Genomic DNA, 47503 nt, shown 5'->3' on the forward strand with positions numbered 1-47503 from the left:
AGCGTTCGTCCTGAGCCAGGATCAAACTCTCCATTAAGGTAGTCTTTTCGGTCCGAAGGCCGAAATGACTACAAGGTTTGTTCGACTTGCTCAAAAGTTACTGCTAGCGAGAATTTTCATTCTCTATTTAACACTCACTCGTTGTTCAGTTTTCAAAGGACAATTGAATTTTCTCTGCGCTTTTTCCGACTTCTTTTTACGTCATCCGTCGAAAGCGACCTTTATAATATAACACACTTCCCAAGGTTAATGCAAGTTATTTTTTTAAAAATTGTTTAACCTTCAACTTGCTATTTGCTTGGGTTCGTTTGTTCCGCCTTTTGGGCCGGAAGAAAAATATATCATGACTCGCATATAAATGCAATCACCATTTTTAGGATGCTGGCGGTGTATTCCGGTGACCCTGCTTAACAAGAAAGAAACCAATAAGCAGGGTTTGTCACAAACTGAACGCGAGTGAGGATCAACCTTTCATGGTGTCATGGCCCTCCTCAACAAAAAAACGACCACATGAGAGCGGTCGTCAAAATAGAATCGTTCACTTAAGAAAAGAAACGCCGATTTCACCTATTCTCCCGGCTGGCTCCTGGCTCCTGTCGCACCTGCTTGTTCCAGCCCTTGCAGGAAGCTTTCATGGATCGCTCCATTCGTCGCCATGACATGGCGAACGCCCAGCTGATAAGGACGGCCGGAGGTATCCGTGACCTGTCCCCCGGACTCCTGCACAAGCAAAGCCCCCGCGGCAATATCCCAAGCATTCAGGCCGATTTCCCAAAAACCGCTTAGGCGACCCGCGGCCACGTAAGCAAGATGCAGGGCAGCGGAGCCTGCCACCCGAATATTTCGAACCTGTGGACTGAGCGCCTGTACGCCCTTCATATTCTCCGCAAGCGCAAATTCCCTCTCTGCCGGAAAGCCGGTAGCGATCAGACTGTCAGCCAGCCGCTCCTCGGCCGATACATGCATCCGTTTCCCACGTAGGTATGCTCCTTTGCCCTTCTCGGCTACGAACAGCTCGTTGTGGACCGGATTGTACACTACCCCGACAATGACCTCTCCGCGGTGGGCAAGCGCAATAGACACGGAAAAGAACGGAAATCCATGCACAAAGTTCGTCGTTCCGTCGAGCGGATCTACTATCCACAAATACTCGGCATCGCTGACTTCCGACAAAGCCGCCGCTGAGGCTTCCGGGCCAGGCTCCACGCCTTCCTCACCCAGTATGGCATGAGTGGGGAAATGGGTATGGATCAGCTTGCGGATCATGAGCTCCGCGCCCTTGTCTACCTCGGTTACCAAATCATGCGGGGAATACTTTGTATGTAAGGAGTTGAAATCGCCAAGCTTGCTTTGAATCCACTCTCCTGTTTTGGAAGCGGTATTAATCGCTACGGCCGTAAAGCTTTTGCTGCCAACGGTAAAAACGGCATCCTGATTAGTCATTCCGTTATCATTCCTTCTACAATCGTTCTTATTCGTTATACGCTTCAAACCCGCAGATGTTTCACTCGAGAGGGAAATACCCGTAAAGAAGGCCAGTCACCCGCTCTTACTCGACAGATGACTGGCCTGGCTTCTCCTATTATACGCCTACAATATGATAACCATTATCGACATAGATCACTTCGCCGGTAATTCCACGAGACAGGTGGCTCATCAGGAACAGAGCGGTATCTCCAACCTCGGCGACTTCAGTCGTGCGGCGAAGAGGTGCCTTTTCCTCAACCGTGCGCAAAATGGAGTTGAAATCCTTAATGCCTTTGGCCGCCAGCGTCCGGATCGGACCCGCGGATATCGCGTTGACACGGACGTTAAATTGGCCCAGGTCGTTCGCGAGGTAACGGACGCTCGCCTCCAGCGCAGCCTTCGCAACGCCCATGACATTGTAATTCTTCATCGCGCGCTCAGCGCCAAGATAAGTCATCGTCATGATACTGCCGCCCTCCGTCATCAACGGATACAGCCGCTGGGCCACAGCCACCAGTGAGTAAGCGCTGATATCATGCGCCAGGGTAAAGCCGTCGCGCGACGTATCGACGAACAGCCCTTCCAGTTCTTCGGTCTTGGCGAATGCAATGCTGTGCACAATGCCGTGCAAGACGCCAAACTGCTCGCGAAGCGAGTCGGCCAGCCGTTCGATATCCTCGTCGACCGTAACGTTGCAGGGCAAAATGGATGAATTCGGAATCGTACCCGCGAGCTTGCGTACACGCTCCTCCACCCGTTCGTTCTCATACGTAAATACAAGCTTTGCGCCTTGAGCAGCTAACGATTGGGCGATGGCCCAGGCAATACTCCGGTCATTCGCTACTCCCATAACGACGATATTTTTTCCAGCAACCAAATTCATAATTGGCGTTCCCCTCTCCTGGCAAAAAATAGAGCTCGTTCATGTTCTTCCCTCTCAAGGTACTTGATTTCGAACAAGAATTCAAGAGCCCTTTTTTGTCGGATAGGACGTTATCCCAGCTCGAATGAAGCTTGCGTGCGAATGGTGATGTCGGGCTCATCCCGCGCCGCTATCATTAGCTGCAATAGCGAATCATCCTTCCTTTTGGCTTCCAGCATGACATCGAGCCGAGGGGTTTCCAAGGCCACAGCCCGCAAAAACCCAAACAGAGTCTGTGGATCGACATAGTCGGCATGCCCGCGCGGATCTTTCTCGCTCTTCGGACTCGATACGTGGATCTTGGGCGGCAGAGGCGCCCGCTTATCCGCGCCTTGCTCCTCCTGCTCAAGCTGTCCCTTCCAGGTGTGAAGGATCCGGGGCCATAGCTCTGTGCAGGGAAGCCCGCTCGGGTTAACCTGGTCGTGATGGATATCGAGCACCATCGGGACTCCAACTTGCTCGGCAAGGGCCAGCGTCTCCAGGGCATTGAAGGTTTTGTCGTCATTCTCTAACGTCACCCGCTCCCGAATGCTCAAAGGGAGAGCGTTGAAGTTACGGATAAAGCGTTCGCTCGCCGTCTCTTTATTGCCATAGGTACCGCCGACATGAATGTTGCACTTGGCCGAAGCATCGAGTCCCATCGCTTCCAGCATCCGAACATGCCGCTCCAGGTCAGCGACGGAATGCTCCAGCACCTCTGGACGCAATGTGCTCAGCACCGTGTAATGATCCGGATGAAAGCTCAGTCTCATCCCATGCTTTCGCGCGTAAGCGCCGATGTCTGCAAATCCTTCCGACAGACGATCGATCGGATCCCAGCTGCCGAGCTCTCCGTGGCCGATCAGCGGGATCAGCCTCGAGGAGCAGCGATACAGCTGGATATCATGAGCGCGATTATGCTTGAGCAGCCGAAGGGTGTTCGCCAGGTTCTCCTGAGCCAGGCGTTCCAGCTTGCGCAGCGCAGCTTCACGATCCTTAAGCTTCGAGAAGCTGGAAAAGGTCATCGTTTTGGACGGAGAGGCGTTTTTGACGAGAACCGACATGGCAACATATCCAAGTCGAACCAGCATGGCTTCACGCTCCTCATACTCGTGAGTGGTTAGACTTAGCTTGCCCAAACTGGCGTGAGTATGCCGGGATACCGACAACAAAAAACATCCCGACCGCTAAACAGCGGTGCGGGATGCTCGAGTAGGCATGCACAAGCGATGAATCAGGTACGGCCAGCCTCGCCAAAAAACAACTCATCCGCCAGAGCCGTCTGTACGCGCGCTTCCTCCTCGGTAAGCTTGCGCACCAGCTCCATCTCGACCTGCGTCACTTCCTCGCCTTGAAAGTTGATTTCGGCGATCGAAGCGATGATCTTGACGATAGCGATGGCCTGATTGTCAGGCGAGAAAGCAATCACCTTTTGACCGGTCGGAAATACGCGGAAGCCGTTTTTGACCATTTTCCCCCGTCCGTACTCCAACAGTTCGTACAGCTCCTGCTCAGATTTAAACTTACATACGGAATTAAACTCGGTATTAAATCCCATAAGCCCGCTCCCTTCGCCTGTTCTTTTTTGCCTAAGCATACCGGATGGCGCAAGCCAAAAGCAAGCGTCGTCCGTCACGATGCTTATTCCAAATCAAATGTATATTGAAGACGCTGCTTCTCGCTATGGCGCTTGATCGCAAGCTGGATCAGATCGTCCAGCAGCTCTCGGTAAGGCTTGCCGGATTCCTGCCAGAGCAGCGGGTACATGCTGAAAGGGGTAAAGCCAGGCATCGTATTAATCTCATTAATAAATACGGCGCCATCCTCCTTGCGCAGGAAGAAGTCGACCCGGGACAACCCCGAGCCGTCGATCGCCAGGAAAGCCCGGATAGCAAGCTCACGAAGCTGCTCGGCCGTTTCTGCCGGAATATCGGCCGGGATGATCATGGACGATTTGCCGTCGATGTATTTGGCCTTGTAGTCATAGAAGTCGCCTGAGGATACGATTTCTCCGACTACGGATGCCTGCGGCTCGTCATTGCCCAGCACCGCTACTTCCAGCTCGCGCGCATGAACGAATTCCTCGACGATGACTTTCCGGTCATAGCGGAAGGCTTCATTGACCGCGTCGATCAGCTCTTCCCGGTTAACGGCCTTGCTGACGCCCACGCTGGAGCCCAGGTTCGCCGGCTTGACGAAGCAGGGGTAGCCGATCGATACTTCTACTTCCATAAGAAAGAAGGCATTATCCTTCTCCCACTGGGTTCTTGTAAAATGCCTGAACACGCATTGCGGCAAGCCGTCCTGGGCAAAAACGCGCTTCATCATGACTTTATCCATGCCAACGGATGACGCCAGCACACCTGCCCCTACATAAGCGACATTGGCCATTTCCAGCAGGCCTTGAATCGTCCCGTCCTCGCCAAAGGTCCCATGCAGCAGAGGGAGGACGACGTCGAAGGGAGCGTTGCTTCCCACAGGACGCGCCGCATCAGTGGTAGCCGAGGCTGCCAGGGAACCGAAGATCGGCTGAAGCGCCGTTCCCGCCGAAATCTCTTCATCCGTAGATCTATTCAGCTGGAGAGCTTGAACGGACTCTGCCGGTCCCTCAAGCGCGGCGCCCGAGCGCCATTGCCCTTCTTTAGTTATGTAAAAAGGAGTCACCTCGTATTTAGTCAAGTCAAATGCCTTAATAACGGCCAGAGCAGTTTGCAAGGAAACCTCATGCTCGCCGGATTTGCCTCCATAGATCAAGCCTACGCGAATTTTGTCGCTCATTATGAACCTCCGGATCGTATCAGTAATAAGGAAATGATGTCAGTTGCATACAAAAGGAATGCATGGGCGCTCGAAGAAAGGCGAACGCTAGATAAGACAATTCGAAGATTATACTTGGTCAGCGATCCTGATAAACCGGTAGCGTGTCTTGTCTGTCCAAGCATAGGAATCCGTATAGCTCCAGTAGCGATGTCTGCTGCTTACCGTATGAGCGTTGACCAGAGGCATGCCGTCGGGATCCTTGGCCGTCACAATCGTCGAATGCTGGAAACGCCCGCTTCCGTCCCAGTCGTAGCTGATGACGTCTCCGAGGTCGAGCTCCTGCGCCGAAGAAGCCTCGCGCCCCCGGGCGCCGGCGCGGCTAGTGAGCAAATATGACGGCAGGCTGTGCGCTACCGCCCAACTGAAGCTCCAATGCTCGCGGCCGCCAAGTCTGCCTTTATACCACCAGCCCGAATCCCTTTTACCAGTATAATTCATCGGCGCTCCCCCTGCAAAGAGGCACTGAGACACATAATTGGTGCAATCGACCTCGAAGGTGAGATAGTCTGGATTGCCTTTATCCCACCACAGATCGGCATAAGCGGCTGCTTTATGACGGTCATAAACGGCACGTGCGGCGAAGTCCAATTCGCGCACCATCGTCCGGTTGAGGAACGGCACCGACATGGTTCTCACCGTCTCTTCGGCATAGGGCCGGTCATCCACTTCCAGCAGGCCTCCAGGTGGGGAAGGCTTAAGACGCAGGGAGCGTTCGGTTTGCAGCATCTCGACGCCGATAATCGACCAGCCGTCAAGCCCCTCGTGCAGCGTAATCCGCTCCCGCTCAATCCGCCTTTCTTCCTGCTCGTTCTCGCGGATACGGCTGTTGGTTTTGCGCTTGAGCGTCACGTCGACAATCGTCCGTCCCGGCTGCCCGTCAACCCGGTCGATAACAAGACGGGTCTCGCTTTTTACAGGAATGAGTCTCCGCTCCCGATCCGTATCTTGGCGACGTGCCAGCACCCTTGCCTGCCGCTGAAGAAATGCGCCATCCTGCACCAGCGGCAGCAAAGGCTCGACGGTGTAATCGATATCCATCAGATTGCGATGGTGGATGTAGTCGTACAGGGTCAATTTCCAAGACATGGCTGCCAATCCCCTTTCGTCGGCTAACGGTTGCTTGGCCATTTACTTGCTAAAGAAGCCTTAATCTAGCTTGGAAAGCATTCATTCCCATACGTATGCCCCGCGCAGGACAAAAATGATTCAAATCAGCCTTTACGAAGTAGGGCCGCAGCATGTATACTAATAGTAAGGCATTTTTTGAAATCGAGTTTCACAGTATGAAACATGAACACTCGAGCACTCAATACGATTCAAGGAGGAATGCTTCCATGTCAGCCAAAGACCAATACTCGGTCCGCCAGCAGCTCGTCGTAGGCAGTCAAACCTACAATTACTATAGCTTGCCGGCATTTGAAAAGCAGGGTGAGGGAACGATCGAAAACCTGCCTTTCTCCATTAAAGTACTTCTGGAGGCGGCTATCCGCCAGTTCGACGGAAAAGCCATCACTTCCGAGCATGTTAAGCAAATCGCCAACTGGGCCGTCGAGCGCGACGCCAACAAAGAAATTCCTTTCATTCCGGCACGTATCGTGCTTCAGGACTTCACAGGCGTACCTGTAGTCGTCGATTTGGCGGCGATGAGAGATACGATGAAGCAGGCAGGCGGAGATCCAAAGCGGATCAACCCTCTTGTACCGGTTGACCTGGTTATCGACCACTCCGTTATGGTCGACGCATTCGGCTCCAAGGACGCCTTGGAATTCAATGAAAAGCTCGAGTTCGAGCGTAACGAAGAACGGTACCGCTTTTTGCGCTGGGCGCAAACGGCATTCGACAACTTCCGTGCCGTACCGCCCGATACCGGTATCGTCCACCAGGTAAACCTGGAGTATCTTGCTTCCGTAGCAGCCACCAAAACGGTCGACGGCGAAACCTTCGTATATCCGGATTCCCTGGTAGGGACCGACTCGCATACTACGATGATCAACGGTCTGGGCATCGTCGGCTGGGGCGTGGGCGGCATCGAGGCGGAAGCCGGCATGCTTGGACAACCGCTGTATTTTGTCACACCTGAGGTTATCGGCTTTAAGCTGACAGGTACGCTGAACGAAGGCGCTACAGCGACTGACCTGGCTCTTACGGTTACACAAATGCTTCGTAAAAAAGGCGTTGTCGGCAAATTCGTGGAGTTCTATGGCTCCGGACTTTCCAACATCAGCCTGGCTGACCGTGCAACGGTAGCGAATATGGCTCCGGAATACGGCGCAACGATCGGCTTCTTCCCTGTCGATGCCGAAGCTCTGAACTATCTGCGCGGCACAGGACGCAGCGAAGAGCAGATCGCCCTGGTTGAAGCTTATTATAAAGCCCAAGGCATGTTCCGGACGGATGCTACGCCAGATCCTGTATTCAGCGATATTATCGAGCTTGACCTGGCTTCCGTCGTACCTAGCCTTGCAGGTCCAAAGCGTCCGCAGGACCGCGTTGAGCTGACTAATATGAAGGAATCGTTCAACAGCATCATCCGCACGCCGGTCGACAAAGGCGGATACGGACTGTCCGATGACAAAATCGCTCAGGTTGTGGATGTTCCTCACGCCAATGGCGAAGTCAGCAAAATGGGTACGGGCGCAGTCGTCATCGCGGCTATCACTTCCTGTACCAATACTTCGAACCCAAGCGTTATGCTCGGCGCCGGCCTCGTGGCCAAGAAAGCAGTCGCCCTGGGCCTTCGCAAGCCGGGTTATGTGAAGAGCAGCTTGACTCCAGGCTCCCTGGTCGTTACCGATTACCTGAGAAAAGCAGGTCTGATCGAGCCGCTCGAAGCGCTGGGCTTCCACGTAGCGGGCTATGGCTGCGCAACCTGCATCGGGAACTCGGGTCCGCTGCCGGACGAAGTAAGCAAAGCGATCGCCGACAACGATATGACCGTTGCTGCCGTCTTGTCCGGTAACCGGAACTTCGAGGGCCGCGTTCATGCTCAAGTCAAAGCCAACTATCTGGCATCGCCGCCGCTTGTTGTCGCTTATGCGCTCGCAGGCACGGTTAATATCGACCTGGTGAACGATCCGATCGGCTACGATCATAAGAACGAGCCGGTGTATCTCAAGGATATCTGGCCGACTGCTCAAGAGATTCAGGATGCGATGGGCGTAGCTATGAGCCCTGACCTGTACCGCGAGAAGTATGCGGATGTATTCCGTTCCAACCCGCGCTTCAATGCGATCGAAGTACCGGAAGGCGACCTGTATGCTTGGGACGATAAGTCCACGTATATCGCGAACCCGCCGTTCTTCTCCAATCTCTCGCCGGATCTGAACGACATCGCCGATATCCGCGGCGCCAAAACGCTGGCTCTGATGGGAGACTCCGTGACAACGGACCACATCTCGCCTGCAGGTAACATCAAGCCGGACAGCCCGGCAGGCCGCTTCCTGATCGAGCATGGCGTGAAGAAGGAAGACTTCAACTCCTACGGCTCCCGTCGCGGTAACCATGACGTGATGATGCGCGGTACGTTTGCCAACATCCGGATTCGCAACCAGGTGGCTCCAGGCACCGAGGGCGGCGTGACGACTTACCTGCCGACCGACGAAGTCATGTCCATCTATGATGCTTCCATGAAGTATCAGGAGCAAGGCACGAATCTTGTCGTTATCGCAGGCAAAGAATACGGCACAGGCTCCTCCCGTGACTGGGCAGCTAAAGGAACGTTCCTGCTCGGCGTCAAAGCCGTAATCGCCGAGAGCTTCGAGCGGATTCACCGTTCCAACCTGGTCGGCATGGGCGTGCTGCCGCTGCAATTCGCCGAAGGTCAAGGCTGGAGCACGCTCGGTATTACCGGCCGCGAAACCTTCGACATTACAGGCCTGTCCAACGACGTTCAGCCGGGTCAGAAAGTAACCGTGACCGCTACGCGTGAAGACGGCTCGACCTTCAGCTTCGAGACGCTTGTCCGCCTCGACAGCTTCGTGGATGTGGATTACTACCGCAATGGCGGTATTCTGCAAACCGTTCTGCGTCAAATCATGGCTTAATCTTTGGTTCATGCAAGCAGCCAGCGGAGAGAAATCTCCGCTGGCTGCTTTTTTTGTGCTATTCTCTTCTCCCATTAGGGGCTAGCATGCAACAGGCGCGCAGTCCGTAGACCGCGCGCCTGCTGCCGGGCTGCCATGCTGGCCTAGCCCGTTTATTTCAACATCTTCCCCATGCGGCGGGCTGCTTCCATCAGCGCCGGCGCATGCTCCTTCATCTTCTCCACCGTCAGCCGGTTGGAGGGACCCGATAGGGCCAGCGCGGCCGCAAGCCTGTGGCTGCGGTCGAAGATAGGCGCCGAGACGGCGGCTGCTCCCGGCTCGCGTTCTTCCACGCTTGTGGCGTAGCCAAGCTCCCGCACTTCCTGCAGCTGCTGCAGGTAAGCCGCAGTCCCGGCCGATGCCGGCCAGGAGGCGTGCGACAGCAGCGCTTGCTGCTCCGCGTGCTCGGCGAACGCGACGAGCACCTTGCTGGACGCGCCGACGTACAGCGGCAAGCGCGCCCCGATGGGAGCAACCCGGCGGATCGCCTGGTTGCTCTGCACGGCTTGGACGCGGACACGCTCCATGCCGTCACGCACATAGAGGCTGACGGTCTCACCGAGCACGTCGCGCAGCCGTTCCATCTCCGGCAGCAGCAGCAGCGCCGGGTCGTCGGTATGCGTCAGATTGGCGGATAGCTCCCAGACGCTGAAGCCGAGGCGATAGCGCTCGGAGGCGGGATCGCGTATCACGAAGCCTTTCCCCTCCAGCGAAGCCAGCAGCCGATGCACCGTACTTTTATGCAGCTCCACACGGGAGGCAATCTCCGTCAAGCTCAAATCCTCCGCTTGGGTGAAGCAGAGCAATATATCCAGGGCTCGTTCCACGGCACGAACGGTTAATTTGCCATCTTCCATCCTTTTCCCACTCCCCGAAAATCGGTTTCACCAGTTGAAATCTATTATACCTGATTTTTGGCCAATTTCCTATATCCGCAGTCTCAAGTTTCTTGTCGCTTCGTAACTGTTACACCCATATTACAGATTGTTTACATTTTTCGCGCTGCATTGACGATTCGTCCTGCTGGCTTTACTATAAAAATAGAAGATCCTTCCGATAATCGGTCCTACGGTTCGACAGCGTTCGAGGCCCCGCCTCACGCCGTTCAGCCTTCTGTCGTCCGCCGCCCCTAGACATCTCAGTGAAAATGGAGGGCTCCTCATGGAAACTAACTCTTTTACGCCAACGCCGGCTTCGGCGCCGCTTCATCCCGGTTCGGTTGAAATCGCTTCCAAGCGAATTTCTATATTGCGTCGCCGCAAAGGCTGGCTTATCGCCTTCATGTCCATTCTTCTGCTGCTGTTCAGCTTGGGTATGGCCTTCCATGCCTACGTCGCCTGGACGCTGGGGCGCCCTCATATCGATCCGCTCCGCTCCAATCCGGCCGCTTCCTTCGGAGCTGCCTACGAGGATATTACTTTTCCCAGCCTGAACGGCTCCTCCGAGCTCTCCGGGTGGTTCATCCCTTCGACATCTGCTATAACGGGAGCTGCATCCCAGCGGCAAACTATCGTTTTCTCCCATGGCTATGGCGGCAATCGGGAGGAGATCTGGGTCCCAATCTACGACCTGGCCAAAGCCGCTCACCAAATGGGCTATAACGTGATCATGTTCGACTATGGATACGTCCAGCCCAAGTGGACCGTCACCGGCGGACTGCGCGAATCCCAAGAGCTGCTGGGAGCCGTCAAATACGCGAAAGACCGCGGTGCCGAGCGAGTCTACGTCTGGGGCTTCTCGATGGGGGCCGGAACCGCCCTGCAGGCTGCGATGCAGACCAAGGAGATCGACGGCATGATTTTGGACAGCACCTTTATCCTGGAGCCCGAAACGCTATACCACAATATGAAGCAGGTCGCGAACGTTCCGAAATTCTCACAGTCGCTGGTTCATATGTTTTTCCCGCTTATTAACGGAGTCAGCTTCAATGAGATCCCGTACCAGACAATCAAGGAAACGGCTTATTCGATACCGATCTTCTTCATTCATGGCAAGCAGGATGTACGTGCTCCCTATGGCACGGTGCAGGATATCTACAGCCACCAGCAAGCCGACTCGGGGTCTGCCCTGTGGATGCTTGAGAATGACGGACATGAATTAATCTATCGCGCCCATAAAAAAACGTATCTGCAGATGACGACCGGCTTCCTTCGCACGCTGTCTACCTCTCCAGTCGAGCCGCTGAAATATGGCAAGTCCAGATAGTCGATCGCAGGAACATAAAACACAAGCCTCCCCGCATACAATGGTTTTGGAGCTTCATTGCCGGCTTAGCCAGCGCGGTTATTCATAACCCGCGAGGCGCCGATCAAGCTACCGAACCCGGGGAGGTTTTTTGATATGTTGGTCGTTTACGGGGCGCTCCTGCCTTTACGGGTACTGGAGGAAATCCGTTTTTGGAAAATGCAGGAGAGGGAGCATACCGTGGTGATCCGGGAGCTCGTTCCCAATCTGGAGCCGGATTATGTGAGGCTGCTCGAGCGATGGGAAGGCGTGTTTGCGCATACGGAAGCCGAAGCCGGCCGATGGATCGAAGCGCTGATCAGGCAGCCCTCATCCCCCTCGCCCTATTTGACCGCTCAAATTCACGAGCTGCTTCGCGCTTCAACCGTACAGTCGCAGGCGTTCATTCAGCAATTATTTCTACTTCTGAAGCAGAGCGCGCCGATCAAAGCGAATCCGGTTGTGCAGACCGTCGTTCTACACATCATTCGCGAGTCCGAGTATTTCTTGGGCGTCCTCCAGGCGGTACAAGAGCAGGGACAAGGTCTCGTCCAACCGCCGATGAAGGAATCCAGCCGCTCATTTGAGACAGCGTCTGTGCCATCCCCTTCGCAGGAGGATCCCCCACTCGTCAGAGCTGCGGCTGAGCAGGACAAAGTACATATTCACCTGGCTCCTACCGAGGAGGAAGCCGGACGTACGGCAACGCTCGAGGGCACTTGGTCTACGCCTATCCCTTCCAAGCAGGCCGGGCAAGCAGCCACGGCCGGTTCGGCTCAGCCTGCGCCTCCGGCACAGGGGGGAACGGCGACCGGCGGCAAAGCCGTGCCGATCGGCGAGCATCGCCTCCCTCCGCTTCCCTACGCCTATCAAGCGCTCGAGCCTTATATCGACGCCGAGACGATGCGCATCCATCACGACAAGCATCATAAGAGCTATGTAGACGGACTGAACAAAGCCGAGAAGAAACTGCAGCAAGCACGCCAATCCGGAGATTTCGATCTCGTCAAGCATTGGGAGCGGGAGCTTGCCTTCCATGGGGCCGGGCATTATCTGCACACGATATTCTGGAATGTCATGAAGCCTGGGGGCGGGGGTAAAGCGACAGGACCGATCGCTGAAGAAATTCGCAAGTCGTTCGGCAGCTTTGAAGCTTTCCGGAAGCAGTTTAGCGCTGCGGCCGACAAGGTAGAGGGCGGCGGCTGGGCGATCCTGGTCTGGAGCCCTCGCAGCCACAGACTGGAGATCTTGCAGGCCGAGAAGCATCAGAACCTTTCCCAGTGGGATGTTATTCCGCTGCTTCCGCTGGATGTGTGGGAGCACGCCTATTATCTGAAGCATCAGAACGATCGGGCCAAATATATCGAGGACTGGTGGCATACCGTCAACTGGGATCATGTGAACGAACGTTTCTCCGCAGCCCGCACGCTTGCTTGGCCCCCCTACTGACAACCGATGCGCGCAAGATGCCCTTTGCAAGGAAAAAGACTCAGCGGAAGTTTTACTCGCCGGACGCTCCTCCAAAGCTCTGTGCTTAATCAGCCGGAGCGGAGCGGGAGCTGCCCAAGCTCCCGCTTGATGCCGGCTCGCCAAAGAGCCGCCTCCCTCTGTGCGAATGATCACAGCAGCGGAAAGCGGCTCTTTCTTCGGGTTGAACTTCTATTAGGCCAGGCTGAACTCCGCGCCCGGCAGTCAGTCCTTAATCAGCGACAAAAATTCGGCGCGCGAAGCGGCATCGCTCCGGAACAGCCCGCGAACAGCCGAGGTGACGGTTTTGCTGCCCGGCTTTTTCACGCCGCGGGAACACATGCATAGATGCTCGCCTTCCACGACGACCATGCAGCCATGAGGCTCCAGCACCTCCATCAGAATGTCCGCGATCTCCGAGGTGACCCGCTCTTGAACCTGCAGCCTCCGCGTTATCGCTTCGACCAGGCGGGCAAACTTGCTGAGACCTGCAATCTTACCGCTCGGGACATAGCCAATATGCACTTTGCCGAAGAAGGGTGCCATATGATGCTCACAAAGGCTGTAATAGACGATATCCTTTACGATCACAAGCTCTTCATGCTTTTCGTCAAATGCAACCCCCAGAATATCACGCATATCGGCTTCATAGCCTGCAAAAATTTCTTCATACATACGCGTGACCCGCGCCGGGGTTTCAAGCAATCCTTCCCGATCCGCATCCTCGCCGATCAGACGCAAAATCTCACGGACATGATGCTCGATCTGTTCCCTATTTTCAACAACACGGTTGTTTTTATATTCTTTGGCAGGCATGGCTCTCTCCTTTTCCAACGTATGCCGTAAGCAGCAGGCTCCGATCCATAGGCCCGCGCCTATCTCTTCCCGGACCGGACGGCCGGCTAAGGACGAAACTTCTTATTTTTCATCATTGTTTGCATCTTCTGCATCTGCTTCTTATCCAGGTTGTATCCCATCTGCTTGGCCATCTGCTGAATCATCGCAGGATCGTTCTGCATCTTCTCCAGCTGCTTGCGTAAATAGGCGACTCCGATAAAAAATCCCGCCACGCCGCCTACGAGCAGAGCGAGCACCGCCGTAATCGCATACCACATGAATCTTCTCACCCCAAAATTAGTCGGTTGTCATTTCCCCATCATAACATGTCCCTAGTAAGGTGACAAATACGGTTTATCGCTCCAATAGCATGAGCATCTACATCAGCACACTCTCGATAAACACGGTCGTATGCTTGGCCAGATCGACTTCCTTCACATCCAGCTCATCGCCTACGGTCTTCACGATCCGAACGACCGGTCTTCCCGGCAGCCCGCGGTGCTGCCCTACGACAACTCCCGTCTCCCGGGTAGTCAAACGCACGGAAGTTCCGGTCGGATATACGGATACGGTCCGCAAGAATTGGATGACCGCTTCGTGGTCCAGCTTCTTGCCCGCCATCGCTACGATCCGTTCGCAAGCATCATGCGGCAGCATCCTTCGTCCTTCGGACAAATCAAACAACAGATTGTCATACGTATTGGCTACGGCCACGATCTTCGCATAGAGATGAATCTCTTCTCCGCTCAGCCGGCGAGGCCACCCCTCGCCGTCAATCGTCTCATGATGCTGGAAGGCCACGTGGGCAATCAGCAGACTGAGCTCACGCTTGTGCTTCAGCGCCTCGAAGCCTCTCCAGGTGTGGTGACGCTTCGGATCATCCGATCCATCATCGGTGGTAAGCTCCAGCTTGCCCACATCGTGCAGCAGCGCCCCGATCGCCAGCTCCCTCAGCTGAGACGAAGCAAGCCCCATATTGATGCCTATCAAGGTTGAGATGATGCAGACGTTCAACGCATGCACATACATATCGTTGTCCTCGGTGCGAATATCGGACAGCTGCACGAGCACCTCCTGGTTGGACATGACCTCCTCCAGCAGGCTGTCTATGCTCTGATACAGGTGCTTCGTGTTGAATTCCTTGCCCGAGCGGATGGAATCGAACGTATCGTTCATTTGCTTCATCACGACACGCTTGGTTTCCTCCGAAAGCACCTCGGGAATTTCCACATCCTCAAATTGCTTATCCTGGATATAGATCATCGTAACGCCGATGCGCTTCAGAGTGGTGATCATGAAGACGGTCAGCTGCACGCCCTCGGACAGCAGCACCGACCCATTGGCGGAGAAAATCGTTCGGCCCAAATATTGCCCGGACTCCACATTCTCAATATGCACGTATCTCATAAGCTCGTCCCTCCAGCCGAATACCCTTCATGATGCAGCAAAAACGTCTTGATCTCGAGCCCGCCTCCATAGCCGACCATACTGCCGGCAGCGCCGATCACACGGTGGCAGGGAACGATAATCGGGACGGGGTTCCGGTTGTTGGCTCCTCCTACCGCCCGAACAGCCTTCGGGGAGCCGATCCGGGAAGCAATATCCTTATAGGCGCATACTTGCGAGTAAGGAATGGCAAGGAGCGCTTCCCACACCTTCACCTGGAACGGGGTTCCTCGAAGATCGAGTCGCAGCGAGAACCGCTCCAGCTCGTTCCTGAAATAAGCGTCCAGCTCGTCTTTCGCCTCCCCAAGCGCTGCGGGGTCGCGCTCCCAGCTCACTGACCCAAACCAGCGGTCCGACCATGATGTCAGCGCGCTTCGCCTCGCTTCAAACCGGCCGAAATCGATATGGCATAACGCACCGCCGAATGCTGCCAGCGTAAGAGGACCTATAGGAGAATCTATCTCGTCATACTGCATCGAATATGTCATATCGCCTGCTCATACCCTCCCCGCCTCCGGAGCCCCCGAAGCCTTGTTAATTTCACGGAGCACAGACTCGTCTTTCTCGCGCTCTGCGGCCCGCTTCAATGCTTCCAGCGCTTCCGGAGTTCCTATGCGGCCGAGCGACCAGGCTGCCGAACCGCGAATCTCCGGGCGGACATCCGCCAGCAGCAGCTGCGTCAGCTCCCCGACGCTGCTCTCATCCCGGAAGCTGCCCAGCGCCAGAATCGCATTGCGCTGGATAGGCTTCCTGCCCCGCCAGGCCGCCGCGCTGGAGCCGAACCTCTCGCTGAATTCGCGGTTGCCCATCGTAAGCAGCGGCTTAAGCAGCGGCTTGACCAGCTCAGGGTCAGGCTGCAGCTCCGGATGATGGTCCGCATGGATGCCTTTGTTCTTCGGGCACACGATCTGGCACGTATCGCAGCCGTACAGCCGATTGCCGATCTTCCGTTTCATCTCGTCGTCCTCAATCATTCCCTTCGTCTGGGTCACGAACGAGACGCAGCGCTGGGCATTCAGCTGCCCGGGCCCAACAAGCGCGCCGGTCGGGCAAGCATCGATACAAATCGTACAATCGCCGCAGCTCTCGGTAATAGGCTCGTCGGGAGGAAAGGGAAGATTCGTAATCAGCTCTCCGAGGTATACCCAGGAGCCCCACTCCGGCGTAATAACCGCGCAGTTTTTGCCGCTCCACCCGATGCCTGCGCGCTCCGCTACAGCCCGATCGACCAAGGCGCCCGTGTCGACCATATTCATGGTACGAACGCCAGGCACCCTTTCGCGCAGCCAGGCCTCTACCCGCTCCAGCCGATTGCGCAGCACTACGTGATAATCCTGCCCCCAGGCCGACCTCGACAGGATGCCCCGATAAGCGCCGGGCTCCGAGCGGGGAGGCGCCTGCAGCTTTGACGGATAGGCAACGGCAATCGAGATGAGAGAGCGCGGGGCCTCCAGCGATAAAGCCGGATCTACCCGTTTCTCAATGTCCTTTTCCTCGAAGCCGGACTCGTATCCCTTCTCCCGGTGCTTGAGCAATATCGTTTTCAATTCATCAAAAGGCTCGGCGCTAGCGAATCCAATCTTATCCACGCCGAGCTCGGGTCCAGCCTTGCGCAGCTCTTCCCGGAGCGACATCCAGTCTATTCCGTCCATTAGCGTCGCTGGCATCTATAAACTCCTCCATTGCCGGACCGGCCATACGATCCATTCGGCTCTCCCTACAACCAGCTTGAGCGATACGGTGCCGAAGCTCCGGCTGTCGTTGCTGGCGTACCGCCTGCGGTTATCGCCCAGCACGAACACATAACCCTCCTCGACAGTCAAAGGCTCGAAGCGCCCGTCCTGAATCGCTGAGTCGGTGTAGGGTTCTACGGTCTCCTCCCCGTTTACGAACAGCTTTCCCCGGCTGACGTGGACTTCATCCCCGGCAACGGCCACAACCCTTTTCACCAGAAAGGAAGAGCCGCTGTTCGTTCCGTCCGGACTGCGCAGCACGATGATATCGCCCCGTTCCGGAGTCTTCAGATAGCGAAACGCTTTGTTAATAAACAACCATTCGCCGTCATGAAGCGTGGGCTGCATGGAGCCGCCCTTTACAGCAGACACGTGAAACAAAAATTGATGAACGAGCGTGACAACGATAGTCGCCATGACCATCATTTTAAACCATTCCCAGATCTCGCGGCCCAACCCTTTAGGGCCCGTCTGCCCCGCCGGCGCTTTCGTCATCTTCCCTTCATCCTTCCGAATCCCGCTTCAGCCAGGCCTGATAATATTGCTTGACCTGATCGTCCCCAAAAGGAGGCAACCCTCCGCGCACGCGTGTCAGCAAGCGCTGAAGCCCAAGCTTGGCCTTGGTATCGACGATTTCCGGATAATGATACACTTGCTTATGTCGTTCGTACTCCTCCTGATCCACCACGTAAATGTCTCCGGCAGGCAGGCGGATAACATCCAGATCATAATCGATGTACGTGATAACACGGCCGCTGACATACGGGGGAGAAGCGACATTGCAATAATAACGGACACCTTGTTCTTCCATTAATGCCACCACATTGAACCATTCGCCCGGGATAAAAAAAGACACCCCCGGAATACGGCTGATCCATTCCTTGCCGTCCGCTTCGACAATCTTCGTCTGGCTGTTGATCAGCACGCGCATACCCTGCTCTCTATGAGCCGGGTGAAGCAGCTCCTCGGGTACCAGCCAGTTCTCCAGCCACATCCGGTGCAGATGTCCGTCATGCTTAAAGCTTTTTATCGTATATGTTGCGAAGGTCTCCATGAGGTTCAAACCCTTCTGCTCAGGCAACCCTGCAGGCTTGTACGCCTCAACGGCCCCCAAGCGTTTGCTCCATCTCTTGTCTACTAGCATAAACGTATGAGGAGGCGGTTTCAAGAGCGAGGAAAGAAAGTCATACACAAAAAAAGCATAACGCGGAGCGCTTACGCCTCCTGTTATGCTTGTTCCTGCTCCAGCCAGCCGACGCCTTCCGGCACCGTCTACCCGTTCACAATACTCAGACGGTGAGCTGCCCTGGAAAAATCGTTCGCTTGATAGCCCGCCTTCTCATAAACCGGGAGCACCATTTCATTATGTTCGTCGACCGTAACCATAATGCGGTGAACCTTGCGTACGACAAAACGTCCGCGAAGAGCTTCGATCAACGCCTGCCCGATACCGCGGCGCTGGTGGCTGTGATCAACCGCTATGCGGTAGTAATAGGCTTGCTGCTTGTCGATCGTGCCGACGATGACGCCTACGATCTCATCCTCTTCCTCGGCGACCAGGATAAGCTCGCTGTCCCAGGAAAGCTGACGGGCAAACGCGGACATGGTCTCGTCATAACAGGCATCTGACAATACATTCTTAAACAACTCGGTGACAGCTACAGAATCCGACAATTGAAAAGAACGAACTTGATACGAAGTTACAAGCATGCTGCACTCTCCCCAACCACTCAAAATGGTAATTTAAAAAATACGACAAAACCTGCTATAATTCCTGCTTTACAATTAAAAAAAACTTCATTTTCTCAAATTTTTTTAATTCGTTCGTGAAAACGCTTAAAATTAAGCGTTTTCACGAACATTCGAATTGCTTTTTCCGTCAAAAAAATCCTTCGTTCTGTCGAACAAAAGACCGCCAATCCCTCTCTCGGTTCTTCCCGGGAAGCCCTGCTGGCGCCTATGCCCGTAAATCTCGACGGTCCCGGAATGCAGACAGGCATCCGGCTATAGGCCGGATGCCTGTCTGCATTCATCTTATGAATGTTCGTTACGGGAGCAGCAATCGATGGAGAATCATCATAACTTGCGCCCGGCTTGCGTGGTCCCGGGGAGCAAACGTCCCATCCGGATTCCCCTTCAGCAGACCGCCTGCCGCAGCTCGCCTGACCGCGTCCTGGGCCCAGGCGCTTATGGTCCCTGAGTCTATGAACGAGAGAGTCTCTTGGCCCGATGCTGCCGCCGCCGGCTCTCCCTCCGATGGATAGCGGGCATAGGCATTCATTAACATAACGGCCATCTGCTCGCGACTGACCGAGGCCTCCGGTTCGAAGGAAGATTCGCTGACCCCGCTGACGATACCCGCCGCATACGCGTGCGCGATCGAGTCCCGATACCAGCCATTCTTCGGCACGTCCCGGAACGGCAGCTCGGCTTCGGCCGGCTGGGAGGCGGCGAGTCCGAGGCTGCGCACGAGAAGCGCCGTGCACTGGGCGCGTGTCAGCGTATCGTCGGGAGCGAAGGTCGTATCGGTCATGCCGTCAGCGATCTGTCTGGCCGCCATTCGCTCGATGGCAGCCTGAGCCCAGTGACCTTGGATATCCTCGAAGGTCCGATTCCATTCCATGACGGCATACCGGGAAGCATGCGTTAACCGGAAGCTAACCCCGCTGTCTGCGAATTTCCCGCCCGCATACTGCCAGTCTTCGTTAGCCGGCTGGAAGACGTAAACGCCCGCTCGGCCCGGATCCCGGATCATCGTTTTGTCATAAGCAAATTCGATGGTAACCGGCAAGGCGAACCTGCTAATCTCCTCCTTCCCCGCGAGCAGCTTCAACTCGAAGATGGGTGAGGCCAATGTGGCGAAGGGAAGCTTGGTCCACGCTTGCTTACTGCTTTGCAAGGATAAGGTCATCGTCGAAGCCCCCGAGGGCAGCGGGGCCGCATGGGCAGGGATCGTGATCGTAGCAAGCTCCGAGGTTATAACAATCGGGGTGCCCAAGGAAGAGGCGCGCTCCCAGACCTCCCCGGGCAGCTCCACTTGATAACCGGATACTTTCCCAGCCCCCGTGTCCCGCACTTCGATGTGCAGCGGACGACCTCCGGCGGCGGCAAGCTTGCTCAACAGCTCATTCTTGTCAGGCTTCAGAATCAGCTCGCTGCCTTCCTCCACCACGGGGATTAGGGGTCCCAGTATGCTGCCGCCTGCTCCGCCGCCAGCACCTCCGCTTTGCGTAATCTTGAAGACGTAAGATACCGGCAGGCTCGCCACCTCATTTTTGACAGCGACCGCTGTGATGGTGGCATTCCCGTTCACCAGAAGGGGGCCGTTGTATTCCAGCGAATCCGAAGACAAGCGCGGCCACGGGGAAGAACCGTTGATCGTGTAATAGATTTTGGCCCCGGGCACCTCGCTCGTTAAGATCAGGCGCTGCCCGCCCGCATAGGTCCCGGTCTTTAAAGAAGAGATCGGTGCCGGCGGACGCTTCACGAAGACCGCGGTCGCGGAGGACACGATCCCCTCCGAGCTCCCGCTGCCGGAGACCTTCAAAGCCAGCTCGTAATACTCGTCGGCTGTTGCTGCCAGACCCGGCACGTGCAGTTCTCCGTATACCATATCCCGCACAGCTACGGAGGTGCTCCCGGCGTTGTTCACCGCAATTTGCAGCGGAGTGCTAACATCCTTGCGCGGCATACCTTTGTCATCCACAGCCCTTGCCTGCAGGCTATAGCTCAGCCGGCCTTGGGAAGAGGGTACGGGAACGGCTTCAATAACGAGCCGGGGCAGCGTAAGAGCTCGCCTGGCATTGGCCAGCCCCCCGCCGGTGTATAAGGCTTCAACCGCAGGGAGACTTGCATAGGATGGACGGGCGAGGGGAACGCGCTTAGCGCTGTCGCGCATAATGTTAAGCACTTCTTCCGGCGATAGCGCCGGATTTTGCGCCAGCAGCAGTCCGGCTATCCCCGCAACGAGAGGGGCCGAGAAGGAGGTTCCGTTTCCCTCTTCGTAGTATCGCGAATCCTTAAAGGCGGCCGAGGTGGTATACATCTCCGTGCCGGGGGCAACGAGCGTGATGGCCCCGATGTTGGAGAAGTCAGCCAGCGCCAGCGTGCCGTCGGAGAATTGCGTAACTGCGCCTACCGACAGGACGCCTTCCATATTCGCAGGAAATGAAGTCCAGACAAATTGTCGCTCCTGGTTAACGGTCTTATCCCAATCTCCACGCTCGCCATAGATCCAATGGTTGCTGTTATTGCCGCTTGCCGCCACCACCGTTACCTGATGCTCCAACGCATAGCTGATCGCTTCCCGGACGACGCGGATCTGGTCGGTCCCTGCCGTAGTCGCATCAATACCAAGGCTCATATTGATAATATTCGCGCCGTTTTTGACCGCCCAGTAGATGCCGTTCGCCAGCTTGTCGCTTGGAATGACATAGTCCTCCCGGCTAGCCCAATAGCCGACCCTCACAGGCAATATCTCCGCTACTTTACCGGCAACCCCGGCTATGCCGATGCTATTGTTGACGCTTGCCGCAATAATGCCCGCTACTTTGGTGCCATGACCGTAATGGTCACTGGAATCACGGGTTTGGCTGACGGCGTCAAAGCCCTCTAGCACCTGTCCGGCCAGATCGGGATGGTCCCCGTTCACGCCCGTATCCAGCACCGCAATCCGCACCTTGCGGCCGCCTTGCGGGGCCGGTACGTGCTTCCAGGCATAGGTCACCTCCGTCACGGTCAGCCCCCATTGCCTGAAGACATCGGGATCATTCACCGGAAACGCCGCAGGCTTCTCCTCTCCCGGGCCCTCCTTGTCCGGAGAGGCCGCGCCTCCACCGCTTGATGGAGCGCCGGGAGTATAGGGCGGCGTATCCCCCGACGATGCGGGTGGCTCCGGTACATAGGGAAGGTTCGGGACTCCCCCTGCCTCACGTTCTCCCGCAGACTCAAGTTCGCCCGTCGTATCCAGCAGACGGAATAAGTAGATGGGTTCGGCATATTCAACCTCGGGAGACGCCTGAAGCTCGTCAACCGCAGCAGCTACGCTTTGCTGCGCGCCCAGCTCCACCTTCTCGAACGGAGTGCCCTTCCCGCTACCGGGATCATCGGCATGTAAGGATCGCAAGGCTTTCGTTCCCGGCTCTTCCGGTTTTTCTTTATATTTAACAACCACCCTGCCTGGCAGTATGCTGCCATGGCCTGCAGGCGACTGATGTATGAATGTGTCGAATTCCGTCTGCGCCATCATAGAACTGCCTTCTGCGTAGGCCTGTCCCCTAGCCGGCCGTTCGCTTCCGGGTCCGCAGACGACGACCATGGCCAGAACCGCCGCCACCGCCCTTTTTATCCAGACCCATTGACTTTTTTTCATAGACTCTCCTCCCCGCTACGCACTCCTGCCGCGCAAATGGTTTCTAGTTTGAGTATAGGCGGCGTCTAGCAGAACCGCAACTTGAAGCCCGCCCTTTTGCTAGTTTTATAGAAAATTTTAGAATTGAGCTGCACGCGCGAAGCAACTATAGCTCGCATGCCAACGTATGTAAGGTATAGACTGACAGCGAATGGAGTGAACGCATACCGATGACTACAGAGAAAATCATAGAGAACGGCAAAGGAATGAAGCTGCTCGGCTTATTCGTAGCAGCCAGTCTGACCGCGACGGCAGGCTGCTCCGCCCCCTCCCAGATGCCCGCCGGCAGCCACGCCGTCGCAACGCCTCTCCCCCAGCAGACGGAGAGCAGAGTCCCTGTGGCATCCTCTCCTGCTCCCGCCGCCTCCGATGAAGGCATTCCTGTATCCTCGGCCGCAGACGTCCCCGAGGATTACTGCCTCGATGGGGACGGGGATGGCGACTGTGACGATGGAAGCGGCTCCGTTCATCATTCTGGCGGCGGGTTTTACTATATGGGCAATTCCAGGTACTATCCAAGGTCAGCATCCGCAGGAACAGCTATCACGCCAGTCCCCTCTTCTCCTCCTCTTGCAGCCGATTCGGCGGAGTCCAGCAGTCAGCAGCCGACGACCAGCGCGCGAAGCGGCACCTTTACGAAGCCTGGCGATACGGCCGCCCCATCGAACGGGGCAAACAGCTACAGCCCTTCAAACGGCGCTCCTGCAGGCAGCATGTCATCTTCCAGCGGCATATCCTCCGGTTCCGGCTCATCGGCTGGTCATGGAGGAATCGGAAGCTCCTCCTCTTTCTCCAGCGGAGGCTAACCTCACAAGGTTCGAGGCTGCCGTTTGAGAGCCTCACCTTTCCTTTCCTTGCCTCGCCTTGCCTCTAGCCTCCGGCGAATCGGGCGGTTCCAACGCCGAACCTGCTTCTCCCCTCTTTTTCTGCATAGAAACCGAGTCGACAGGCAACCCTAATCCGGTAAACCTTGGGAGAAGAAAGGAGGCTGATAGGCATGAGCCCAGAGGCAGGGAAATCGCCGGATATCATCCGCCGGATTCACGAGTTGAACGACTTGAAGACAAGCGAGTGGAGCCTTGATGAGCTGCGCTACCATCAAAGGGTTATGAGCGACTTGTCTCCATGGCTGAATGCGCAGGGCACGGCCATCCTGGGGCAAGTCATCCAGGAAATCGAGCAGCGGGATATTTGAATGGGAACCCGTCTTCTCTTTGTCACGAACACTTAATATACATAAACGTTGATTTTATATCATAAATCAGCGATAATGAACATGAAACTTTTAAATTCTAGGAGGTAGATTACAAGATGGCACATCAATTACCAGCACTGCCTTACGCTAACAACGCACTCGAGCCGCACATCGACGAAATGACTATGATGATTCACCATGATCGTCACCACAACGCATACGTCACGAACCTGAATGCTGCGCTGGAAGGCCATGCCGATCTGCAATCCAAAAGCATTGAAGAGTTGATCTCCGACCTGAACAGCGTACCGGAAGCTATCCGTACGGCCGTTCGCAACAATGGCGGCGGCCATGCGAACCACTCCCTCTTCTGGGAAACGATCGGCCCGAACGGCGGCGGCGCACCTAGCGGCAAGCTGGCTGACGCTATCCAAGCTGAGCTTGGCGGCTTCGATAAATTCAAAGAAGATTTCGCTAAAGCGGGCGCAACGCGCTTCGGTTCCGGCTGGGCGTTCCTTGCTGTAACCAAAGAAGGCAAATTAAAAGTATACAGCCTGCCTAACCAGGACAGCCCTATCATGGAAGGCGAAACGCCGATCCTCGGTCTGGACGTATGGGAGCATGCTTATTACCTGAAATATCAAAACAAACGCCCGGATTACATCGCTGCTTTCTGGAACGTTGTGAACTGGGAAGAAGTCGGCAAGCGTTACGAAGCTGCTGTTAAGTAATCTCAGCCTTCAGCACGAAAAAGACATGGCCTGCGGATATTCCGCGGGCCATGTCTTTTTTCAGTCTTCAAGGACTGAAGATGCATTGGCAAGTGATGACAATAACGATATACTCTACATATATCAATCACAATGCTAGTTTCGGAAAGAGTGAAGCTCATGAACAAGTTGATTCCTCTCCTGCAGCATGTCCCCTTGTTCCAGGATTTGACGGAGGCGGAACTCGAAGCCATCGCTCCGCTGTTCGTCGAACGCAAGTACAAAAAGGGCACGATATTGTTCTTCGAAGGGGATACGGGTGACGAATTTTTCTTAATTCAAAGCGGTGTGGTCAAGGTGTACCGGATTGATAATGCCAAAGAAATCATCCTTTCTCTGTTTCACGAAGGAGACTTTTTTGGCGAGATGGCCTTAATCCAGAAAGGACTGCAGCGGTCGGCCACAGCGGAAACGCTCGACAACTGCTCCATCTTCACCCTGGTCCGCTCTGAATTCCAAGCCTTCATGGAACGCAGCCCCAAGATTTGCCTTCGCTTGATGGAAACCACCATGGAACGACTACGCAAAGCTAATGAACAAATCTACGACCTCACCTTTCTGGACGTTCGATCCCGGATTATCAAGACGATTTTCCGTCTGTCGGAGGAATACGGCCAGAGCAAATCAACCGGCACGCTCATCAATATGAAGCTCACTCATCAGCAGCTCGCCAACCTGGTCGGCACCGTACGGGAGTCGGTTACGAAGGTGCTGCAGGAGCTGCAGGAGGATAACATCATCACGATCAACAAGAAGTTTATCTCCGTCAAAGATGCGGAAGCCCTGAAGAAAATGATTTATTAAACCTGCCGGGCTGCTGCAACGGCTCGAACCCCCGTATTCCGCTCCTACAAGCGAATTACGGGGGTTCGACGTTAATGAGGCTGTTTAGGCATCTACGGGGACACAGCTGCCTTACTCTCGAAATAGGCATCTAGTATGCGGATGAACACGTTCGGGAAAGCATGATCCTCCCTGTCGTCAGGTCCGATCCAGCGGTAATGGGAGGGCAGCAGCCCTGTTCCGGAGGCTGATGATAAGCTGAGCGCCTCCGGCTTGGCCGTAAATACGTCCATCGTCCACCGGATATGGCTGAACGTATGCTCCGCCTGCATCAGCCAAGTCAATCCGCTGATTCCTATGCCATCGCCAGCGACATGGGCGGCCAATGCGCCGTGCGCCGAGGGAAGCCCCTCCGCGCCTGATGCCGAACCTTCCGGCAGCGCTGCATGCGGCAGCTCCCACATGCGGGCGAGCAAGCCCTCGGCAGGACGCTGCCGGATGAGCAGCTTCCCGGCATGCTCACCCACTCCCTCAAGCAGCAGAGCCGCACGCGCTTCCGGGCGCGGCGGCTTGGCCTTCGTCTTCACAGGCAAAGTCTCCTCGCGTCCGGCTGCGCGACCGTCGCAGCAAGCCATGACCGGACAGGTCAAACAATGAGGAGACTTTGGCGTACAGACGAGTGCGCCAAGCTCCATCAGCGCCTGATTGAAATCGCTGGCCTCTCCCTCCGGGATAAGCTCCTTTGCCAAGCTTTCCATCTTCAAGCGGGTCCTCGGCTTCATGATATCGTCTTCGAGCAGAAAGTAGCGCGACAACACACGCATCACATTTCCATCGACCGCAGGCTCCGGCTTGTCGTATGCGATGCTGAGGATAGCTCCTGTCGTATAGGGACCTACCCCCTTGAGTGCCGATACCGCTTCCTTCGAGTCCGGCACGACGCCCCCGTAACGCTCGTGCACCTCGCGGACGGCGCTTTGCAGGTTGCGGGCACGCGAATAGTAGCCGAGTCCTTCCCAAGCCTTGAGCACTTCATCCTCCGGCGCCTCCGCCAGCGCCCGAACCGTCGGGAATTTATCTATAAACCGGTGAAAGTAAGGGATTACCGTATCCACCCGGGTTTGCTGCAGCATAATTTCGGATACCCAGATAAAATAAGGATTCCGGCTGCGCCGCCAAGGCAAGTCCCGCTTGTGTCGGCGGTACCAGGCTAACAGCTCGGAGGAAAAATAACGTTGTTGTTCGATCCGTTCCATGATGTCTCCTTTGCCTGGGCAGAACTGGCTGCCCCGTTTCTACTCTATTTATTATAGGCTATTCAAGAGCTTCCGTCACCGGCCTGCAGGTTTGACTTGGACGCCCGGAATGTGTACGCTCAAAGCATAACAAAAAAAAAGCGAGGTGCCGGCCATGGAGCAAGCCGACTTCTCTAAGCGCCTGCCATCCGCGGCAGAAGGTCCGGAGGGCCTGACTGCCCCTGACCGCGTCCAAGCGAGATCGGCGGCGGGCAAGTATGCCGTTTATTTGCATGTATGGGGCTTAGCCCTGATGATTTCCGCTATATATGCGTTTCTCGGTCAATTTAAGACGCTGCCGTTTCCCACTGTTTTCATTTCAGTGGCCGGCTGGGCTGCCGTTGCTATCGTCTGGTATCGAAGAAGAGCCGCAGGCCGGCCCGCCAATGTCGTACAAGGTGAGGCGGAGCCCTCCGAGTCCGCGCTGCTGACCAGAAACCTTGGCGCTGTGGCGATCTGCGTTGTCGCTTGCGTCGGACTCTTGTTCGTTCTCATCCGTATAGGCACGCTTCACCCGCTCAACGGATACATCGGCAAAGGCCTGCTAATCGCGGCCTTCTATGCCCAGCTCAGCCGTTCGCTCGGCATGCCGCTAGCGCTTCTTGCTGCTTGGCAGTTCGTGCTTACTTTCCTTGTCGGCTGGTCCTATCTGGGCTTCGCTCCCGTCTTGATCGACGGGTTCGGGGGAGCAGGCTTAGTCGCCTTGGCATTCATGATTCAACTCTGGAACAGGGGGAGGAGCTCTACATGAGGAATTGGAAGTTTACGTTGAAAACGAAGGCTGTCGCGGGTCTTGCGCTTGCCTCGTTGATGCTGCTGGCGGCATGCGCCGCCAAGGACGGACCTGAACCGTTCGGAGGCGGCAAAGCCTCCGAAAACACGATGACGGCCGAGGAAGCAATGGCCGGAGCCTCCAGCGAGGTACAATCGCTGTACAAGCAATCCTGCCTATCCTGCCACGCCAGCAATCTGGAGGGCCGGGTAGGACCGAAGACGAACCTCCAGCATATTGGGGCGCGCATGGAGAAGGAACAGATCGTTAAGCAAATCGAAGCCGGCGGCAACGGCATGCCCGGCTTTCAGGGCAAGCTGAAGCCTGAAGAAATCGGAGCGTTATCCGACTGGCTCGCCGGTCTGAAGTAATCCGAGGAACGGGCGCCCTGTACAGAATGTCTTTGCTAGGGGTTTGTTAGCCCCTGGCAGAAGACGTCTGGCTACTATCTGAGCCAGAACCGAGTTTTTCCGCTACGGCATGTGCCATGGCCATCGTCTCATTATGGGTAATCGTCAAATGAATAACGACTCCGCCGCTATCATCGGTATCCGAGTCTGCCCCGCGCAGCCCCAGGCGTTGCCAGGCCGCTTCGCTGAGGCGGCATACCGGCTTCCCCTGCGTATCCGGAAGCACCTCGATATCCTGGAGAGACACCAGCTTCCCGATCCCGCAGCCCAGCGCTTTGACCACAGCTTCCTTCGCTGCAAATCTGCCTGCGGTAAACTCCGCTAGTCTTCCTTGCCTTTTCTCGGCCAGCTTTCGCTCGGCAGGCGTCAGCACCCGCTCCAAAAAACGGGATCCCGTCGTCTGCTCCAAAATATGCCGGACTCTCCCAATCTCCAGCAGATCCGAACCTATTCCCACAATCATCGTTCATCCTCACCTTCGCAACATTTCGGCTTCCCGTTACCTTCCATGTACGCCTGCATCCGCATAGACCTCCTTGCACAAATAACCACCGCACCGCGGGGTGACCCGCAGCAGCACGGTGGTTATCGCTCGTAGAGCCTTTACCTAGATACCGGGTATGCTGGCGCGCTTGTGCTCGGTTTTGAGATACTGCTTCTCCAGCTTTTCCCTGGCCTCGTCCGAGATGGTTTTCCCCTCCAGGTAATCGTTGTTATCGCCGTAGCTAACGCCCAGCTCCTGCTCGTCCGTCTGGCCTTCCCATAGGCCCGCCGTTGGCACCTTGTCAATCACGCTCTTCGGCACACCCAGCCTTTCCGCCAATTGCCCTACCTGCCGCTTGTTGAGTGTGCTAAGCGGTGTAAGATCGACAGCTCCATCGCCATACTTGGTATAAAAACCGGTGAGCGATTCCGAGGAATGATCCGTTCCGACCACAAGGAGATTCAATTCGAAGGCAAGCGCATATTGAACGACCATCCTCGTTCTGGCTTTCACGTTACCCTTGCCGCCACGGCTCAGATGCTTGTGGACGCCGATCGACTTCAGTCCGTATTCGGCTTCCAGCGCAATCTCGTTAACAGCCTCTTCGATATTGGTCTCCACACGGTACTTCAGGTCAAAAGCCTCTGCCACCGCATAGCTATCCGCGATATCCGACTGCTGTCCGTACGGCTGAAAGACGCCAACCGTTTTGAATTCGCGGCCTTTCTCCTCCGTCAGCTCATCCGTAGCCCGCTTGCACAGCCCAGCCACCACCGCGCTGTCGAGCCCCCCGCTAATAGCGATCAACAGACCGTCTACCCCTGCTTTGTTTACATATTCTTTTAGAAAATCCACCCGTTTGCGGATCTCGGCATCCACATCGATGTGCGGCTTTACGCCGAGCTTGGCGATAATATCCTGCTGCAGACTCATGGGTAAGCACGCCTCCTTCTACCATTGTCGAAACCTTTACACCAATTATACCAAAAACTCCCGTCCCTGTCGCTGAGAGCGGAGGGAGGGGAGTTTCAGCGATACTTATTTGCAGTACGTTTCGAACGCGCCGATCAAGTCATTCGCGATCATCTCAGCCGAGCGGTCCTCAATCTGGTGACGCTGGATGAAATGCACAAGCTGGCCGTCCTTGACCAAAGCAATGGACGGAGACGACGGCGGATAAGGGGCGAAGTACTCGCGCGCCTTGGCCGTTGCTTCTTTATCCTGTCCTGCGAAAACCGTGTACAGCTGATCAGGCTTCACTTCATTCTGCAGAGCTTTGGCAACGCCGGGACGGCATTGGCCCGCTGCACAGCCGCATACCGAGTTGACGACGATAAGAGCGGTCCCTTTGTGGTTATCCAAAACACCTGCGACTTCCTCGGGGGTACGAAGCTCTTGCACGCCGATCCGCGTCAGTTCGTCACGCATCGGTTGAACCATATCTTTCATATAAGATTCAAATGACATGGACATAGAGTCTCACTCCTTTATGAACATAAGAGTTTATAAACGATCATATGTCCTCATTATACCCGCGAAGCCTCGTGAAAGCAAAGACCGCTTTATCGGACTAAGCCATCCTGATCGGGCAATCGCAAGCCGTTTCTCGGGACGCGCAGACGGCTATTCTTCACGTTGTAGAGCTTTCCGGTCTTGCCCATCGCTTTTGCCGCTCTGGAATACGTCATAGGCCGTATCTTTATCGGCATGCTGGAAGGGGTACCCTTGCGGAGGGATGCCCTCCTCGAACCATTCGCGGTTTTCTTCAGTCTGAAAACCTACATCCTTGTAAGGATGTACCCACTCATCGCCCGACATGATCTCCGGGTCCGTTTCTTTGCTCCATAGCTCCAGCGGGGACCCGGGAGACTGATACTCATGGTCTCCGATGAGTACCCCATGCTCGTTGATGAAAGCTTCGCGCGGCCCGCGGCCGGATTTGAATTCTTCGCGAAAATCAATTTCAAAAGGGTCCAGCTCGGGATCGTTCTTACGGTTGTAAGAAATATCAGTGAAGACTCTCACGTAGGACTCTTTATTGTCGCTGTCGCTGTCGCTGTCCCTATCCCTGTTGCTGTCCGGATTCGATTGAAAGCTCCGCGGCACTTTGCTTCCTCCTTACTTTAGGCTCCGGCTTACACCGAAGGACGATTCGGACCGTTCAGCTTCTTGTCCCCAGGCGCCGTTTCTTGAGGGGATTGCTCGGATGCTTGCTTGATTTGTTCCTTTGAGCTGCCTTTATCCATGCGGTTCTTCATCGTATCCCTCCTTCTTTTTAGTTAATATGCTTGGATAGGCAGCTCCTCATTCAGGATAGCAGCTGCAGAAATTGGAAACGAAGGCCAGAGCGAGCTGGCAATCGATTATGTATATATGCCTACACGCAAAAATAGACCTCGAACGGCTCCACGGCTCCGTACAAAGTCTATTTGTTGTTACTCTTATCCTGCTTGCAACTAAAACAACGAAAGCCCTGCCTCTCTTCCATCCTTGCGGCTCCGAAGACCGCGCCAGTGTGAATCAGTTAAACCGCCATGTAGCATCTACTTACATTCCTATAATTCTTGAGACTTGTCGGATCAGCGTGTGGGAAAACGACATCTGAAAGCTGAGGAATTCATGCATTATGGAGGAAATATAGAGGATAATAAGATTCATCTATTGTACCCGTTTTTCTTTGGAAAAGCAACCCTTTCCTTCTCTTTGCTCCCTATCCGCCTCTCTTTTAAACAAGCTTATCCCCGTTTTTCCTTGTATTTGCGCAAATTCGCGATCATTTGATCAAATTCCGCCAATAGTCAGGGAAAGCAGCCCCCCAGCACCCCTAACATGCCCCTAGTGCCCCTGTACGAGGTTTGAGCCCCCCCTCCGGTTTCGATATAATACAGAGTAAGGCTGTATATTTAGCTTCATACTAATTCGGTTTACCAAGGAGGTGTACCTATCCGCCTCACGCAGGGGATAGGGAATGATTGAGTAGTGACCCGTTACCTTTATTGATTAACGCGGTTTTGATTCTTGTTTTAGTGCTGCTGAACGGTTTTTTTGTAGCTGCCGAGTTTGCCTTCGTCAAAGTAAGGAATTCGCGGATTGATACACTCGCTCAAAGCGGCAATATGAGCGCCCGTTTTGCTCAGAAGATTACCGGTAATATCAACGCTTATCTTTCTGCCTGCCAACTAGGAATTACTTTGACCTCGCTCGTACTCGGTTGGGTCGGAGAACCGACCATATCCAAGGTGATGGAGCCTATATTGAAGGATTGGCTGCAGCTCAGCCCCGCTGTAGTGCATATTATTTCATTCCTTATCGCTTTCAGCCTGATTACCGCCTTCCATATTACGCTCGGCGAGCAATTTCCCAAAACTTATGCAATCCGGCAGTCGGAGAAAGTCACATTGTGGACCGCCGCGCCGATGATTATTTTCTACAAGCTGATGTACCCGTTCATCTGGGTGCTAAACGGCGTGTCCAACTGGATGCTGCGCCTTGTCGGTATTGAGCCTACTCATGAACACGAGTCCGCACATACCGAAGACGAAATTCGCGTCCTGATGAAAGAAAGTCACAAGAGCGGCTTTATCGACAACACAGAGCTTACTCTTTTCGACAATATATTTGAATTCGCAGAGACGAATGCCCGCGAGATTATGATCCCCCGCACCGAGATGGGCTGCCTCTATGCCAATCTGTCGTATGCGGAAAATCTGGATATCGCGCTTAACGAGATGCGTACCCGCTATCCCGTTTGCGATCCGGACAAAGACAATATCGTCGGCTTCTTACACATTAAGGACTTGATGAAAGCGCGCGGCAAGCTATCCGATATCCGCACCATCATGCGTCCTATTACGAAGGTTCCCGACTCGATGCCGATCAGCAACCTGCTCAAGCTGATGCAGCGTAAGAAGTCTCAGATTGCTTTGCTCATCGATGAGTACGGCGGAACGGCAGGCATGGTTACCATCGAGGACATTCTGGAGGAAATCGTAGGCGAGATTCAGGACGAATTCGACCCGGATCAACGGCCAAGCGTCGAGAAGCGCGATGAACATACCTTCTCGATCGACGGCCGGATGTTAATTGACGAAGTCAATGATCAATTCGGTCTGGAGCTGCAGTCCGAGGACTATGATACGATCGGCGGCTGGATTTATTCCCAGGTTGAAATTCCGCCCAAACGTGGACAATCCGTCATGTACGACGATGCCTATGAGTTCATTATTGAAGAAACCGATGACTTGCGTATCTCAAGACTGACGGTTCGCAACCTGCAAGTTCAAAACAGCGAGCCGCAGACAGCCTAAGCCATCGCATAGCTTCAATCAAGCTCCCCCTCTCCAAGAGGCCGTCCCAAGCAGCCCCCAAGCTGCTTGGGACGGCCTCTTGACTCGTGTATAATGGAGGCACATAACCAGCTAGCTAGGAGGCTTTGCATGTTCTATGATGTGATCGTCGTCGGAGGGGGCCCCTCCGGCTTGATGGCCTGTATCGCGGCCAGCTCCCGCGGAGCCCGCGTGCTGCTGATCGACAAAGGTGATAAGCTGGGGCGCAAGCTCGGCATCTCGGGTGGCGGGCGCTGCAATGTGACGAACAACAAGGATACGGAGGAATTGATCAAGCATATTCCCGGAAACGGCCGATTCTTGTACAGCGCCTTCGCTCATTTCAACAATCAGGATATCATTCGTTTCTTCGAGGACATGGGTATTAAGCTGAAGGAAGAGGATCGCGGGCGTATGTTCCCTGTGTCCGACAAAGCCAAGACAGTCGTCGAGGCGCTGATCAACCGCGCACGCGAGCAGGGCGTACAGATGCGGGTGAACAGCCCGGTCGAGCACATCCGGTACGAGGGTGAGCGAGTGGCCGGGGTAAAGCTGCGTTCCGGCGACATCGTTCAAGCCGCCTGCGTAATCGTGGCCACGGGCGGTAAATCGGTGCCTCATACCGGCTCCACCGGCGACGGCTACCCTTGGGCCGAGGCAGCGGGACATACGATCACGGAGCTGTATCCTACTGAAGTCCCCCTTGTCTCCCGCGAAGCGTTCATTCAAAGCAAGGAGCTGCAGGGGTTGTCCCTGCGGGGCATTCATGTGTCTGTCTGGAACCCGAAGGGCAAGAAGGTCGTCGAGCATGAAGGCGATCTGCTCTTCACTCACTTCGGAGTTTCCGGACCCGCCGCTTTACGCTGCAGCCAGTTCGTCGTCAAGCTTAAGAAGCAGTTCGAGACGCCTACCGTGAAGATTACGCTCGATCTGTTCCCCGAACAAAGCGTGGACGAGCTGTTCGCGGCCACGATGAAGCTCGCGGAGAACGAACCGAAGAAGGCGATCAAGAATGTATTGAAGGGCTTCATCCAGGAGCGTATGATCCCTATTCTGCTCAAGAAGGCCGAGCTTCGCGAGGACACGACGTACGACAACATTCCCAAGCAGCCCTGGCTGCAGCTTGCAGCTCTGCTCAAGGCTTTTCCTATCCAAATCTCGGGGACCTTGTCCATCGAAGAAGCGTTCGTCACCGGAGGCGGCGTACATCTGAAGGAAATCGATCCGAAAACGATGATGTCCAAGCGCAAGAACGGCCTTTTCTTCTGCGGCGAGATTCTCGATATTCATGGGTATACCGGCGGCTATAATATTACGGCGGCGTTTACGACTGGGTATACGGCTGGACTGCATGCTGCTGCGGTAGCGGTTGATTTGAAGAGTTCCTGATCAGAGACAGCAATTCCACAGCTAATTTGACAAAGAGGCCCGCATAAGCGAGCCTCTTTGTAGTCTCGGGGGAGAGTCTTGGATCGGATAATCGACCACATCGATGAAAAAAAACCTGCATTTTCCCGAAAATCTCAGGAAAACGCAGGCTCAGACGAGCTGGTGTTACCCAGCAACCTACTTTACTACTCCAACACCTGAATCAAACGGCGAATCATTGTTGCCGCCTCAGCGCGTGTTGCCTTGGCAGCCGGCAGGAATTTGCCTGCCTCATCTCCTTGGATGATGCCGAGCTTCACCGCTGTACCGACTCCCTCTTGTGCCCATTCGGCAATATCGGCCTGGTCGACGAAGGAACGGTCTGCCGACTGCTCCGACTGCCCTGACTGCTTCACAAGCCGCGAGATGACGACAGCCATCTCTTGTCGGCTGATAGCGGCATCAGGACGGAATAGTCCATCGGCCCCTTGGAAAATACCTGCTTGCTCGACGGCTGCTACATAATCGGCATACCAAGCATCCGCCGGTACGTCCTTGAAGGTCGCAGCTTCGCTGCTCTTGTCTAGTTGCAGCATTTCAGCAAACAGCTTGGCGATCTGCCCGCGAGTTGTGAAGCCCGACGGGTCAAATTCCGTTTCGCTCACACCATCTACGATATGATGGGAGACCAGGAAGCGAATATCGGATTCCGCCCAATGCGAATCTACATCCGTGAAGGCCCGTTCGAACGAAGCAAGGCCAAATGTGCCTGAAGCTAGCAGCTCGATATCCAGCTTCCGACCGATATAGATCGGCTGGGTACCTTTGAATTCATAAGCTCCTAATAAAGCAGGTTCCCGCGTTGACGATGCGGCGAGTTTTAGAACCAACGGCTCGGAAGACGCTAGGTTAACCTGTTTGCCGTCTGACTGTTTCTTCGTCAAATTGATGCGAAGCACCGTGCTCGCAGCCTTGTATCCGACTGGATAGCTCGATCCTGTGGCCTTCATCTCCAGAAGCAGGGTTTCGTTATCTGTCAGCTTGAAGGCTTGGGACGGAATAGTCACGACGTTGTTCTGCTTCTGCAGCTTAATCGTGTAGCCCTTTGTTTGAATCGTGTTCCAAATATCTCCCTTGACGACAAGCGTATCCTGTTTTTCCGTCAAGGTAAGCTTAACTTCGTTACCCGAGAGGGCTTTGTTCAACATCACGATGTCCAGCAGCGCTTCGTTGGCTGCCTCCGATGGAGCAGCTCCGCCTCCACCGCCACCTGTCGTAGACTTCGGCTGTTCGACTGAGACTGCTGTCGTGAACGTTGCCATGCTGGCGGTTTCAAGTGGCTTTCCACTATAATCCAGCAATCCCTCTTCAATAACGACCTGATAGCTCTTGCCTGCCGTTAATGGAGCTTTTGGCTTTAATACAAGTGTTTTGGACAGCTTCTGCGTGTTATCGGGCTCAAACCAGCCGGTCTGCTGATTTCCGTCCTCCAGGCCTGCTCCACCGTCTACAGCCTTCACCTTGTATCCGGCCATATGCTCAAGTACCAGATCATAGGCCACATCGGCAACTTCTCTGGTCCCTTCCATTTGGATCAAGCGTACTTTTTTTGTATCTATGCTTGCTTCATCCATCGGACGGTCAAAGACGATCTCGACTTCGGCGTTGACGTTTACTTTCTCTTCCTTGTCAGCTGGTACTATCCGCTCTACCTTCGGAGCGCTCGTACGCACGAGAGGCACATTCAGCTGTGTTTCTGCAGGAGGTACGACTACAATGCGTGACGTATAGTCCTCGAAGCCTTGTTTGCTGAACAATACCCGCCAGTCCCCTTGAAGTACGTCCCAGCCATAACGGCCTTCGTTATCGGTGACCTGTGGATTCACCTGGCCGAACTTTTCCGCCAGCCAGCTCGACCATAAACCCGACAATGGATTGCGCTGTTGAACGACCGCAGTTACTCCTTGCAGTCGGTTGTCCATGCTGCCCTCGAATACGTAGCCAGAAGGGTCGATAAGGACGATAACTTCAATCAATGGGACGGTGATGCTAATCCCATTTCTCTTATAAGTCAAAGTGAGAAGCTGTTCTCCATAAGAGCTCCATCCATAAGGGACTTCACCCTTGAACGTACGGCCATCGGCCGAGCGTGTCAGCTTGTGTGTGCTTCCGATAAAGGAAATGAAAGCCTCGTCTACCTCATCCTCGAACGTAACGTTCACTTGGATCGGAGTGAATTCCGTAATAGCCATCGTTGCCACCGAAATATCCGGGTTCAGCTTGACATTCGAATTCCAGCCCGCCGTTACCGTTACATCCTGAATGCCCGTCACATCCGCCGAATAAATCACGGTAGCGATATCGGATGTCTGGCTAAGTGATACCGCAGAGTCACCGTCTACGACACGCGCGGTTAGTTTGAACTCCTGCTCGAGGTTCCCCTCTGTTACCGGCAGGAGAACATCGGTATGCCACCAGCGTCCTTCGGCCACCACGCGGCCCAGACGGACAGAGCCCGCAAAGACCTCAACAATTGAGCCGGCCTTTGTATTGCCGTATACCTTAATACGCTTGTCTCCCGTCACAGCAGGTGCGTTCAAGGTTACATATAAAACGCCGGTCGTTGCAATAAGCTCAGGCTGCTGCTTAGCGCCTTCTACAGTCGCATAAGCCGAAGTACGGATCGTCGGCTCCAACGCCTCTTTGACCAGTACCTTGAAGCTAATTACGCCTTGCTTGCCTGCCTCCAGGTTTCCTACAGGCACCTGGAGTATACCTCCAGGGGAAGCATTAAACAGCTTGCCGTTTAGCTCGACAGAGCCTTCTACCAGCTTCACACTGTTCGGCAGCTCAAAATTCCATACGACTGAGCCTGCTGCGGAACTGCTGTTGTTCTTATAGCTCAACCGATATGTCATCTCTTTGCCATATACAACTGTGCTGACTGACGAATCGAAGCTGTTGCCGGCTCCCGCGAAGATGCCGCCGTCCGATACCAGAGCGATGGTCACTTCATTGTTATCGGCAGCCAAATTCTTCGTCACGCTCGGATAGCCGTACAGATTGGCATTAACGGAATAAGTGCCCGGTGCCAAACCCCGTATTTTGAAATATCCGTCCTGATCAGTCCGTGCCCAGCCACCGGAGCTGCCTGGTTTAGAGGCATACACATAGACATGTTTCAGCGGCTTCCCGTCTTTATCGACAATTTTACCATGAATAAATTGATCGTTTTCCAAAGTAATATCCGCAAGAGTGTGGCTACCATCGGCAACCTGCTGTCCGCTGTAATTCACATAACCGACAGCTTGAACATTGAGATACAGCTGTCCCGCTTCTCCCAATCCCTTGAGACTGTAACGTCCTTCAGCATCGGTTCGAGCATAAGCGTAGCCTGCAGAGCCGCTGGCGGACACATCCGCATTGGCAACCGGAACGCCATTCTCGTTAATTATACGTCCTTGATAGGTGACCGCTGGCTTCAATACAACCAACAGCTCGCCGGTTAAAGGAGTGACCTGAACCGATTGGTACACTTGCTGGAACTCGGGTACGGAGATATTCAATGCATAGTCATCCGATGCGGCAATATCCGTCAATGCGATGCTTCCATAACGCCCATATACTTCCTCTTGGACGGTCGAGGATGCGCCGCCATGAAGCACATGCAGCGGATTAGGCCCATATACCCGCTCACTTACGTTCATGGTCCGTTGATAGCCGTACTTGTAGCCTGCATCCCAGCCGAACGCTTGAATCGCCGATGGGCTGTACAAGCTGAAGGATTCCAGAACATTCGTTTGCACGTCATCTCCAGGCATAAACACCTTCAAGTTGACATTGACCAGATCCTTCGTTTTCTTCCCGACAACAATCTTCAACGGCTCACTGACATAGTTGCGATTGCCATCAATGATGATCGTCTCCGTCTTGCCTGCGTACACGCCTTCTCCGGCAATCGTTATCGTATAAGAGCCGACCTTGAACCGCTTCAGCTCCGTCTCGCCGGAATAGGTGGTGAACCATCCGTTTGATCCGACATAGCCTTCCTTATTGACATTGCCCGCTATAGAAACGCGCAGTGCTTTGGATAGAGGTTCCTGCGTTTCCTGATCGATCAAACGTATTTTTATAGTCTTGGACAAGTGGACGGTTTCGATGTTGCGTGCTCGACCGTACTGGGTGTCCAGGCCCGTAACCAAGTTCGTATCGTATTCGCCCTGACTGATGACGCTTATAGAAGCCTTGCCTTCCGGGACACCCGCTACATCGAAGGTGCCGTCAGCTTTGGCAGTCCCGCTTACATATTGACTGCCGACCGATATGCGTACAATCGGCCTGTCCGTAACAACCTGTCCATCACGTTTAATAATTCCTGATATTGTCGCTCCGACTTTCTTGTTCGGCTCGGCCGTAAGCTCTGGCGTTTTAACTCCACTCTCAGGCTTGATCAAGTAGGCCTTCACCCGTTTCACTTCCGTGATGCCCGGTTCAATAGGGTATATTCCCTTGTATTTGCCTGTCGCCGCGGACAACGCAATCTTCTTCGTATCCTCTGCATTATCCTTAATGACGGTAACCTCTGCATAGGCCTCGATTCCGTCTCCTGCCGTACCCTGCAACTCGATCACCAGTTCTCCGCCGATCGGCAGCAAACCGGCAGTGCTTTCAATCGCTTGCGTTCCTACCTTCAGTTCGGACGCCCCGAACTCAGGAACGCTGTACGAAATCACATCCGACTCGGTCTTCAATCCTTTGCCGCTCACGGCTACTACCTTGAGCTCATAGGTTTTGCCAGCCTGGGCAGCTTCGTACACGTAGCTCGTGCTTTTAACGCCTTCCGCAACCTTGACCATCGCCTGTCCACGCTCGGCCGCATACACCTCATACGATGCAGCTCTTGCGGCAGCCTCCCACGACAGCTTGAGCCCCTGTCCCGCAAAGCTTGCTTTCGGCTGCGGCTTGCCCGGTGGCTCGCTAGTGTTTCCTGTCTCCAATGCTTCGGAGAAGGTGATATCCTTGTTCGGACCTATCGGAAGACTGTAGGTAAGCGTGTAGTCGTCCGGTTGGTTAACTATTTGGGCATACAAGTTATCTGTGGTCGAGCGTTCATCGCTAAAAATCAGCTTGCCGCTGCTGTCTACGACACGTAATGTCCCATTAATAGTACGATAATATTCATTTAAACTCTCAAATGGACGCTTATCAATAACGGCTTTCGAGTAGTATTGATATCCGTTTCCTCTTTCTACCAACACTTGATTCAGCGAATAATCTCCCTTTCGGATGAGAGCGGAAGTATTAAGATGGAGCATCTCCCTTCCATCCTGCGTATACGCATATTGGGAGATTGGGGCGAATGAGGCTGGCTGAATTTCGGTCCCGAACTCGAGCGTCGTAGCGTTCGTATAATTCCGGGAGCCAGTAGTCCAAATATGAGCCCAATCGTTCTCAAACGCCTCTTGCTCGATCCTTGCGAATCGGAACTCATAGGTGCCCGGCGTCGTGTACAGCTTGTTCAATCCATTGCCTTGCCAGATTAATCCCAGGTACGGAACGCTTTGATATCTGGAGTTCACAACCGTAAAGCTGTTGAAGCTTGCGCCCAGTTCCACAGGGACCATGCTCTGCTTGTCAACCCCGAAGGAAACCGTATAACTGTCCTGAGCAGGAATACTCAACGCTTGAGCGACATGATAGCCGGTCGTATCATCCCTGCCAATCATATGCGCCTCTAGTTCGCCAGGAGCCGTGAACAAGGTGCTCATCGTCTGGAACGAAAAGCCCTCCTGCCATTGCGGTATAGAGGCTTTTACTTGATGCTGCAGAAAAGGAAAGTACGCCGTCGGCTCATGAATAATGCTTGTTTTTACCAGATTGGGCTGAACCGGAATCTCCTTCATCGCCTGTAGCTTACTGCCCGGGATGACCTGATTCACAAAGTACGAAGCTAGCGGAACCCTGTTTTCGTTTGTGAGTAACAGAGAGGCTATTATACGATAGTCTTTATCCGTTTTAATAGGCGAGTTCACAGGCAGCGTGGCGGATGTGCCCGAACCGAACATGGAAGTCGATGCCGGTTGCCCGTTGTCCAGCTCCATGAATAAAGCAGATTCCCTGGATGCCGAGGAATAACCCTCCGGAAGCCGGAACGTAAGGCCTTGGGTCGAGCCCTCATTGCTGATGGTGAAGGTCTGATCCAAGGATGGTTTGACAACTGTATCCGGCAGCAAGGTTTCCGCCAGCTTCAATCGATAGCTGTCACTTTTAGGAACACCCTCTAGTCTCAAGTAGTATGTAGAAATGCCAGGATAAGTTCCTAACAGATTGTCATTTGCGTCATACAACTCATAGATCAGAGCTGTACCCGATGCATAACCGCCTCCACCACCTGATCCGCCTCCTGAATTGGATGAGCCAGAGCCAGAGCCGGTGGAATTGAGAGAAGTAGAGCTGCCGTCTTCGTTCCAAAGCGAGCGGGAAGGATTGCCCTGGTCATCCGCCGTCGCTACCCACAGGGAGGTCGGATTGCTGCCACCCCCTGATACGGTATGAGAGCTGTACCATGCATTAATAAGCTGATTATTATAGCTATCCTTATAACTAACATACATATCAATACCAAGCTGTGGGCTGCCCCACGCATTCGTATATTCTATCTTGCCTGTGAAATCTCTGTCTGCCTGCCAAACCATATCTTGATCAAAACTGACCGGGCTACTTCCAAAATGGAGATTCCAGTTATTAACTGAGGATGCAAATTCCACTCTGCCGATGGAGCCCTTGGAGGCATAAGCTTTTTTTCCGAAATATCCTACACCCGTATAACCCGAATTAATCGTAATATGCGCATTGGGCATAGTTTCGGGAGGGGTGATTTCCACCAAATCTCCATCGAAGGGAATGACTTGTCCGCTCGTATACGCAGCAGGTACCGCCTTCTGCAGGTAATAATACTCTTTTGACTCTTGGTTCCACACGTAAGCATATGCTTTAAAGCCTACGTTGGATGCTGCCCACATAGTTACTTTCCGTTCTTGATCGAAGTATCCATTGAACGCGGGAAGCTCGATGTTCTTAGAACCGTTCCCGGCTTGAGGAACCAGTACCAGATTGCCGTCCTCGGCATTCTTGTCATGCTGGAATACGTATTGTTTCAATTGGCCGGAGCTAAAGTCCAGTCCTCTGATGTCTCCCCCCGTGAAGCTGTAGTGATACAGCAAGGGTTTGCTTTCACCTTCATAGGAGTACCGTCCAGCGACAATCTCATAAGACTTGCCGGATAAAATAAACGCATTAGGGATAAAAAGCTCCCCATTGCGCAGAGACGCGGTATATACCTGATTAGCGTAACCCTGCAGATCCCCCCCGTTAGTATAGAGTACATGTTCGTACAAGGTAACATAGCCGCTACTTAGCGGATTACCCTGCTCATCCTCAACCACCGCCACCAGGCCGTTGAGTTCCTTGACCTCTGCCCTTACTGCAGGCAGTCCGCTGCCGAACAGCAGTACGAACGCCAGCATAAGCTGAAGCCACTTCCATGAAGCATGTTTACGCATATTCAAGCTTTCCTCCTCGGTTATTCTAAAATATTGTTTATTTTCTTGAAGCCTCCTTTAATCTTACCGAATCAAGCATTACAATAGCATTACAGAACCAGTACTTAAGACATGTCGAGGGGTGTTACGCATGGGATATGGCACGAATGGGGATAAGCCTACAGTCATATTGTTGCATGGTCTGGGCTTGAACAGCACCGCATGGGGTTCGCTGCTCGACTACATGTCAGCTTCATACCACATATACACGTATGACCTCCCTGGCCATGGCGGTGAACCTGAAGCTGGCGGACTCTTATCCTGGGAGAGTTTGTCCGCTCGTTTCGCCGAATGGGCGGATTCCATCGGGATTAGTCAGGCTCATTTGATCGGACATGGTTTAGGGGCCAACCTTGCGGTCAAGCTGGCAATTCGATACCCAGAGAAAATTCAGACACTGGGTCTCATCTCTACGCCAGGATTTTTTCCGCCCGAGTCAATCCAGCGTGGGTTTGAGAGCCGCGGCAAGCTATTGCGGAATGCGGACCGATCCGAGCTTGTCGAGTACATGCTCCAGTCATTAACCGTCAATCCCCGCCATCCCGATATACGGAACACGATATATACTAGCTTTCATCAGGTCTCCGCTCTGAGCTATATGCAGCTTATGGATTTGTACCGCGTTCATGACATTTTGGAAGACTTGAGACAAATCCAACAGCCCACGATGATGCTCTGTGGAGAGAGAGACCCTGTCTACACGCCTGCTCTCTCTGCGATTACGTCAAGCTATGTCAACAACTGTCGATTTCTTGTCGTCCCGAACGCTTCGAATCTGACATTTCTGGATCAACCGGAATGGACATCGTATTGGCTGCGGGAGCACATAGATGCTATCCATAACATGCCTATAGCTTTTCGCCCGGAACCATCTGCTTCCTCCTTGAATTCCATGAATTCACTTCATAAGATCATATACTGGGGGCAGCGTTCACTGCTCCATGAGCATGTGCTTCAGGTACAAGTTCTTCAAAGCTTCCATATCTCGGTTAACGGCCAAGAAATAGCTGCGGGCTGGAACAAGCGTTATGCAAAAAAGCTGATACTGTATCTGATTCTGTATCCGAACCCCACCCGTCAGCAATTGTATGATGACCTGTGGCCGGAAAGCGAGCTCCCCAAAGCGCAAAATTATTTACGAGTTTGCCTGAATCATCTTAAGTCTTTGCTCGAACAACATTCGACAGGGTTTGAATTTCTTCGTATCGACCGAGAGAATATCACCTTGCAGGGTAAAATCGTATGCGATCTGCTTGATCTCATGCATGACGTCCGTCAAGCGATGGAAGAAAAAGATGAGATTGCCAAGGAGACCCATATTATCCATATTTTAGACAAGCTTCCAAGGCATCTCCTTACTGGATATGTAGATGATTGGATTCTTGGAATCCGAGATAGGCTAGAAGAGCAACTGAGCGTTTTGACCTTGTGGTTGTCGAAGCGAAGACAATGGATAGCAGGGAATATTCCGATTGAACAAGAGGGTGAAGCTGCAGTAATCTCCTCGCACCCCCCTCTACTATTAGAGAAAGAGCTAGCCTAGTCTTATGCAGGTGAAGCAAGCAATGCTATCTGTGGATTCCAATCAAGTACGCCTGTCTTATGACGCGGCCTACATCTCCATATGAAAGCTTCTCCTTAAGCATAACGAAAGAAGTCCGCCCCTTTGACGGGACGGACTTCTTTCATAAAGATAACTGAGCACCGAGCAATCCAACTTCCTCGGGACCCGCACGTTCCTTTCCTAACAAGAAGTGCCTCCCTGCGCGCCCGCTATTACGATCACGCAGGTCACCGTCCTTCCTGCTCCTCCTCATAAGGCTCGATATGCACATGCACATTGCCGATATGGTGCTCATCCCGCATCCGGCGCTCGATCTCATCGCTGATATCGTGGCTCTCGCCTACCGATAGCTCCGCGCTCACTTCCACCACAACGTCCAGCAAGACGCTGCTGCCATGAATTCTGGCCCGAATATCCTTGATTCGCTTTACGCCTGGCGTCGCCTTAACTGTGTATTTAAAATCCTTCAGACGCTTATCGTCGAAACCATCCGTCAACGTATGCGAGGCTTCGGAGAAGATATCCCAGGCGGTCTTCAAGATGACGATGCCGACGGCCAGAGCTGCGATCGGGTCCAAAATCGGGAAGCCGAAGCGGGAGGCGATGATGCCGACGGCGGCCCCGATACTGACCAAGGCATCGGAGCGGTTGTCATGAGCGGCCGCCATCAGCGACTGATTCTGGATACGCCTGGCCAACCGGCTGTTATACAGATAGACGCCCCACATTATAGCGGAACAGGCCAGCGCGACCCAGGCTGCCAGCATGCCCGGAGCCTCGCGCTCGCTCTCTCCGAAGCTTCGGATCGCCTGCAGCACGACCTGCGTGCCGGCTACCGCCATGATGAAGGAAGCGACGAGCGATGCGATCGTTTCGGCTCGTTTATGGCCGTAAGGATGGTCCCGGTCCGGCGGCTTGCGCGAGATGCGCAGCCCGATCAGCACGGCCAGGGAAACGACGATATCCGTCGTGTTATTGATACCATCGGCAGCTAGCGCCTCCGATCCGGTTATATAGCCTATGGCAATCTTCAAAGCGGACAGCAGAACATAAGCGACGATGCTAACCCACGCGCCCTTCTCGCCCTCTTTCAAGTGATCATAAGCGGTATCCACGGTGATTCATTCCCTCCATCCTACTGTGAAAAACGTTTCTCACTCAAAGTCCATTCATCATAGCAAACGAAAGTTGAGTGGGTCTAGAGAAACAGTGTTTTCCGGGCTAATAAAAATAGGTGCAGGGCAACTTTGTTTTCCCGGTCAAATGTTGTGGGATGGGCCCAACGGTGTTGGGGGCGTTCAGGATCGGCTTACATATGGATACCGGCATCGAAGCCGTCGTAGTCGTCCCCGGACGGATCGAAGCTCAGATGTTCATCTTGATAAGCTCCGCTCGAACGGTTGACATAATCGGAAGCCGACGTATCTGGCCCATCGCCTGGCCCCTCCCAATCCTCGTTGACCAGATGAGCCGGGATAGGAATCATGCCTTTCGGGTCGTAGGCCAAGGCAAATGCCGCCGTCTCGCTGGGCGACTCGTCAGCCTCTAGCAATCTTCCTCCGTGCGCCTGCCCTATTTCCAGTGCGGAAATCAGATCTCCCCGCTCGACATCGATGTGCAGCACGGTCCGGTCCGTCTCCGTATGAAGACTCACGCGATAGCCGAGCTCCTCCAGCGTATCAAGAGCCATATAAGCATCATGGTTCGTAGCGAATTGAAAAAAAATCGAAGTGTTGGACAAGACTTCCCATTCCTTCCGATGAAAAATTTGGTTCTGCTTAGCTTGCCCCATCGTGAAAAGCTTATTCTTCCGCCGCATTCATACGAAACCGCCGGATTGCATAGGATGATAGCGGTTAAAGCCCGCTCACCTATCCTAAGGAAAGGAGGTGTTCCCAGATGTCCGTCGATCCTTCGGATCCGACCGAAACGCCGCAGCAGCCATCGCCCGAGGATGCAAAGGCGAATCAAGTCATTGCCGCAGCGGCTTATATTTTGTTCTTTCTGCCGCTGCTGGCTGCCAGAGAGTCCCGCTTCGCCATGTACCACGGCAACCAGGGACTTGTTCTGCTGCTTGCGGCCATCGCAAGCAATATCGTTCTAAGCCTGATTCCATTGCTCGGTCTTCTGCTCGTACCCCTGGCTAATCTGGCTGTTCTCGTTCTCTGTATCATCGGCATCCTGCATGCGGTTAATGGCGAGATGAAGCCGCTCCCTCTGATCGGAAATCTTTCGTTAATCAAGTATCAGGCTTAATCTAACTCGATAGGAATCACTAACAAGGCGTTCTATCTCCCGGGATGGAACGCCTTAAGGTGCTTCCCCCTCCATTCAGCAGCGAACTAGGCCGCCAGTAGGCAAATGGACGATTGCCACACGTTATGTAATTTGTTATCATTGACAAAAGAAACGGGCTGTGTAATATTTATAGTTAACACACACACTTTATCACTTAAAAGCTTAAAAGCCCAAAAGTTTCATGGACGTTTGCTGACTTTGGAGAGGGGAATAGTTATGAGCAAAAATCAACACAAGATTTTGGATTGCACGATCCGCGATGGCGGTTTGGTTAATAATTGGGACTTTAGCGTCCAATTCGTCAAGGACATGTATTATGGTCTTAGCGAAGCCGGCGTCGAATATATGGAAATCGGCTATAAAAACTCCGCAAAGCTGCTCAAGGGCGCAGATGCCGGTCCTTGGCGCTTTCTTAACGAGGATTTCCTGAAGGAAGTTATCCCGAACAAAACGGATACGAAGCTGTCCGCCCTTGTCGATATCGGCCGCGTGGATGAGAAGGATATTCTTCCCCGCGAGCAAAGTCTGCTGGATCTGATCCGTGTGGCCTGCTACATCAAGGATGTAGACAAGGGGCTGGATCTTGCCCAAAAGTTCCATGACTTCGGATACGAAACGACGATTAACATCATGGCCCTTACCCATGTCATGGAGAACGATCTGAACGAAGCGTTCGAGGCTATCGCCAAAAGCCCGGTAGACGTCGTCTATATCGTGGACTCCTACGGCAGCATGGACTACAAGGACATTGACTACCTCGTATCCAAGTTCCAGCGCCTGCTTCCGGATAAGAAGCTCGGCCTCCATATGCACAATAATATGCAGCTTGCGTTCTCCAATACCATCATGGGTGCCAGCAAAGGCGTCGAGTTCCTCGATACCTCCGTATACGGTATGGGCCGCGCGGCCGGCAACTGTCCGACCGAGCTGCTGGTCAGCCATCTGAAAAACTCCAAGTACGACGTTCGTCCTGTCCTTGGAATTATCGAGAAGCATATGATCGCGATGCGCGAGAAGTGGGAGTGGGGCTACATCATTCCTTACATGATCGCCGGGGTATTGAACGACCACCCGCGTTCCGCTATGGCTGTTCGTGCCAGCGAGGACAAAGACAAGTTCGTCGATTTCTATGACAAATTGACTTCTCCGGAAGCTATGCCAGCCGGCTCTTCCGACTAATAGCTGCTCGGCCACGAAGCCCGGTCATCACCGCTGAACAAGCGGCGATGGATCGGGCTTTCTGCCGGCCAGCGGGAAAGCGAGTGATAGGATGAGCATGAAGCCCGAACTGACCCATACCTCGCCCAAGCGGCTGTTAAATCCGGCCTCCGGCTTCCTCGCCGGGTACACCCACACCCTGAATCCTTATGTAGGCTGCGCCTTTGCCTGCTCTTATTGTTATGTGCGCGAGATGCCCGTGGCCAAATTCCGCGGCGTCCCATGGGGGCAATGGGTGGACGTAAAAGCAGACTCCGCGGCTCTGCTTCGCCGGGAGCTGGACCGTGCCGGACGTAAGGCACCCGTCACGATCTTCCTGTCATCCAGCACAGACCCCTATCAGCCTGCCGAATACAAGGCAAGGCTGACAAGGTCATGGCTCGAAGCGATGGCCGATTCGGAAGCGCTGCAGTTCGTCATGGTCCAGACGCGGAGCCCGCTTGTCACCCGCGACCTCGACGTCCTGCAGCGGCTTGGCTCCCGCGTTCGCGTCAGCATGACGGTCGAGACCGATCTGGACGCGATGCGCAAGCTCTTCACCCCCGCAGCGCCTCCGATCGCGGCCCGGCTCCAAGCCCTGCAGCGGCTGGCCGAGGCCGGCATTCCGACGCAGGCGGCTGTCTCTCCCCTGCTGCCCTGCAGCGGGGAACTGGCGAGCCGCCTGGCGGATACAGGGGTCCAGCGGGTGGCGCTGGACGATTATTTCCGCGGCGACGGCTCCTTGGGTCGCCGCACAGAGCGCCTCGGCATCCGGGAGCTGTATGCGCGCCATGGACTGGAGGCGTGGTACGACCGCGCCGCTCTGGAGCGGGTGCGCGAGGAGTTGGAACGCCGCTTCGGAGCAGAGCGGGTACGCGTGAGCCAGGATGGCTTTTTGCCGTAGCTACGCGGCTCACCGTGCAGCAGTCTGCCTCCTTACGCCCGGTGAGCCGCTCTTTATACCGATAAGGGGCTGACTGCCTACGCTCACAGTCTACGTTCATAGCCGCAGACAACGGAAGGCTCATCCAAGCTCTATGCTCCCTGCCCAGCCT

Annotated in this window: 40 protein-coding genes; 15 read left to right on the forward strand and 25 right to left on the reverse strand. The window is 54.4% G+C overall.

All coding sequences use genetic code 11. The annotated features are described in order from the left end of the window. Positions 1 to 567: 567 nt before the first annotated feature. From GSF01_RS26400 to GSF01_RS26425, 6 genes are all read right to left on the reverse strand, one after another. Positions 568 to 1443: an inositol monophosphatase family protein gene (locus tag GSF01_RS26400; protein ID WP_159888260.1), complete on the reverse strand. Its 876-nt coding sequence runs from the start codon at positions 1441 to 1443 to the stop codon at positions 568 to 570. A gap of 139 nt (positions 1444 to 1582) precedes the next feature. Continuing rightward, positions 1583 to 2350, reverse strand: a complete 768-nt coding sequence (fabI, locus tag GSF01_RS26405) for an enoyl-ACP reductase FabI (RefSeq protein ID WP_201305491.1) — start codon at positions 2348 to 2350, stop codon at positions 1583 to 1585. A gap of 110 nt (positions 2351 to 2460) precedes the next feature. Beyond that, positions 2461 to 3459: a UV DNA damage repair endonuclease UvsE gene (uvsE, locus tag GSF01_RS26410; protein ID WP_159888261.1), complete on the reverse strand. Its 999-nt coding sequence runs from the start codon at positions 3457 to 3459 to the stop codon at positions 2461 to 2463. Positions 3460 to 3602: 143 nt separating this feature from the next. After that, positions 3603 to 3926, reverse strand: coding sequence for a hypothetical protein (locus tag GSF01_RS26415; protein WP_159888262.1), 324 nt, complete (start codon positions 3924 to 3926; stop codon positions 3603 to 3605). 83 nt (positions 3927 to 4009) lie between these two features. After that, entirely contained in the window at positions 4010 to 5146 is a 1137-nt protein-coding gene (locus GSF01_RS26420) for a D-alanine--D-alanine ligase (RefSeq protein ID WP_159888263.1), read from the reverse strand. Between the two features lie 108 nt (positions 5147 to 5254). Further along, the gene (locus tag GSF01_RS26425; RefSeq protein ID WP_159888264.1) at positions 5255 to 6274 is read right to left on the reverse strand and encodes an amidase domain-containing protein; all 1020 of its coding nucleotides are present in this window, start codon (positions 6272 to 6274) and stop codon (positions 5255 to 5257) included. A gap of 248 nt (positions 6275 to 6522) precedes the next feature. Between GSF01_RS26425 and acnA the strand changes: the two genes are divergently transcribed. Then, positions 6523 to 9231 carry an aconitate hydratase AcnA gene (gene acnA, locus GSF01_RS26430; protein ID WP_159888265.1) on the forward strand — a complete coding sequence of 903 codons (2709 nt, stop codon included), beginning with the start codon at positions 6523 to 6525 and terminating at the stop codon, positions 9229 to 9231. A 152-nt stretch (positions 9232 to 9383) separates the two neighbouring features. Here acnA and GSF01_RS26435 read toward each other — a convergent pair whose 3' ends face one another. Beyond that, positions 9384 to 10127 (reverse strand): IclR family transcriptional regulator, encoded by a 744-nt coding sequence (locus tag GSF01_RS26435; RefSeq protein ID WP_159888266.1) that lies wholly within the window; start codon positions 10125 to 10127, stop codon positions 9384 to 9386. Positions 10128 to 10431: 304 nt separating this feature from the next. On the opposite strand from GSF01_RS26435, the gene GSF01_RS26440 reads away from it, so the two are divergent. Beyond that, the gene (locus GSF01_RS26440; protein ID WP_159888267.1) at positions 10432 to 11475 is read left to right on the forward strand and encodes an alpha/beta hydrolase; all 1044 of its coding nucleotides are present in this window, start codon (positions 10432 to 10434) and stop codon (positions 11473 to 11475) included. A 135-nt stretch (positions 11476 to 11610) separates the two neighbouring features. Then, positions 11611 to 12942 carry a Fe-Mn family superoxide dismutase gene (locus tag GSF01_RS26445; RefSeq protein WP_159888268.1) on the forward strand — a complete coding sequence of 444 codons (1332 nt, stop codon included), beginning with the start codon at positions 11611 to 11613 and terminating at the stop codon, positions 12940 to 12942. Between the two features lie 243 nt (positions 12943 to 13185). Here GSF01_RS26445 and folE read toward each other — a convergent pair whose 3' ends face one another. The 9 genes from folE to GSF01_RS26490 all read right to left on the reverse strand — a co-directional run bounded on the left by folE (position 13186) and on the right by GSF01_RS26490 (position 22347). Further along, positions 13186 to 13776 carry a GTP cyclohydrolase I FolE gene (gene folE / locus GSF01_RS26450; RefSeq protein WP_159888269.1) on the reverse strand — a complete coding sequence of 197 codons (591 nt, stop codon included), beginning with the start codon at positions 13774 to 13776 and terminating at the stop codon, positions 13186 to 13188. Positions 13777 to 13862: 86 nt separating this feature from the next. Then, positions 13863 to 14075 (reverse strand): YneF family protein, encoded by a 213-nt coding sequence (locus GSF01_RS26455; RefSeq protein ID WP_159888270.1) that lies wholly within the window; start codon positions 14073 to 14075, stop codon positions 13863 to 13865. Positions 14076 to 14175: 100 nt separating this feature from the next. Then, a complete protein-coding gene (locus GSF01_RS26460) occupies positions 14176 to 15204 on the reverse strand; it encodes an HD-GYP domain-containing protein (protein ID WP_159888271.1) in 1029 nt (342 codons plus the stop codon). After that, positions 15201 to 15731 (reverse strand): methylated-DNA--[protein]-cysteine S-methyltransferase, encoded by a 531-nt coding sequence (locus GSF01_RS29910; RefSeq protein ID WP_159888272.1) that lies wholly within the window; start codon positions 15729 to 15731, stop codon positions 15201 to 15203. Before GSF01_RS29910 ends, GSF01_RS26460 begins: the two co-directional genes overlap by 4 nt. A 9-nt stretch (positions 15732 to 15740) precedes the next feature. Then, positions 15741 to 16910, reverse strand: coding sequence for a tRNA epoxyqueuosine(34) reductase QueG (queG, locus tag GSF01_RS26470; protein WP_159888273.1), 1170 nt, complete (start codon positions 16908 to 16910; stop codon positions 15741 to 15743). Continuing rightward, complete coding sequence (lepB, locus tag GSF01_RS26475) at positions 16911 to 17471, reverse strand: signal peptidase I (RefSeq protein WP_159888274.1); 561 nt, start codon at positions 17469 to 17471, stop codon at positions 16911 to 16913. Positions 17472 to 17478: 7 nt separating this feature from the next. Next, the gene (locus GSF01_RS26480; RefSeq protein ID WP_159888275.1) at positions 17479 to 18030 is read right to left on the reverse strand and encodes a DUF402 domain-containing protein; all 552 of its coding nucleotides are present in this window, start codon (positions 18028 to 18030) and stop codon (positions 17479 to 17481) included. 218 nt (positions 18031 to 18248) lie between these two features. After that, positions 18249 to 18686 carry a GNAT family N-acetyltransferase gene (locus tag GSF01_RS26485; protein WP_159888276.1) on the reverse strand — a complete coding sequence of 146 codons (438 nt, stop codon included), beginning with the start codon at positions 18684 to 18686 and terminating at the stop codon, positions 18249 to 18251. 337 nt (positions 18687 to 19023) lie between these two features. Then, positions 19024 to 22347, reverse strand: a complete 3324-nt coding sequence (locus tag GSF01_RS26490; RefSeq protein ID WP_159888277.1) for a S8 family serine peptidase — start codon at positions 22345 to 22347, stop codon at positions 19024 to 19026. Positions 22348 to 22556: 209 nt separating this feature from the next. On the opposite strand from GSF01_RS26490, the gene GSF01_RS26495 reads away from it, so the two are divergent. The 4 genes from GSF01_RS26495 to GSF01_RS26510 all read left to right on the forward strand — a co-directional run bounded on the left by GSF01_RS26495 (position 22557) and on the right by GSF01_RS26510 (position 25155). After that, positions 22557 to 23192, forward strand: coding sequence for a hypothetical protein (locus GSF01_RS26495; RefSeq protein WP_159888278.1), 636 nt, complete (start codon positions 22557 to 22559; stop codon positions 23190 to 23192). 191 nt (positions 23193 to 23383) lie between these two features. Further along, the gene (locus GSF01_RS26500; RefSeq protein ID WP_159888279.1) at positions 23384 to 23581 is read left to right on the forward strand and encodes a hypothetical protein; all 198 of its coding nucleotides are present in this window, start codon (positions 23384 to 23386) and stop codon (positions 23579 to 23581) included. 116 nt (positions 23582 to 23697) lie between these two features. Beyond that, a complete protein-coding gene (locus GSF01_RS26505; RefSeq protein ID WP_159888280.1) occupies positions 23698 to 24312 on the forward strand; it encodes a superoxide dismutase in 615 nt (204 codons plus the stop codon). A gap of 159 nt (positions 24313 to 24471) precedes the next feature. Beyond that, positions 24472 to 25155: a Crp/Fnr family transcriptional regulator gene (locus tag GSF01_RS26510; protein WP_159888281.1), complete on the forward strand. Its 684-nt coding sequence runs from the start codon at positions 24472 to 24474 to the stop codon at positions 25153 to 25155. 92 nt (positions 25156 to 25247) lie between these two features. Here GSF01_RS26510 and mutY read toward each other — a convergent pair whose 3' ends face one another. Beyond that, positions 25248 to 26390: an A/G-specific adenine glycosylase gene (gene mutY / locus GSF01_RS26515; RefSeq protein WP_159888282.1), complete on the reverse strand. Its 1143-nt coding sequence runs from the start codon at positions 26388 to 26390 to the stop codon at positions 25248 to 25250. 154 nt (positions 26391 to 26544) lie between these two features. Here mutY and GSF01_RS26520 point away from each other — a divergent pair, with 154 nt between their 5' ends. Beyond that, the gene (locus GSF01_RS26520; protein WP_159888283.1) at positions 26545 to 27180 is read left to right on the forward strand and encodes a hypothetical protein; all 636 of its coding nucleotides are present in this window, start codon (positions 26545 to 26547) and stop codon (positions 27178 to 27180) included. Next, positions 27177 to 27572 carry a c-type cytochrome gene (locus GSF01_RS26525; RefSeq protein WP_159888284.1) on the forward strand — a complete coding sequence of 132 codons (396 nt, stop codon included), beginning with the start codon at positions 27177 to 27179 and terminating at the stop codon, positions 27570 to 27572. The genes GSF01_RS26520 and GSF01_RS26525 overlap by 4 nt, the downstream gene beginning before the upstream one ends. A 46-nt stretch (positions 27573 to 27618) precedes the next feature. Here the strand turns inward: GSF01_RS26525 and acpS are convergent, their stop codons facing one another. The 5 genes from acpS to GSF01_RS30115 form a co-directional block, all read right to left on the reverse strand. Continuing rightward, positions 27619 to 28074 (reverse strand): holo-ACP synthase, encoded by a 456-nt coding sequence (acpS, locus tag GSF01_RS26530; protein WP_159888285.1) that lies wholly within the window; start codon positions 28072 to 28074, stop codon positions 27619 to 27621. Between the two features lie 144 nt (positions 28075 to 28218). Further along, positions 28219 to 29028: an ammonia-dependent NAD(+) synthetase gene (nadE, locus tag GSF01_RS26535; protein WP_159888286.1), complete on the reverse strand. Its 810-nt coding sequence runs from the start codon at positions 29026 to 29028 to the stop codon at positions 28219 to 28221. A gap of 105 nt (positions 29029 to 29133) precedes the next feature. After that, a complete protein-coding gene (locus tag GSF01_RS26540) occupies positions 29134 to 29568 on the reverse strand; it encodes a BrxA/BrxB family bacilliredoxin (protein ID WP_159888287.1) in 435 nt (144 codons plus the stop codon). Between the two features lie 150 nt (positions 29569 to 29718). Next, on the reverse strand, positions 29719 to 30201 hold the full coding sequence (locus GSF01_RS26545) for a DUF3905 domain-containing protein (RefSeq protein WP_407945803.1): 483 nt from the start codon (positions 30199 to 30201) through the stop codon (positions 29719 to 29721). Between the two features lie 29 nt (positions 30202 to 30230). Next, positions 30231 to 30353 carry a hypothetical protein gene (locus tag GSF01_RS30115; RefSeq protein WP_268893741.1) on the reverse strand — a complete coding sequence of 41 codons (123 nt, stop codon included), beginning with the start codon at positions 30351 to 30353 and terminating at the stop codon, positions 30231 to 30233. Between the two features lie 714 nt (positions 30354 to 31067). On the opposite strand from GSF01_RS30115, the gene GSF01_RS26550 reads away from it, so the two are divergent. Continuing rightward, positions 31068 to 32402 (forward strand): hemolysin family protein, encoded by a 1335-nt coding sequence (locus tag GSF01_RS26550; protein ID WP_201305492.1) that lies wholly within the window; start codon positions 31068 to 31070, stop codon positions 32400 to 32402. 129 nt (positions 32403 to 32531) lie between these two features. Further along, positions 32532 to 33809: a BaiN/RdsA family NAD(P)/FAD-dependent oxidoreductase gene (locus tag GSF01_RS26555; RefSeq protein WP_159888288.1), complete on the forward strand. Its 1278-nt coding sequence runs from the start codon at positions 32532 to 32534 to the stop codon at positions 33807 to 33809. Between the two features lie 185 nt (positions 33810 to 33994). Here the strand turns inward: GSF01_RS26555 and GSF01_RS26560 are convergent, their stop codons facing one another. Continuing rightward, positions 33995 to 41350 carry an S-layer homology domain-containing protein gene (locus tag GSF01_RS26560; protein WP_159888289.1) on the reverse strand — a complete coding sequence of 2452 codons (7356 nt, stop codon included), beginning with the start codon at positions 41348 to 41350 and terminating at the stop codon, positions 33995 to 33997. A gap of 130 nt (positions 41351 to 41480) precedes the next feature. On the opposite strand from GSF01_RS26560, the gene GSF01_RS26565 reads away from it, so the two are divergent. Next, on the forward strand, positions 41481 to 42932 hold the full coding sequence (locus GSF01_RS26565) for an alpha/beta hydrolase (protein WP_159888290.1): 1452 nt from the start codon (positions 41481 to 41483) through the stop codon (positions 42930 to 42932). Positions 42933 to 43180: 248 nt separating this feature from the next. Here GSF01_RS26565 and GSF01_RS26570 read toward each other — a convergent pair whose 3' ends face one another. Both GSF01_RS26570 and GSF01_RS26575 read right to left on the reverse strand, forming a co-directional pair. Continuing rightward, the gene (locus GSF01_RS26570; RefSeq protein ID WP_159888291.1) at positions 43181 to 44068 is read right to left on the reverse strand and encodes a cation diffusion facilitator family transporter; all 888 of its coding nucleotides are present in this window, start codon (positions 44066 to 44068) and stop codon (positions 43181 to 43183) included. 194 nt (positions 44069 to 44262) lie between these two features. Further along, positions 44263 to 44772: a hypothetical protein gene (locus GSF01_RS26575; protein ID WP_235941751.1), complete on the reverse strand. Its 510-nt coding sequence runs from the start codon at positions 44770 to 44772 to the stop codon at positions 44263 to 44265. An 80-nt stretch (positions 44773 to 44852) separates the two neighbouring features. On the opposite strand from GSF01_RS26575, the gene GSF01_RS26580 reads away from it, so the two are divergent. The 3 genes from GSF01_RS26580 (at position 44853) to GSF01_RS26590 (ending at position 47352) form a co-directional block, all read left to right on the forward strand. Beyond that, entirely contained in the window at positions 44853 to 45209 is a 357-nt protein-coding gene (locus GSF01_RS26580) for a hypothetical protein (protein WP_159888292.1), read from the forward strand. A gap of 258 nt (positions 45210 to 45467) precedes the next feature. Then, positions 45468 to 46430: an aldolase catalytic domain-containing protein gene (locus tag GSF01_RS26585; protein WP_159888293.1), complete on the forward strand. Its 963-nt coding sequence runs from the start codon at positions 45468 to 45470 to the stop codon at positions 46428 to 46430. 97 nt (positions 46431 to 46527) lie between these two features. Continuing rightward, positions 46528 to 47352, forward strand: a complete 825-nt coding sequence (locus GSF01_RS26590; protein WP_159888298.1) for an SPL family radical SAM protein — start codon at positions 46528 to 46530, stop codon at positions 47350 to 47352. Positions 47353 to 47503: the final 151 nt, after the last annotated feature.

Origin of the sequence: Paenibacillus puerhi (assembly GCF_009846885.1) — a bacterium.
Lineage (GTDB): Bacteria > Bacillota > Bacilli > Paenibacillales > NBRC-103111 > Paenibacillus_G > Paenibacillus_G puerhi.

What these genes read in the sequence shown, in the direction of transcription:
- GSF01_RS26460 (WP_159888271.1), bottom strand. Translation starts at nt 15,204, where the DNA reads ATGAGATACGTGCATATTGAGAATGTGGAGTCCGGGCAATATTTGGGC.
- acnA (WP_159888265.1), top strand. Translation starts at nt 6,523, where the DNA reads ATGTCAGCCAAAGACCAATACTCGGTCCGCCAGCAGCTCGTCGTAGGC.
- GSF01_RS26425 (WP_159888264.1), bottom strand. Translation starts at nt 6,274, where the DNA reads ATGTCTTGGAAATTGACCCTGTACGACTACATCCACCATCGCAATCTG.
- GSF01_RS26580 (WP_159888292.1), top strand. Translation starts at nt 44,853, where the DNA reads ATGTCCGTCGATCCTTCGGATCCGACCGAAACGCCGCAGCAGCCATCG.
- fabI (WP_201305491.1), bottom strand. Translation starts at nt 2,350, where the DNA reads ATGAATTTGGTTGCTGGAAAAAATATCGTCGTTATGGGAGTAGCGAAT.
- GSF01_RS30115 (WP_268893741.1), bottom strand. Translation starts at nt 30,353, where the DNA reads ATGAAGAACCGCATGGATAAAGGCAGCTCAAAGGAACAAATCAAGCAA.
- GSF01_RS26520 (WP_159888283.1), top strand. Translation starts at nt 26,545, where the DNA reads ATGGAGCAAGCCGACTTCTCTAAGCGCCTGCCATCCGCGGCAGAAGGT.
- GSF01_RS26500 (WP_159888279.1), top strand. Translation starts at nt 23,384, where the DNA reads ATGAGCCCAGAGGCAGGGAAATCGCCGGATATCATCCGCCGGATTCAC.
- GSF01_RS26400 (WP_159888260.1), bottom strand. Translation starts at nt 1,443, where the DNA reads ATGACTAATCAGGATGCCGTTTTTACCGTTGGCAGCAAAAGCTTTACG.
- GSF01_RS26565 (WP_159888290.1), top strand. Translation starts at nt 41,481, where the DNA reads ATGGGATATGGCACGAATGGGGATAAGCCTACAGTCATATTGTTGCAT.
- GSF01_RS26480 (WP_159888275.1), bottom strand. Translation starts at nt 18,030, where the DNA reads ATGGAGACCTTCGCAACATATACGATAAAAAGCTTTAAGCATGACGGA.
- nadE (WP_159888286.1), bottom strand. Translation starts at nt 29,028, where the DNA reads ATGAGTCTGCAGCAGGATATTATCGCCAAGCTCGGCGTAAAGCCGCAC.
- GSF01_RS26540 (WP_159888287.1), bottom strand. Translation starts at nt 29,568, where the DNA reads ATGTCCATGTCATTTGAATCTTATATGAAAGATATGGTTCAACCGATG.
- GSF01_RS26495 (WP_159888278.1), top strand. Translation starts at nt 22,557, where the DNA reads ATGACTACAGAGAAAATCATAGAGAACGGCAAAGGAATGAAGCTGCTC.
- GSF01_RS26440 (WP_159888267.1), top strand. Translation starts at nt 10,432, where the DNA reads ATGGAAACTAACTCTTTTACGCCAACGCCGGCTTCGGCGCCGCTTCAT.
- mutY (WP_159888282.1), bottom strand. Translation starts at nt 26,390, where the DNA reads ATGGAACGGATCGAACAACAACGTTATTTTTCCTCCGAGCTGTTAGCC.
- uvsE (WP_159888261.1), bottom strand. Translation starts at nt 3,459, where the DNA reads ATGCTGGTTCGACTTGGATATGTTGCCATGTCGGTTCTCGTCAAAAAC.
- queG (WP_159888273.1), bottom strand. Translation starts at nt 16,910, where the DNA reads ATGCCAGCGACGCTAATGGACGGAATAGACTGGATGTCGCTCCGGGAA.
- GSF01_RS26445 (WP_159888268.1), top strand. Translation starts at nt 11,611, where the DNA reads ATGTTGGTCGTTTACGGGGCGCTCCTGCCTTTACGGGTACTGGAGGAA.
- GSF01_RS26485 (WP_159888276.1), bottom strand. Translation starts at nt 18,686, where the DNA reads ATGCTTGTAACTTCGTATCAAGTTCGTTCTTTTCAATTGTCGGATTCT.
- folE (WP_159888269.1), bottom strand. Translation starts at nt 13,776, where the DNA reads ATGCCTGCCAAAGAATATAAAAACAACCGTGTTGTTGAAAATAGGGAA.
- GSF01_RS26435 (WP_159888266.1), bottom strand. Translation starts at nt 10,127, where the DNA reads ATGGAAGATGGCAAATTAACCGTTCGTGCCGTGGAACGAGCCCTGGAT.
- GSF01_RS26505 (WP_159888280.1), top strand. Translation starts at nt 23,698, where the DNA reads ATGGCACATCAATTACCAGCACTGCCTTACGCTAACAACGCACTCGAG.
- GSF01_RS26590 (WP_159888298.1), top strand. Translation starts at nt 46,528, where the DNA reads ATGAAGCCCGAACTGACCCATACCTCGCCCAAGCGGCTGTTAAATCCG.
- GSF01_RS26415 (WP_159888262.1), bottom strand. Translation starts at nt 3,926, where the DNA reads ATGGGATTTAATACCGAGTTTAATTCCGTATGTAAGTTTAAATCTGAG.
- GSF01_RS26455 (WP_159888270.1), bottom strand. Translation starts at nt 14,075, where the DNA reads ATGTGGTATGCGATTACGGCGGTGCTCGCTCTGCTCGTAGGCGGCGTG.
- GSF01_RS26510 (WP_159888281.1), top strand. Translation starts at nt 24,472, where the DNA reads ATGAACAAGTTGATTCCTCTCCTGCAGCATGTCCCCTTGTTCCAGGAT.
- GSF01_RS26585 (WP_159888293.1), top strand. Translation starts at nt 45,468, where the DNA reads ATGAGCAAAAATCAACACAAGATTTTGGATTGCACGATCCGCGATGGC.
- acpS (WP_159888285.1), bottom strand. Translation starts at nt 28,074, where the DNA reads ATGATTGTGGGAATAGGTTCGGATCTGCTGGAGATTGGGAGAGTCCGG.
- GSF01_RS26560 (WP_159888289.1), bottom strand. Translation starts at nt 41,350, where the DNA reads ATGCGTAAACATGCTTCATGGAAGTGGCTTCAGCTTATGCTGGCGTTC.
- GSF01_RS26490 (WP_159888277.1), bottom strand. Translation starts at nt 22,347, where the DNA reads ATGAAAAAAAGTCAATGGGTCTGGATAAAAAGGGCGGTGGCGGCGGTT.
- GSF01_RS26575 (WP_235941751.1), bottom strand. Translation starts at nt 44,772, where the DNA reads ATGCGGCGGAAGAATAAGCTTTTCACGATGGGGCAAGCTAAGCAGAAC.
- GSF01_RS26420 (WP_159888263.1), bottom strand. Translation starts at nt 5,146, where the DNA reads ATGAGCGACAAAATTCGCGTAGGCTTGATCTATGGAGGCAAATCCGGC.
- lepB (WP_159888274.1), bottom strand. Translation starts at nt 17,471, where the DNA reads ATGACGAAAGCGCCGGCGGGGCAGACGGGCCCTAAAGGGTTGGGCCGC.
- GSF01_RS26555 (WP_159888288.1), top strand. Translation starts at nt 32,532, where the DNA reads ATGTTCTATGATGTGATCGTCGTCGGAGGGGGCCCCTCCGGCTTGATG.
- GSF01_RS26525 (WP_159888284.1), top strand. Translation starts at nt 27,177, where the DNA reads ATGAGGAATTGGAAGTTTACGTTGAAAACGAAGGCTGTCGCGGGTCTT.
- GSF01_RS29910 (WP_159888272.1), bottom strand. Translation starts at nt 15,731, where the DNA reads ATGACATATTCGATGCAGTATGACGAGATAGATTCTCCTATAGGTCCT.